This window comes from Streptomyces sp. NPDC055099, from assembly GCF_053607685.1.
Map to the genome: position 1 here is coordinate 1 of NZ_JBSGUA010000007.1, position 57,671 is coordinate 57,671.

General features: G+C 71.0%; 45 protein-coding genes, 1 tRNA gene and 1 pseudogene (1 of these 47 running past the window's edge). 16 read left to right on the forward strand and 31 right to left on the reverse strand.

What is annotated here, in order from left to right:
• The first annotated feature begins 112 nt into the window (after positions 1-112).
• The gene (locus ACWFRU_RS18825) at positions 113-2,293 is read left to right on the forward strand and encodes a type ISP restriction/modification enzyme (protein ID WP_453688312.1); all 2,181 of its coding nucleotides are present in this window, start codon (positions 113-115) and stop codon (positions 2,291-2,293) included.
• Positions 2,294-3,047: 754 nt separating this feature from the next.
• On the opposite strand, the gene ACWFRU_RS18830 is transcribed toward ACWFRU_RS18825, so the two are convergent.
• A tRNA-Pro gene (locus tag ACWFRU_RS18830) sits at positions 3,048-3,121 on the reverse strand.
• 108 nt (positions 3,122-3,229) lie between these two features.
• Here ACWFRU_RS18830 and ACWFRU_RS18835 point away from each other — a divergent pair.
• The 3 genes from ACWFRU_RS18835 to ACWFRU_RS18845 all read left to right on the forward strand — a co-directional run bounded on the left by ACWFRU_RS18835 (position 3,230) and on the right by ACWFRU_RS18845 (position 6,859).
• A complete protein-coding gene (locus tag ACWFRU_RS18835) occupies positions 3,230-3,766 on the forward strand; it encodes a DUF309 domain-containing protein (protein ID WP_453688314.1) in 537 nt (178 codons plus the stop codon).
• Positions 3,767-3,890: 124 nt separating this feature from the next.
• Positions 3,891-4,688 (forward strand): precorrin-6A synthase (deacetylating), encoded by a 798-nt coding sequence (gene cobF / locus ACWFRU_RS18840; RefSeq protein ID WP_453688316.1) that lies wholly within the window; start codon positions 3,891-3,893, stop codon positions 4,686-4,688.
• 80 nt (positions 4,689-4,768) lie between these two features.
• Positions 4,769-6,859, forward strand: coding sequence for an MDR family MFS transporter (locus ACWFRU_RS18845; RefSeq protein WP_453688318.1), 2,091 nt, complete (start codon positions 4,769-4,771; stop codon positions 6,857-6,859).
• On the opposite strand, the gene ACWFRU_RS18850 is transcribed toward ACWFRU_RS18845, so the two are convergent.
• The 7 genes from ACWFRU_RS18850 to ACWFRU_RS18880 all read right to left on the reverse strand — a co-directional run bounded on the left by ACWFRU_RS18850 (position 6,856) and on the right by ACWFRU_RS18880 (position 15,718).
• Complete coding sequence (locus ACWFRU_RS18850) at positions 6,856-7,626, reverse strand: cobalt-precorrin-6A reductase (protein ID WP_453688319.1); 771 nt, start codon at positions 7,624-7,626, stop codon at positions 6,856-6,858. The two genes, ACWFRU_RS18845 and ACWFRU_RS18850, sit on opposite strands and share 4 nt — an antisense overlap.
• Before the next feature lie 57 nt (positions 7,627-7,683).
• Positions 7,684-8,436, reverse strand: a complete 753-nt coding sequence (locus tag ACWFRU_RS18855; protein WP_453688321.1) for a sulfite exporter TauE/SafE family protein — start codon at positions 8,434-8,436, stop codon at positions 7,684-7,686.
• A gap of 13 nt (positions 8,437-8,449) precedes the next feature.
• The gene (locus ACWFRU_RS18860) at positions 8,450-9,967 is read right to left on the reverse strand and encodes a long-chain-fatty-acid--CoA ligase (RefSeq protein WP_453688323.1); all 1,518 of its coding nucleotides are present in this window, start codon (positions 9,965-9,967) and stop codon (positions 8,450-8,452) included.
• 97 nt (positions 9,968-10,064) lie between these two features.
• Positions 10,065-11,252, reverse strand: a complete 1,188-nt coding sequence (locus ACWFRU_RS18865; RefSeq protein WP_453688325.1) for a thiolase family protein — start codon at positions 11,250-11,252, stop codon at positions 10,065-10,067.
• A gap of 307 nt (positions 11,253-11,559) precedes the next feature.
• Entirely contained in the window at positions 11,560-12,783 is a 1,224-nt protein-coding gene (locus ACWFRU_RS18870; RefSeq protein ID WP_453688327.1) for an NAD(P)/FAD-dependent oxidoreductase, read from the reverse strand.
• Positions 12,780-14,249, reverse strand: coding sequence for an FAD-dependent oxidoreductase (locus tag ACWFRU_RS18875; protein WP_453688328.1), 1,470 nt, complete (start codon positions 14,247-14,249; stop codon positions 12,780-12,782). Before ACWFRU_RS18875 ends, ACWFRU_RS18870 begins: the two co-directional genes overlap by 4 nt.
• Positions 14,246-15,718 (reverse strand): FGGY family carbohydrate kinase, encoded by a 1,473-nt coding sequence (locus ACWFRU_RS18880; protein ID WP_453688330.1) that lies wholly within the window; start codon positions 15,716-15,718, stop codon positions 14,246-14,248. The genes ACWFRU_RS18875 and ACWFRU_RS18880 overlap by 4 nt, the downstream gene beginning before the upstream one ends.
• A gap of 243 nt (positions 15,719-15,961) precedes the next feature.
• Here ACWFRU_RS18880 and ACWFRU_RS18885 point away from each other — a divergent pair, with 243 nt between their 5' ends.
• Both ACWFRU_RS18885 and ACWFRU_RS18890 read left to right on the forward strand, forming a co-directional pair.
• Positions 15,962-16,954 (forward strand): hypothetical protein, encoded by a 993-nt coding sequence (locus ACWFRU_RS18885; RefSeq protein ID WP_453688332.1) that lies wholly within the window; start codon positions 15,962-15,964, stop codon positions 16,952-16,954.
• A gap of 122 nt (positions 16,955-17,076) precedes the next feature.
• Positions 17,077-18,561, forward strand: coding sequence for an amino acid permease (locus tag ACWFRU_RS18890; RefSeq protein ID WP_453688879.1), 1,485 nt, complete (start codon positions 17,077-17,079; stop codon positions 18,559-18,561).
• A gap of 77 nt (positions 18,562-18,638) precedes the next feature.
• Here ACWFRU_RS18890 and ACWFRU_RS18895 read toward each other — a convergent pair whose 3' ends face one another.
• The 4 genes from ACWFRU_RS18895 to ACWFRU_RS18910 all read right to left on the reverse strand — a co-directional run bounded on the left by ACWFRU_RS18895 (position 18,639) and on the right by ACWFRU_RS18910 (position 22,053).
• Complete coding sequence (locus tag ACWFRU_RS18895; RefSeq protein WP_453688334.1) at positions 18,639-19,193, reverse strand: GNAT family N-acetyltransferase; 555 nt, start codon at positions 19,191-19,193, stop codon at positions 18,639-18,641.
• 33 nt (positions 19,194-19,226) lie between these two features.
• Positions 19,227-19,964: an SDR family oxidoreductase gene (locus ACWFRU_RS18900; RefSeq protein ID WP_453688336.1), complete on the reverse strand. Its 738-nt coding sequence runs from the start codon at positions 19,962-19,964 to the stop codon at positions 19,227-19,229.
• Positions 19,965-20,110: 146 nt separating this feature from the next.
• Positions 20,111-21,007 (reverse strand): NAD(P)H-binding protein, encoded by an 897-nt coding sequence (locus ACWFRU_RS18905; RefSeq protein WP_453688338.1) that lies wholly within the window; start codon positions 21,005-21,007, stop codon positions 20,111-20,113.
• A gap of 5 nt (positions 21,008-21,012) precedes the next feature.
• Positions 21,013-22,053, reverse strand: a complete 1,041-nt coding sequence (locus tag ACWFRU_RS18910; RefSeq protein ID WP_453688340.1) for a saccharopine dehydrogenase NADP-binding domain-containing protein — start codon at positions 22,051-22,053, stop codon at positions 21,013-21,015.
• An 82-nt stretch (positions 22,054-22,135) separates the two neighbouring features.
• Here ACWFRU_RS18910 and ACWFRU_RS18915 point away from each other — a divergent pair, with 82 nt between their 5' ends.
• The gene (locus tag ACWFRU_RS18915) at positions 22,136-22,765 is read left to right on the forward strand and encodes a TetR/AcrR family transcriptional regulator (RefSeq protein WP_453688342.1); all 630 of its coding nucleotides are present in this window, start codon (positions 22,136-22,138) and stop codon (positions 22,763-22,765) included.
• A 15-nt stretch (positions 22,766-22,780) separates the two neighbouring features.
• Here the strand turns inward: ACWFRU_RS18915 and ACWFRU_RS18920 are convergent, their stop codons facing one another.
• Positions 22,781-24,148, reverse strand: a complete 1,368-nt coding sequence (locus ACWFRU_RS18920) for a radical SAM protein (protein WP_453688344.1) — start codon at positions 24,146-24,148, stop codon at positions 22,781-22,783.
• Positions 24,149-24,353: 205 nt separating this feature from the next.
• Here ACWFRU_RS18920 and ACWFRU_RS18925 point away from each other — a divergent pair, with 205 nt between their 5' ends.
• Positions 24,354-25,724, forward strand: a complete 1,371-nt coding sequence (locus ACWFRU_RS18925) for a CAP domain-containing protein (protein ID WP_453688346.1) — start codon at positions 24,354-24,356, stop codon at positions 25,722-25,724.
• 79 nt (positions 25,725-25,803) lie between these two features.
• On the opposite strand, the gene ACWFRU_RS18930 is transcribed toward ACWFRU_RS18925, so the two are convergent.
• The 6 genes from ACWFRU_RS18930 to ACWFRU_RS18955 all read right to left on the reverse strand — a co-directional run bounded on the left by ACWFRU_RS18930 (position 25,804) and on the right by ACWFRU_RS18955 (position 32,167).
• The gene (locus tag ACWFRU_RS18930) at positions 25,804-26,814 is read right to left on the reverse strand and encodes a Gfo/Idh/MocA family protein (protein ID WP_453688347.1); all 1,011 of its coding nucleotides are present in this window, start codon (positions 26,812-26,814) and stop codon (positions 25,804-25,806) included.
• The gene (locus ACWFRU_RS18935) at positions 26,811-27,860 is read right to left on the reverse strand and encodes a Gfo/Idh/MocA family protein (RefSeq protein ID WP_453688349.1); all 1,050 of its coding nucleotides are present in this window, start codon (positions 27,858-27,860) and stop codon (positions 26,811-26,813) included. Before ACWFRU_RS18935 ends, ACWFRU_RS18930 begins: the two co-directional genes overlap by 4 nt.
• A gap of 73 nt (positions 27,861-27,933) precedes the next feature.
• Positions 27,934-28,803 carry a carbohydrate ABC transporter permease gene (locus tag ACWFRU_RS18940; RefSeq protein WP_453688351.1) on the reverse strand — a complete coding sequence of 290 codons (870 nt, stop codon included), beginning with the start codon at positions 28,801-28,803 and terminating at the stop codon, positions 27,934-27,936.
• The gene (locus ACWFRU_RS18945; protein ID WP_453688353.1) at positions 28,796-29,743 is read right to left on the reverse strand and encodes a carbohydrate ABC transporter permease; all 948 of its coding nucleotides are present in this window, start codon (positions 29,741-29,743) and stop codon (positions 28,796-28,798) included. The genes ACWFRU_RS18940 and ACWFRU_RS18945 overlap by 8 nt, the downstream gene beginning before the upstream one ends.
• Entirely contained in the window at positions 29,740-30,996 is a 1,257-nt protein-coding gene (locus tag ACWFRU_RS18950; RefSeq protein WP_453688355.1) for an ABC transporter substrate-binding protein, read from the reverse strand. The genes ACWFRU_RS18945 and ACWFRU_RS18950 overlap by 4 nt, the downstream gene beginning before the upstream one ends.
• Positions 30,997-31,018: 22 nt before the next feature.
• A complete protein-coding gene (locus ACWFRU_RS18955) occupies positions 31,019-32,167 on the reverse strand; it encodes an ROK family protein (RefSeq protein WP_453688357.1) in 1,149 nt (382 codons plus the stop codon).
• Between the two features lie 250 nt (positions 32,168-32,417).
• On the opposite strand from ACWFRU_RS18955, the pseudogene ACWFRU_RS18960 reads away from it, so the two are divergent.
• From ACWFRU_RS18960 to ACWFRU_RS18985, 6 genes and pseudogenes are all read left to right on the forward strand, one after another.
• Positions 32,418-33,217 (forward strand): annotated as a pseudogene (locus tag ACWFRU_RS18960) (SAM-dependent methyltransferase).
• A 199-nt stretch (positions 33,218-33,416) separates the two neighbouring features.
• Positions 33,417-34,511, forward strand: coding sequence for a mechanosensitive ion channel family protein (locus tag ACWFRU_RS18965; protein WP_453688359.1), 1,095 nt, complete (start codon positions 33,417-33,419; stop codon positions 34,509-34,511).
• Positions 34,512-34,611: 100 nt separating this feature from the next.
• The gene (locus ACWFRU_RS18970) at positions 34,612-35,574 is read left to right on the forward strand and encodes an ABC transporter ATP-binding protein (RefSeq protein WP_453688360.1); all 963 of its coding nucleotides are present in this window, start codon (positions 34,612-34,614) and stop codon (positions 35,572-35,574) included.
• A complete protein-coding gene (locus ACWFRU_RS18975) occupies positions 35,571-36,551 on the forward strand; it encodes an ABC transporter permease (RefSeq protein ID WP_453688362.1) in 981 nt (326 codons plus the stop codon). Before ACWFRU_RS18970 ends, ACWFRU_RS18975 begins: the two co-directional genes overlap by 4 nt.
• A gap of 47 nt (positions 36,552-36,598) precedes the next feature.
• Positions 36,599-37,003: a GntR family transcriptional regulator gene (locus ACWFRU_RS18980; RefSeq protein ID WP_453688364.1), complete on the forward strand. Its 405-nt coding sequence runs from the start codon at positions 36,599-36,601 to the stop codon at positions 37,001-37,003.
• Positions 37,004-37,115: 112 nt separating this feature from the next.
• Positions 37,116-38,912 carry an acyl-CoA dehydrogenase gene (locus tag ACWFRU_RS18985; protein WP_453688366.1) on the forward strand — a complete coding sequence of 599 codons (1,797 nt, stop codon included), beginning with the start codon at positions 37,116-37,118 and terminating at the stop codon, positions 38,910-38,912.
• Here ACWFRU_RS18985 and ACWFRU_RS18990 read toward each other — a convergent pair.
• The 3 genes from ACWFRU_RS18990 to ACWFRU_RS19000 all read right to left on the reverse strand — a co-directional run bounded on the left by ACWFRU_RS18990 (position 38,854) and on the right by ACWFRU_RS19000 (position 43,676).
• On the reverse strand, positions 38,854-39,513 hold the full coding sequence (locus tag ACWFRU_RS18990) for a DUF6629 family protein (protein ID WP_453688368.1): 660 nt from the start codon (positions 39,511-39,513) through the stop codon (positions 38,854-38,856). The genes ACWFRU_RS18985 and ACWFRU_RS18990 overlap by 59 nt on opposite strands.
• Before the next feature lie 55 nt (positions 39,514-39,568).
• Positions 39,569-40,972 (reverse strand): FAD-binding oxidoreductase, encoded by a 1,404-nt coding sequence (locus tag ACWFRU_RS18995; protein WP_453688369.1) that lies wholly within the window; start codon positions 40,970-40,972, stop codon positions 39,569-39,571.
• 100 nt (positions 40,973-41,072) lie between these two features.
• Complete coding sequence (locus ACWFRU_RS19000; protein WP_453688371.1) at positions 41,073-43,676, reverse strand: helix-turn-helix transcriptional regulator; 2,604 nt, start codon at positions 43,674-43,676, stop codon at positions 41,073-41,075.
• A 193-nt stretch (positions 43,677-43,869) separates the two neighbouring features.
• Between ACWFRU_RS19000 and ACWFRU_RS19005 the strand changes: the two genes are divergently transcribed.
• Together ACWFRU_RS19005 and ACWFRU_RS19010 are read left to right on the forward strand one after the other, a co-directional pair.
• The gene (locus ACWFRU_RS19005) at positions 43,870-44,994 is read left to right on the forward strand and encodes an NADH:flavin oxidoreductase (RefSeq protein ID WP_453688372.1); all 1,125 of its coding nucleotides are present in this window, start codon (positions 43,870-43,872) and stop codon (positions 44,992-44,994) included.
• Positions 44,995-45,076: 82 nt separating this feature from the next.
• Positions 45,077-45,694 carry a CGNR zinc finger domain-containing protein gene (locus tag ACWFRU_RS19010; RefSeq protein ID WP_453688374.1) on the forward strand — a complete coding sequence of 206 codons (618 nt, stop codon included), beginning with the start codon at positions 45,077-45,079 and terminating at the stop codon, positions 45,692-45,694.
• A gap of 31 nt (positions 45,695-45,725) precedes the next feature.
• Here ACWFRU_RS19010 and ACWFRU_RS19015 read toward each other — a convergent pair whose 3' ends face one another.
• From ACWFRU_RS19015 to ACWFRU_RS19055, 9 genes are all read right to left on the reverse strand, one after another.
• On the reverse strand, positions 45,726-46,760 hold the full coding sequence (locus tag ACWFRU_RS19015) for a LacI family DNA-binding transcriptional regulator (protein WP_453688881.1): 1,035 nt from the start codon (positions 46,758-46,760) through the stop codon (positions 45,726-45,728).
• A 30-nt stretch (positions 46,761-46,790) separates the two neighbouring features.
• Entirely contained in the window at positions 46,791-47,651 is an 861-nt protein-coding gene (locus ACWFRU_RS19020; RefSeq protein ID WP_453688376.1) for an ROK family protein, read from the reverse strand.
• Entirely contained in the window at positions 47,648-49,357 is a 1,710-nt protein-coding gene (locus ACWFRU_RS19025) for a class I mannose-6-phosphate isomerase (RefSeq protein WP_453688377.1), read from the reverse strand. The genes ACWFRU_RS19020 and ACWFRU_RS19025 overlap by 4 nt, the downstream gene beginning before the upstream one ends.
• Positions 49,358-49,412: 55 nt before the next feature.
• The gene (locus ACWFRU_RS19030) at positions 49,413-52,589 is read right to left on the reverse strand and encodes a glycoside hydrolase family 38 N-terminal domain-containing protein (protein ID WP_453688379.1); all 3,177 of its coding nucleotides are present in this window, start codon (positions 52,587-52,589) and stop codon (positions 49,413-49,415) included.
• A gap of 40 nt (positions 52,590-52,629) precedes the next feature.
• Positions 52,630-53,442 (reverse strand): carbohydrate ABC transporter permease, encoded by an 813-nt coding sequence (locus tag ACWFRU_RS19035; protein ID WP_453688381.1) that lies wholly within the window; start codon positions 53,440-53,442, stop codon positions 52,630-52,632.
• An 11-nt stretch (positions 53,443-53,453) separates the two neighbouring features.
• The gene (locus ACWFRU_RS19040) at positions 53,454-54,437 is read right to left on the reverse strand and encodes a carbohydrate ABC transporter permease (protein ID WP_453688383.1); all 984 of its coding nucleotides are present in this window, start codon (positions 54,435-54,437) and stop codon (positions 53,454-53,456) included.
• Positions 54,434-55,741: an ABC transporter substrate-binding protein gene (locus ACWFRU_RS19045; RefSeq protein ID WP_453688385.1), complete on the reverse strand. Its 1,308-nt coding sequence runs from the start codon at positions 55,739-55,741 to the stop codon at positions 54,434-54,436. The genes ACWFRU_RS19040 and ACWFRU_RS19045 overlap by 4 nt, the downstream gene beginning before the upstream one ends.
• A gap of 140 nt (positions 55,742-55,881) precedes the next feature.
• Positions 55,882-57,597: a caspase, EACC1-associated type gene (locus tag ACWFRU_RS19050; protein WP_453688387.1), complete on the reverse strand. Its 1,716-nt coding sequence runs from the start codon at positions 57,595-57,597 to the stop codon at positions 55,882-55,884.
• Positions 57,598-57,599: 2 nt separating this feature from the next.
• Positions 57,600-57,671, reverse strand: the end of a protein-coding gene (locus ACWFRU_RS19055) for an effector-associated constant component EACC1 (protein ID WP_453688388.1). Its footprint extends 354 nt past the window's final position; 72 of the gene's 426 nt are visible here — the last part of the coding sequence; its start codon lies off the right edge, out of view — the gene reads right to left on this strand; it ends in the stop codon at positions 57,600-57,602.

Consider the following 57,671-nt stretch of genomic DNA (forward strand, 5'->3'; position numbering starts at 1 on the left):
GTCCCACTCCGCATTCGTTAAATCACCACGACCCATACGACCAGCCTGACGCCAACTACCCACCCACGTCAGGAGATCCGAGAAACAGTGCCTAATCGGGTTCGAAAAGCAGATGGGTGCCTTTGCCGTCGCCCAGATGCGCGTGGGACAGATGCTCCGGCACCTCAATGCCCGGGTCCGACTGCGCGATATGCGCCTGCACTTAGCCGACACTCTCGCCGACCCATGGCGCCCCAGTGAACTCTTCGATCGCTACGGCGCCTCGTGGGGGCCTCTACGTGATGACGCCGAGGCAGCCAGCACCATCCAGCGCAACGAACGCATCACCGTCGTCATCGGCAACCCTCCCCATCGCGAACAGGCAGAAGGCCAGGGCGGATGGATCGAAAATGGCTCGCCGGGCCGCGGTGATCCGCCCCTGGACGACTTCCGGCTGCGTGGCGCGGCAGGTGTATACGAGAACAAGCTGAAGAGCCTGTGCACCTACTTCTGGCGCTGGGCCACCCACAAAGTTTTCGACCAACACGACGATCAACGTCACGGTGTCGTCTGTTTCGTCAGCACTGGCGGCTTCATCCGCGGCGCTGGCTTCCAGGGTATGCGCTCCTACTTACGGCGTACCTGCACTGAGGGTTGGGTCATCGATCTCACACCCGAGACCAAGAGGCCCCCGCTCAACAGCCGCTTCTTCCCCGGCGTCCAGCAAGAGTTAGCCATCGCCATCTTCGTCCGCCGACAAGGCGAGCGGCAAGAGGTCTTGGCCCCCGTCCACTACGCGGCCGTTCATGGCACCCGACAGAACAAAGAGGAGCAACTGCATAACCTGCACATCAACGGTCTCGAATGGCTTCCTTCTCGACCTGTTGAGCCTGTACCTTTCACACCCGCCTCGCAGAGCGGCTGGGATAGCTTCCCCGCCCTCACCGAGATAATGCCCTGGTGCAAGCCGGGCATCAAACCCAATCGAAACTGGGTCATCAGTCCCTCACGAGACATACTCCATCGACGCTGGAACCTCCTGACCCAAGAACGCGATCCCGCCACGAAACAGCAACTCTTCAAAGAGACCCGAGACCGCACCTTGGACAAGGAAGCCCTCCAAATCCCGGGTCATCCTCATCCTCCGACTCCCCTGCGTGTCGAGCAGGGCCTCTGTCCTGCTCCCATACGCATCGCGCGCCGAGCCATGGACCGCCAGTGGCTCATACCCGACGGCCGTGTCATCGACCGTTCCCGCCCCGAGCTATGGCAGGCCGACATCGATGGCCAAATTTTTGTAGTCGAGCAGCACACCCAACGCTTGCAGACCGGCCCAGCTCTGCTCTTCACCGCGCTCGTTCCCGACAACGACTACTTCAAGGGAAACGGTGGCCGCGTGCTGCCGCTCCTGCACGCCGACCGAACCCCCAATATCACCCCAGGACTTCTCCCCCACCTCGCCAACTCCTACGGCCTACAGCAAGTCCTCCCAGAGGACTTGCTCGCCTACATCGCCGCTGTCACTGCCCACCCAGCCTTCACTGAGCGGTATGCGGAGGACCTCAACTCACTCGGCGTACGCCTCCCCCTGACCGCCGATCGCGGGCTCTGGCATGAGGCTGTCAGCCTGGGACGCCACATATTGTGGGCCTCGACGTTCGGCACACGCTGCATCAACCCCACCGACAGCCGCCCGGCCGGTACATCGAACTGGTGGCGGCGCCTACGCCCCGAGATCACGTACGCCCGAGAAGTCGCGCCCGAGAAGCTCCCTACGGCCATCAGTTTTGACAGCGAACTTCAGCGCCTTGTCATCGAGGGCGGCATCTTCACTGGCGTCACTCCACGCATGCGCGACTACTCCACAGGCGGGCGCAACGTGCTCGACAGCTGGCTCAGCTACCGCAGCGACCGCACCGCCGGCAAAGTATCCAGTGAACTCGACCGTGAGCGCCCCGAGCGCTGGGAACCCGATTGGAGCCGGGAACTCGTCGAAGTCCTGGCCGTACTCAGGCATCTCACAGCCCTGGAACCTCAGCAGGCAGAGCTTCTCGACCGCATTATCGCCGCCTCCATGATCGACGTCGCTGAACTCACCCGTCGCCATATCCTCCCTGTGCCTGAGCGCGCCCAGCACGCTCACACCGGTCCGGACCATGGCTTTCTGCCCGGCATGGATACAGTCGATGGCCAACCGCCAGGCCCTGTCGAGCGTCTGTCTCTCCCGAACGACCCCGCGGGTACCACGCCGCCCAAGTCGCATTCATCTACACACCGCGTCCCACGCGCTCGGCGGCGTCGCGGCCCGGCCTGACTAATGGAGCCCAACCGAGTTCTAGCGAGAGCCAACCGCCGAAGCTGGCGCTACGTGGCATGTGCCCCACTGCAATGAACGGCCAGGCATGGGGGGCGCGGCAACCCTGCGGAGGGAAAATCCGGGAACGCTGGTTACCCGGATGTTCTCCCCGGACTAAGCCGTCCGTCACAGGCCAAGGAACTTCTGAGCTCGCCAACCACTTCGGGTGTACCAAGCCTCAGACATCAACCACCGGGGCTTGTCCGCCTTGTGTACGACGGACAAGCCGTGCCAGACATCCCACCACACCACTTTGGAGCGTCTCCGTACGGCGCCCTATAGACCCCAACAGCTTCTTGCACCGCGACAAGGGGACCCACTGGAGCAGTCACCCACAGTGGCTATCCCCTCCGAACTGCACCGCATCTCACCCCAGCGTTCAACCTCTGGATGACGTGTGCACCGAGACAGGGAGCCCCCGCAGACATGGGGTCGGAGAAAGCCGTCAAGGGGACGAGTGGGAGCACGACCCCATGACGAGTAATCGGACAAGGGGGCGAACAGCGCGACCCCTTGCCTCATACACCGGACCGGGCAGCGGAGATGCTCCCCGGGAGCGACCGGATCGGGTGACCAGCCGTCGACCCCCGGTTGACGTCGCTCCCAGGCTCCCGCTCCCTGGGAGCACAGGGAGCCGCTCCCCGCTCCCGGGATTGCTCCCGAAAACGAAGTAGGGGCCATCCGAAGATGGCCCCTACCTGCGACGTTTCCGTCGGGACGACAGGATTTGAACCTGCGACCCCTTGACCCCCAGTCAAGTGCGCTACCAAGCTGCGCCACGTCCCGGTGCGCGTGTCCCGCGGTGTTCTGCGTGATCGCGCAGACAGAACTTTACCCCACGTCCGGGGGTGGTCCGCGCCCCCTGCCGGGCGCCTGGCGAGGGACAATCGCCGTATGAGTACCGCACCCCGACCCGATGACCGTGGCCGTGACCGTGACACCGAGGGGCGGGCCCGCAACGCGCGGCCGCGTGACGGTCTCGGGCGGCCCTTGCCGTACGGCACGGAAGGCGTGGAGCGGCAGCCCGAAGGGGTCACGCGCACACCCGAGGAGACGGTCACTCAGGCACAGGCGCTGCTCGACGCAGGGCGACCCTTTCACGCGCACGAGGTCTTCGAGGACGCCTGGAAGTCGGGGCCCGATGACGAGCGTGACCTGTGGAAAGGGCTCGCGCAGCTGGCCGTTGGGCTGACCCACTCGGCCCGCGGCAACCTCACGGGCGGGGCCCGGCTGCTGCTGAGGGGCGCGGGCGCGATCGCCGCGGAGAGGAAGGGGCAGCGGCCGTACGGGATCGACGTGGACGGACTCGTGTCGTGGGCGCGGCAGTTGGCGGAGTCGTTGGAGGCGGACGGATCTGCGGTGGAGGCGGACGGGTCCGCGGTGGACGCCGCCGAGCACGCGCCCCGGCTGCGCGGGGCCGACGGCAAGTGACATCGCGGGGGCGGCCAGATGGGCCGGGGAGCCCCCGGGGGGTGTCCTCGGAGCGGGGCGGTTCCGGCCGGGCCTGGCACGCCCCGCCCGCCCCCGCCCCACGCCCATGCGGCAGACTCTCGGCGTGCGAAAGATTCATGTCATCGGTATCGGCGCTGGCGACCCCGACCAGTTGACCCTGCAGGCCGTCAAGGCTCTGAAGAGCACCGACGTGTTCTTCATCCTCGACAAGGGCGGGGAGAAGGACGACCTCGTCCAGCTACGGCGTGACCTCCTTGACGCGCACCGCGCCGACGGCGGCTACCGCGTGGTCGAGGCACGCGACCCCGCGCGCGACCGGAAGGCGGGCGGCGCGGACTACTCCCCCGCCGTCGGGGACTGGCGCAGCCGCCGGGCGGACATCTACGCGCGGCTGATCGCCGATGAGCTGGGTGCGGACGAGTCCGGCGCGTTCCTGGTGTGGGGCGACCCCGCGCTGTACGACAGCACGCTCGGGATTCTGGAGGAAGTGCTCGACCGGGGTGAGGTGGCCTTCTCGTACGACGTCGTGCCCGGTATCAGCAGCGTCTCCTCGCTCGCCGCCAAGCACCGCACCGGCCTGAACCGCGTCGCGCGTCCCGTGCAGATCACCACCGGGCGCCGGCTCGCCGACCATGGCTTTCCCGAGGGTGTCGATGATGTCGTGGTCATGCTCGACGCCCATCAGGCGTTCCGGCAGTACCACGGCCAGGACGGCGGGGAGGGCGGGGAGGGCGGCGACATGTACATCTACTGGGGCGCCTACATCGGGACCGCCGACGAGATCCTCGTCTCCGGGCCGCTCGACGAGGCCGCTCCGCGCATCGAGGCCCTCCGGGCCGAGGCACGCGAGCGCAAGGGCTGGATCATGGACACCTATCTGCTGCGCCGCAACCTGGACTGAGGGAAGACGGGCGAGCCCCGCGTCACCGGACCGGACCGGCCCCGCATGCACACGCCCGTGCCCGGTGTGAGGGTGACGGTGTGACGACCACCGCCGAGCCCGCCGCCGAGGCCCCCGCGCAGGGGCCGCCCGTCCTCGACAAGCGCCGCCGCAACATCATCTTCGTGACGATCATGCTGGGGATGCTGCTCGCCGCGCTCGACCAGACCATCGTGGGCACCGCACTGCCCACGATCGTGGCGGATCTGGGCGGCGCCGAGCACATGTCGTGGGTCGTGACGTCGTATCTGCTCGCCGAGACCGTGGCCACGGTGCTCGTCGGCAAGTTCGGTGACCTGTTCGGGCGGAAGATCGTCTTTCAGGTCTCGGCGATCATCTTCATCACCGGCTCGTTCCTGTGTGGCCTGTCGACGAACATGACGCTGCTCATCGCCTGGCGCGCGCTGCAGGGCATCGGCGCGGGCGGCCTCATGGTGACGTCGATGGCGTTGATCGCCGACGTCATCCCGCTGCGCGAGCGCGGCAAGTACCAGGGTGCGATCGGCGCCGTCTTCGGGGTGTCCACCGTCATCGGGCCGTTGCTCGGCGGGCTCTTCACCGACCATCTGACCTGGCGCTGGGCCTTCTACGTCAACGTGCCCATCGCGATCGTCGTGGTGATCGCCGCGGCCCGCACGATCCCCATCGTGAAGTCGGCGGTGCGGCCCGTCATCGACTATCTCGGCATCGCGTTCGTCGCGATCGGCGCCAGCGCGCTGATTTTGGCGACGAGTTGGGGCGGCAACCAGTACGCGTGGGGTTCGGGCACCATCATCGCGCTGTTCGTCGGCGGTGCGATCTCGCTCGCGCTGTTCTGCGTGGTCGAGACCCGGGCCGCCGAACCGATGCTGCCGATGCGGCTCTTCGCCAACCCCGTCTTCACGGTCTGCTCGATCCTCAGTTTCATCGTCGGCTTCGCGATGCTGGGCGCGATGACCTTCCTGCCGACCTATCTGCAGTACGTGGACGGGGACTCGGCCACCATCTCGGGTGTGCGGACGCTGCCCATGGTGATCGGGCTGCTCATCGCGTCCATCTTCAGCGGCAATGTGGTGAGCAAGACCGGCAAGTACCGGATCTTTCCCATCGTGGGCGCGCTCGTCATGGCGCTCGGGCTCTATCTGCTCTCGCTGATGGACAACGAGACGAGCACCTGGCTCGAGTCGCTGTACATGTTCGTCCTCGGTGCCGGTATCGGGCTCTGCATGCAGGTGTTGACGATCGCCGTGCAGAACACGGTCGTCTATTCGGATCTGGGTACGGCGACCTCCGGGGTCACCTTCTTCCGTACGCTCGGCAGTTCCTTCGGCACCGCCGTGTTCGGGACGATCTACGCCAACACGCTGAAGCCGAACCTGGAGGACGGGGTCGCGGCGGCGGCGAAGGCCGGGGCCGCCGATCCCGCCGTGGTGGCCAAGGCCGCGCAGAGTCCGGCGGGGCTGCACGACCTGCCCCCGGAGGCGGCGGCGCCCATCATCAAGGCGTACGCCGACACGCTGCACACCGTGTTCCTGTGGACGGTGCCCGTGGCGCTGCTCGGGTTCCTGGTGGCGCTCTTCCTCAAGCAGGTGCAACTGCGGGACAGCGCGCGGATGAGTTCGTCGGACATGGGCGAGGGCTTCGCGTCGCCGACCTCGGGCGGCAGCCCGGACCGGGTGCTCGAACTCGCGGTGGGCAACATCATCCGCAACACGGGCATGGACACCGCCCGTCGGGTCATCCGCGAGTCCGACACCCGGCTCGACATCGCCGGTGCGTGGGCCGTGATGCAGGTGTCGCTCTTCGACCGGATGGTCGGGCACGCCAGTCTGAGCCTGATCGCCGCCCGGCGTCAGCTCCCGGCCGAAGTCCTGGTGCCGGTGTTCGACCGCATGGTCGAGGAAGGCTTCCTCACCCGCTCCGGCCTGCTCTTCTCGCACACGCCCGCGGGAGCACGCGAGGCCGACGTGATCGGCAAGGCGTGGGCCGGGTGGCTGGGCGAGCAGGTGGAGCGGGACAGCGGCCGTCCCGCCGACCAGGACCTCGTCAAGGCCGTCGACGCGATCGCGAAGCGGCTGCTGGTCGAGGACCTGGAGCATGGCCTGGCCCCCGAGCGGCGGCGGCACCTCGCGGTCCCGACAGGCAGCGCCTAGGGGGGTCCTGGGCTGAGGCCGTCCCCCAGGTGTGACAGGACGCTTTCCTCGTCCGGCAGCACCGTCGCGCCCTCCGGCGGCGGCGGGCGACGGACGATCACCACGGGCACCGACAGCGCGCGGGCGGCGGTGAGTTTGGCTGCGGTGGCCGCGCCGCCGCTGTCCTTGGTGACCAGGACGTCGATGCGGTGCTCGCGCAGCAGCGCGGTCTCCCCTTCGACCGTGTACGGACCACGGTCGAGAAGCACCTCGGTGTGGCGGGGCAGCGGCGGCTCCGGAGGTTCCACGGAGCGTACGAGGAAGTGGAGTTGACCCAGGCCCGGCACCGCGGGCGAGTCCGCGAAAGCGGCGAGACCGAGACGGCCCGTGGTCAGGAAGACGCGGCGGCCGAGCGCGGGCAGCAGCGCGGCCGCGTCGGCGAGCGAGGCGGCATCGTGCCAGCGGTCCCCCGGCTCCGGTCGCCAGCCCGGCCTGCGCAGCATGACGGACGGGACGCCGGTGGCCGCCGCGGCCAGGACCGCGTGGTCGCTGATGGTGGCGGCGAACGGATGGGTGGCGTCCACGACGGCGTCCACGTCCTGCTCCCGCAGCCAGGCGGCCAGGCCCTCCACACCGCCGAACCCTCCGACGCGTACGTCACCTTCGAGCGCAGCCGGGCGGGCGACGCGCCCCGCGAGCGAGGTGGTCACCCGGACGCCGGGGCGAGCGGCGAGGGCGGCGGCGAGCCGGCGGGCTTCGGTGGTTCCGCCGAGGACGAGCACATGCATGGCCCCGAGGCTACGCGGCACCGCGCGGCGGGACTCGGCCGGCAGCACTCGGGCGGTTCAGCGCAGCAGCAGTTGGAGGCCGCCGAGCACCGTGGCCCCGATCACCAGGTGCTCGAAGAGACGCTGGTTGATGCGGTGCACCGCGGCCTTGCCGATGAGGGCGCCCGGGATGACGAAGAGCACGAGGGCCGCGTCCAGCAGCAGCGACTGCGCGTCGATCAGGCCGAGGCCCACGCTGAACGGCACCTTCGAGGTGTTGACGATGAGGAAGAACCACGCCGACGTCCCCAGGAAGCTGAGCTTCTGGAAGCCCGCGGAAAGCAGATACATCGACATGACCGGGCCGCCCGCGTTGGCGACCATGGTGGTGAAGCCGCCGAGCACGCCGTAGGAGGGGGCCTTGAGGCGCGCGCCGCGGGACGGGCCCGCCGGTTGAGCCCCTTCTGCGGGAGCCCGGCGCCGCCACACCGTGACCGCCGCCATCATCAGCAGGATCGCCCCGATCGACGTACGCACCACGGCGTCGTCGGCCCACATCAGGAAGACGGTGCCCACCACCACGCCGCCCGCGACGGCCGGGAACAGCCGCCACAGGGTGGGCCAGTGGGCATGCCTGCGGTAGGTGAGGACGGCCAGGACGTCGCCCGCGATGAGGATGGGCAGCAGGACCCCGGTCGACTCGCGCGCCGGCAGAACGGCCGCGAAGACCGCGAGGCTGACCGTGTTGGCCCCGCTGACGGCAGTCTTCGAGAAGCCGACGAGCACCGCGGCCGCGGCCAGCGCGACGAAGCCCCAGAAAGATATGTCCATGCCCGGACGAAACCTACGCCCCGCTGTAGGTGACCCGCAGCTCCCGCTTGAGGACCTTCATGCTGGGGCCGAGCGGCAGCTCGCCGGTGAACTCGACGCGGCGCGGGTACTTGTGGCGGCCCAGGTGCTCCTTGGACCACTCGGTGATGGCAGCGGCGTCGGGGGCCGCGCCCGGGGCCGCGACGACGACGGCGCAGATCTCCTCGCCGTGCACGTCGTCGGGCAGACCGATCACGGCGACGTGCGCGACGTCCGGGTGGCGCATCAGGACCTCTTCGACCTCGCGCGGGTAGACGTTGAAGCCGCCGCGGATGATGACGTCCTTCTTGCGGTCGACGATGGCCAGGAAGCCGTCGGCGTCCTTGGTCCCGAGGTCACCCGTGCGGAACCAGCCGTCGACGACGGCCTCGGCGGTCGCCTCCGGGCGCCCCAGGTAGCCGGAGAAGACGTTGTGGCCCCGGACCACGACCTCACCCAGCTCTCCCGTCGGCAGCAGCTCGATCCGCTCCTCGACGTCGGCCCGGGCGATCTCCACGTCGACGCCCCACAGCGGGTGGCCGATGCTGCCCGCCTTGGTACCGAAGACCGGCTGGTTCACGGAGGCGGTGGGCGAGGTCTCGGAGAGGCCGTAGCCCTCGTAGACGGGTACGCCGAAGGTCTCCTCGAAGCGTTCGAGCACGGCCACGGGCAGCGAGGCGCCGCCGGAGACCGCGAGCCGCAGCGCGGGCAGTTCGGGGGCGGTGGCAGCGGCGGCCACGAGGTTCACATACATCGTCGGCACGCCGTGGAAGGTGTTGACGCCCTCCGCCGCCATCAGTTCGATCGCCCGCGCGGCGTCGAAACGCGGCAGCAGGACGAGCGTCGCGCCCGCGCGCCAGGTCGCGTTCATGGAGACGCTCTGGCCGAACGCGTGGAAGAGCGGGAGCGCGCCGAGCGCGATGTCGTCGTCGCGTACGTCATGGGCGTCGAAGGCGCAGACGGTCGCGTTCATCACCAGGTTGAAGTGGCTGAGCACGGCGCCCTTGGGGACTCCCGTGGTGCCGCTGGTGTAGAAGACGACGGCGGGGTCGTCGGCCTCACGGGTGACGTAGCTGGGCAGCGGCTCGGCCGCGCTCGCCAGGGTCTCCAGTTCACCGCCCTCGCCGAGGGGCAGCATCCGTACGCCAGTAGCGGCGGCAGCGCTCTTGCCTGTCTCGGCCTGGGCGGGGTGGCACAGGAGCAGGGTGGCGCCGCTGTCCCGCAGGACGTGCTCGACCTCCTCCGCGGAGAGCAGGAGGTGTACGGGGACGACGACGCCACCCGCGGCGAGGATCGCGTAGTAGGCGCGGGGGAACTCCGCGGTGTTGGGCGCCATCAGGGCGACCCGGTCCCCCGGCCGCACCCCGAGCCCCACGAGGGCCGCGGCCTGCGTACGGGCCTGCTCCCACAACTCACCGAAGGTGAGGCGCAGTTCACCCTCGACGAGGGCGGTGCGGTCCGGCCAGCGGCGGGCGGGCTCGGCGAGGATCGCGGCGAGGGACAGCGTGGCCATGGGTGGTGCTCCGTTTCCTTGCGTTCCGTGGGCCTTGGGCCTGCGTTCCGTGCGGCCTTGGGCCTGCGTTGCGTGCTGCCTTGAGGAGGGGGTGGGTTCAGCCGCGCTCGACGAGCAGCGCGCTGCCCTGGCCGACGCCCACACACATGGTGGCGAGGCCGCGGGCCGAGCCGGTGCGGCGCATGCGGTGCAGCAGCGTGGTGAGGATGCGGGCGCCGGAGCAGCCGAGGGGGTGGCCGATGGCGATGGCGCCGCCGGTCGGGTTCACCAGCTCCGGGTCGATGCCCAGGGCGTCGACGCAGGCGAGTGCCTGGGCCGCGAACGCCTCGTTGAACTCGGCCTCCTGGAGGTCGCCGACGGACCAGCCGACACGGGCGAGCGCCTTCTGGGTGGCGGGTACGGGCCCGATGCCCATGACGTCCGGATGCACACCCGCGGAGGCGCCCGCGACGTACCGCCCGAGGGATTCGAGCCCGAGGTCGTTCAGGGCCTCCTCGCTGACGAGGAGGAGCCCTGCCGCGCCGTCGTTCATCGGCGACGCGTTGCCCGCGGTGACGGTGCCGCCCTTGCGGAAGACGGGACGCAGGCCGCTGAGCTTCTCGTACGAGGTGTCCTCACGGATACATTCGTCGAGCTCGACGCGGGTGCCGTCGGGCAGCGTGACGGGGAGGATCTCCTCGTCGAAGTGGCCGTTCTTGCGGGCCTCGGTGGCCTTCTGGTGGCTGCGGAGGGCGAAGGTGTCCTGGCGTTCGCGGGAGATGTCGTACCGCTCGGCGACTTCTTCGGCGGTCTCGCCCATGGCGAGGACGCCGTGCAGGTCCTTCATGGCGGGGTTGACCAGGCGCCACCCCAGGCGGGTGTCGGCGGTCTCCATCTTGTGCGGCAGCGCTTCGTCGGGGCGGGGCAGGACGAAGGGGGCGCGGCTCATCGACTCGGAGCCGCCCGCGAGGACGACGTCGGCCTCGCCGGAGGCGATGGTGCGGGCGGCGGCGGTGACGGCTTCCATGCCGGAGGCGCAGAGGCGGTTCACGGTGGCGCCGGGCACGGAGTCCGGGAGACCGGCGAGGAGAGCGGCCATGCGGGCCACGTTCCGGTTGTCCTCGCCGGCCTGGTTGGCGGCGCCCCAGTAGATGTCGTCGATCCGGGCGGGGTCCAGCTGCGGTGTGCCCGCGAGGAGGCCCCGTACGACGGTGGCGGCGAGGTCGTCCGGGCGGACGGAGGAGAGGGTTCCGCGGAGCTTCCCGATGGGGGTGCGGCGGGCTGCGGCGAAGTGGACTGGGCGCACGATACGGCTCCGGATCGTTTGCGGTCGTCGTCTGCGGGGTCACTGCGTGACGGCTCGACATAAATTAGCACTGCTAGTTTTGGAGTGTACGGGCAGCTGGCGCCGGGCGGAAGGGCGGTCTTCTTCCCCAACCCCACCCCTTCCCGAAAACCGTGCCTGCGCCCCGGGCCTACCTGGGGCTCCGCCCCAAACCCCGCTCCTCAAACGCCGGAGGGGCTGGTTTCCCAGCCCGTCCGGCGTTTGAGGACAAGGCCCCCGAGCCGAGCGGGTTTTCGGGAAGGGGCGGGGTTGGGGACAGAGAAAGGCCTTAGCCGACCCTCACCCGCACCGGACCGCCCCCCACATCCACCCTCCCGACCCAACCCCCCGAGAGATACACCCCCTGGTTGGGCAGCACCCTTCGCCGTAGCCGTTGGCGGTGCAAGAGGCGTCCGTCCTGGGTCACCACCAGGAAAGGCCAGGCCACTGCCCCCGCCGTCCGCAGGACGAAGCGGTCGACAGGGGCACCCGGCACCAGCCGGTTCGGCGCCACCCAGCGCAGCGGGGCCTCAGCCACCAGCGGCACCGCGCCGCCCGGCCACCCCGCGCCTCCAAGATGCCGCCGCACCGAACCCGCGACCCGCGCACCCTCCCCCGCCGCCACCCGCGCCGGCTCCACCGCGTGGACCCCGCTGCCCACCGCGAAGACCCCCGGCGACGCGGTGCGGAACGAGGGGTCCACTGCCGGGCCCCGCGTCCCGGGGTCCAGGAGAACGCCTCCGCGCCGCGCCAGCTCGTGGTCGGGGACGAAGTCGCCGGTGAACACCACCGTGTCGCAGGCGAGTACGCACTCCCGCCCGTCGTCCCGCCGCAGCCGCACTCCCGACAGCCGTCCACGGCCCAGGAGTTCGGTCACCGACGCCCCGGTCAACAACGGCACCGAGGGGACCCCGAGGCGCGCGACCGCGGTCCTGCCCAGGCCCACCTGGGCCCGCGCCTCCTCCGTGACGAGCGCGAGGACCTCGACGCCCGCGCGCCGCAGCGCGGTGAGCGCCGCGTAGCTCACCGGCTCCGCGCCGACGACGACCGCGCGGGTCCCGATCTCCTGCCGGTAGATGTTGACCGCCTGCTGCAGCTCTCCCGTGGTGTAGACCCCCGCAGGGCGCGTCCCCGGCACGAGACGTGCCGTCCGCGGTCTCTCCCGCGCGCCCGTGGCGAGGACGACCGCACGCGCGGTGATCTGCTCCAGGCCGTGCGGTCCGGTCGTGTCCACGGACAGCGGCCCGGCCCAGCCGGTGGCGCTCACCCCGGTCCGCACGGCCGCTCCGGCGCCGAGCGCGGCCTCGACGAGGCTCTCCGCGTACTGCGGACCCGTCACTCCCCACCGCCCGAACCCGCCGTGGTGGCAGTGGCGTGGCACCCCGCCGGCCCGCGCCTCCCGCTCCAGGACCTCCACCGTGCCCGCGCCCGAAGCGGCGAGGCGCGCGGCCGCGGCGAGTCCCGCGGGGCCCGCGCCCACCACGAGTACGTCCACACTCCGCTGCCGCCTCATCGCGCCGCCCCCGACTCGCCCCAGCCGTCGAAGAGTTCACGTACGGCGGCCCCGCAGTAGAACCCCTGGCAGCGCCCGCCCCGCGCACGTGTCCGGCGCCGCAGCCCGTCCAGTGAGCCGGGTGGCACGGTGCTGATGAGGGCGTCCCGGATCTCCCCGCGGGTCACGCGCTCGCAGTGGCAGACGATGCTGCCGTACGCGGGGTCGGTCGCGATGAGGTCGGCGCGCTGATAGGGGCGGGGGAAGGCCTCTCCCAGGTTCGGCATGCGCACCGGGTCCAGGGCTTCGGGGGTTGTCAGGTCGAGGCCGAGGTCGTGTTCGGGGTCGGGATCCGCGGTCTCGGCGAGCAGGCCCACGACGTACTCCGCGATCGCCATCGACGCGGTGAGGCCCGTGGAGCGGATGCCGCCGACGGTGATGTACCGCTCCTTCGGTGAGGCGTGGATCTGGTAGTCGTCGTGTTCGGTGGCCGCCCGCAGCCCCGCGTAGATTGCGGTGACCTCCTCGTCGAGGAGCGCGGGCAGGATGCGTCGGCCCTTGGCGCGCAGCCCGGCGAGGCCGTCCTCGGTCGTGCCCGTGGCCCTCTTGTCGTCCAACTCCTCGGCGGTGGGGCCGAGGAGGACGTTCCCGTACACGGTCGGCGCCACCAGCACGCCCTTGCCGAGTGCCGTCGGCACGGGCAGCAGGATGTGGCTGACCAGGTCGCGGGCGAGCTTGTCGAAGACGATGAGCTGGCCTCGGCGCGGGGTCACGGTGAACTCACCGCGTCCGAGCAGCCGCCGGTCGAGTACGTCGGCGTGCAGGCCCGCGGCGTTGATGAGATAGCGGGTGCGTACGACGCCGCGGGGCGTGGTCAGTTCGTGGCAGGCGGGGGCACAGCCGTTCGGCGATCGGGTCGGGACGACCTTCTCCACCGCGCAGTTGAGGTGCAGGTCCACTCCCCCGCGCACGGCCTGGGTGGCGTACGCGAGTGTCGTCGTCCAGGGGCAGATGATCGACTCGCCGGGGACGTCGAGAGCGCCCAACACGCTCTCTCCCAGGTGTGGTTCGCGGGACCTCACCTCGTCGGCGTCGATGATGCGGGCCTCGTCGTAGCCGTTGCGTTCCGCCTTGCGCAACAGGCCCGGCAGCGCGGCCAGTTGCTCCTCGTCCCAGGCGATGAGCAGCGCCCCGACGGGTTCGACGGGGATACCCGACGCGGCTGCGTAGGCGCTCAGCAGGCGGCTTCCCTCGCGTACGAGGCGGGCTTCCAGGGAGCCGGGCACGGCGTCGAAGCCGGTGTGCAGGATCGCGGTGTTGGCCTTCGACGTGCCGTCGCCCACGTCGCCGGAGGCTTCGACCAGGGCGACGCGGAGGCGGGGGTGCCGGGCGAGCTCCCTGGCGATGGCCGTGCCGACCACCCCGGCGCCGACGACGGTCACGTCGTAGGGCTCGGACGGCATAGGGCCCTTGGTGGTGACGCTCATGACGAGGGGGCGGGCGCGCGGTCGAGCAGGGCGTCGACCGCCGAGCGGAACCCCCCGAGGCGCTCGGCGGCCCGCGTGGCGTCGATCTTCGGCTCGTACACGGCGGCGGGCTGCCACCGGGGGACGGCGTCCCGCACCGTGAGCTTCGGGTCGAGGCCCATACGGGCGACCGCCCCCACACCGAGAGCGGTGACATCGGGCAACGCCGATACCTCCACGGGGAGTTGGAGGAGGTCGGCCTGGGTCTGCATCAGGAGGGCCGAGCGCGTCAGGCCACCGTCGACGCGCAGGCTCGTCAGAGGCTCGCCCAGGTCGGCGGCCACGGCGTCGGCGAGGGAGACCACCTGGGCCGCGACGCCCTCGCACAGGGCGCGGACCAGATGGCCGGGGGCCGTGTCGAGGCCGAGTCCGGTGATCGAACCGCGCAGGTCGCCGCGCCACCAGGGCGCCGCGAGCCCGGCGAGCGCGGGCACGAAGGTGACACCGCCCGCGTCCGCCACCGACGAGCCGACGAGGTCGAGGTCCGCCGCTCCTTCGATCACGCCGAGGTCCGTGAGCCAGCGGACGGCGGACGCGGCCGTGTAGACCTGCCCGTCGAGGCAGTAGCTGCTCTCCCCCGCGAGACGCCAGGCGAGGCAGCTGACCAGGCCGGATTCCCCGCGGCGCGGGCGGGTGCCGGTCTGGGCGAGCAGGAAAGCGCCGGTGCCGTAGGTGCACTTGGCGGTGCCCGGCTCGGTCACGTCCTGGGCGAGCAGGGCGGCCTGCTGGTCGACGAGGAGGCCGGTCAGCGGGAGTTCGGGGCCGAAGGCCTTCGTGGTGCCGACCGGGCCCGCCGCGTCGACGACCTGGGGCAGTCGCTCGTCGGCGAGGCCGAAGACGTCAAGGGCGCGTGGCGCCCACGTGGCGTCGTCCAGGTCGAGGAGCTGGGTGCGTCCGGCGGTCGCCGCGTCGGTGACGAACGCGCCGGTGAGCCGGTGGACCAGCCAGGCGTCGCTGGTGGTGACGACGCCCTCCCGGGTGAGGTGGCGGCGTATCCATGCCATTTTCGGGGCGGCGAAGTAGGGGTCGAGGGGGAGCCCTGTCAGGTTCCTCAACTCGTCTGCGTACGGGGCGAGTTCCGTACAGAGCGGCTCTGCCCGGCGGTCCTGCCAGACGATCGCCTCGGTCAGCGGGCGGCCTGTGGCGGGGTCCCACGCGAGCACCGTCTCGCCCTGGTTGGCGAGGCCGACGGCGGCGACCGGCTCCCCGGCGTCCGCGAGGGCGCGGCGCCCGGCGTCGACGACCGAGGCGAGCAGCGCCGCCGGATCGACCTCCACCCGGCCGCCGGGGAGGTGGCGCGGGCGTACGGGCGCGGCGCCGGAACCGATCACCCCGCGTTCCGGGCAGAGGACGAGAGCCTTCGTGCCGGACGTGCCCTGGTCGATGGCGAGGACAGCCTCGCCGCGCGGTCCTCCGCCGTTGGTGATCACCGCGGAAGCCTGCTACAGCGCCCGGGAAGGCGTCAAGAGCCCCCTTGTCGGTCCGCCTCCGACTGACTTTTTCTCAAATTGCCAACCGGCGCGCCGAGTTGTTGGCAATTCGATCCCAAAAGATCCACGAACCGCCCTGCAAACGGAAGTTACAGATCTACACTGACCGCCGAACAAACAACATCACTCCCGCACACGCCAGTTCAGCCCCTGCCCGCCTCACTCTGCCCCCACAGAGGATTCATGCCCACTCCGTCAGGCCGCCCCGTGTACCACCCGGCGGGCCACGACGAACAGTTACGCGCCGTGCTCCAGGACCTCAAGACGGGTCGCTGGGTGTCGACGCGCAACCTGCTCGACTCGACCCCCGACTGGGGTCTCTGGACGCAGCGCACCCAGATCCTCGCCGCCGCCGTCGCCGGTTCCGACGTGGTCAGGGCCTGGCAGGCCGAGGAGCCGCACAGCGCCGCGGCATCCGTCCTGCACACCAGGGTCCTGGTCGAGCGGACCCTGCGCGCCCATCGCGCCGGGCATCGCCACACCAACGAACTGTGGCGCGAGGCGGCAGCGGCCTGCGGAGCCATGATCGACGCCTCTCCCGAGGACCCCGTGCCCTGGGTCTGCCTGCTCGCCCTCGCCCAGCTCGACAGGGGGCAGCGCTGGGACGAACACCGGGTGCCCGCCCCCGAGCCGATGCTCTTCCCCGGCCCCTGGCACCTCCTCGCCGAGGCCGACAAGCGGGACCCCGGCAACCGCGAGGCCTACCACCGGATGCTGCAGTTCGCGTACACCCGGCGCCCCGGCGGCCCGCTCACCGAAGCGGTCAACTTCGCCCACTGGGCGTCCGGTTCGGCGCCCACGGGCTCCGCGCTGCACGTCCTGCCCCTCTATGTGCGCGTCGAGCGCTACCGCAAGGACGGCGGCGCCGAACACGCCCTGGACCTGCACTGGATCGGCGAGGACGCGACCCGCTCCGCCCTGCGCGCCCTGCACCTGTGGTTCGAGCACACCCGGCCCGCGGCGACCTCGCTCCTCGACCTCAACCACGTCGCCCACGCGTTATGGGGCGCCCACCAATTCGCCGACGCGGCTCGGGTGTTCGAGGTGCTCGACCCCTTCTACACCGTGGCGCCCTGGACGTACCGCACCCGCTCGCCCGGTGACGCCGACGCGGCCGCCGAGGCATTCACGCAGGCACGTACGCGCTGTCTGAGCGCCGTACGGGACCCGGGCTGAGCACCCTCCTCGGCACGGTCCAGCGAAATCAGCACCACCAGCTCCCCGGTCCACCGCTCCCCGACGGAGGTACATCCGTGTCCCGCACCACCTGGTCGAGTCCCGACTCGACCGCGGCCCCTATGCCCGACGAGGAACAACGACTCAGGGAGCTCGGTTACCAGCCGGTCCTGGCACGTCGGATGGGCGGCTTCGGCAACTTCGCCATCAGCTTCTCCGTCATCTCCATCCTCTCCGGCTGCATGACCCTGTACGGCTTCGGGCTCGGCACCGGCGGCCCGGCCGTGATGCTCTGGGGCTGGGCGGGCGTCGGCCTCTTCGTGCTCTTCGTGGGCATGGCGCTCGCCGAGGTCACCAGCGCCTACCCGACGTCGGGTGCCCTCTACTACATGGCCGACCGGCTCGGCGGGCGACGCTGGGGGTGGTACACGGGCTGGCTGAACCTGCTCGGCCTGCTCGGCGCCATCGCGGGCATCGACTACGGCGCCGCGCTCTTCTCCGGGGCGTTCCTGAACCTGAAGTTCGGCTTCACACCGACGCCGGAGAAGACCTTCCTGCTCTTCCTCTGCATCCTGCTCCTGCACGCCGTCCTCAACCTCTTCAACGTGCGTCTGGTCAGCCTGCTCAACTCGATCAGCGTGTGGTGGCACGTGGCCGGTGTCGCCGTGATCGTGGGCGTCCTCGCGATCGTGCCGGACCACCACCAGTCGCCCGGTTTCGTCTTCGGCGAGTTCGTCAACGACACCGGCTGGGACAACCCGCTCTACGTCACCGCGATCGGTCTGCTCCTGGCGCAGTACACCTTCTGCGGGTACGACGCCTCCGCCCACCTGTCGGAGGAGACCTCCAACGCCTCGGTGACCGCGGCACGCGGCATCGTGCGCGCCATCTGGGCCTCCTGGATAGCCGGTTTCGTGCTCCTTGCCGGTCTGACGTTCGCGATCCAGGACTACGCGGGCACCCAGAACACCGAGACCGGGGTGCCGCCGGCGCAGATCATGATCGACGCCATCGGTGAGTCCGGCGCGACGGCCCTGCTGCTCATCGTGATCGTCGCGCAGCTGTTCTGCGGCAACGCCGAGACCGCGGCGGCCAGCCGGATGGTGTTCGCGTTCAGCCGCGACAACGCGCTGCCCGGCTCGAAGGTGTGGCGCAAGGTCAGCTCCCGTACCCAGGTGCCGGTGCCCGCCGTGTGGCTCTCGGTCGGCCTCGCCGCCGTCATCGCCCTGCCGTCGCTGTACTCGACGACCGCGTACACCGCCGTCACCGCCATCAACGTCATCGGCATCACGCCCGCGTACGCCATCCCGATCTACCTGCGGCTGCGGGCGGGCGACCGCTTCCAGCCGGGCCCGTGGAACCTCGGCCGCTGGAGCAAGCCCATCGGCTGGATCGCGGTGATCTGGGTGGCGTTCGTGACGGTCCTGTTCTGCCTGCCGCAGGCCTCACCGGTGACCGTCGACACGATGAACTACGCGTCGATCGCGCTGGTCGTGGTGCTGACCCTCGCCACGGTGTGGTGGTTCGTGGCGCGGCGCTCCTACAGCACGCCGTCGGCGTACGGGTCGGAGCGGGAGCAGGCGGAGATCGCGGAGGACATCGTCTAGACGCTTGCGCTTCTGGATGCCCGCACTTTGTTCACTTTGTTCACCTTGTTTGGACGGCCGCGCCCCCTGAGATCGCCTCAGGGGGTGCGGTCGTTCAGGATCCGCTGGAAGAGCCGGTGGTCGCGCCAGGCGCCGTTGATGTGCAGGAACTTCGGCGCGACCCCGAACTCCTCGAAGCCGCACTTGGTGAGGACCCGCTGCGAGGGCACGTTGTCGAGGAGCGTGCCCGCTTCGACGCGGTGCAGGCCCAGCTCGGTGTCCGCGAAGGCGCAGGCCTGCTCGACGGCGGCGGTGGCGAGGCCGCGCCCGACGTGGCCCACGTCGATCCAGTAGCCGAGGTTCCCGCTGCGCAGCGGGCCGAGGACGATGTTGGACAGGGTGACCGAGCCGACGATGTCCCCGTCAAGGTCAAGCACCCAGGGTGCCGTCCGCCCGGCCCGGCACTCCTCTAGTTGGGCGCGGAGCCGGGCCGACTGCGCCTGGCGGGTGAAGTAGTCCTCGGGTCTGCTGGGTTCCCATGGCTCCAGATGCGCGCGGCTGCGCAGCCGGGCGTGCGCGAGACCTTCGGCGTCCTCCTGCCGGGCGGGGCGCATGACGACGTCCGGGGTGATGCGGGCGGATTCGGTGATCATGCGCCAAGCCTAGGGAACGTGCCGGACACGGGCTCACCTTCCGCCGGCGACCCGCAGGATCGTCCCGGTCGCGTAGGACGCCTCGGTCGAGAGCAGCCATGCGACGGCCGCCGCGATCTCCTCGGGGTGGCCCGAGCGTCCCAGGGGGATGCCTCCCGCGAGCTTCGCCGGACGTTCCGGGTCCGCGTGGAACTCGGTCCAGATCACACCGGGCGCGACCGCGTTGACGCGGATGCCGTCCGCCGCGACCTCCTTGGACAGGCCGACGGTCATCGTGTCGACGGCGCCCTTGGCGGCGGCGTAGTGGACGTACTCGCCCGGGGCGCCGAGGGTGGCCGCCGCGGAGGAGATGTTCACGATGCCGCCGCCGGCGCCGGTCCGCTTCATGTCGCGGATCGCGCGGCGCGCGCAGAGCAGATAGCCGAGTACGTTCACTTCGAGCGCGCGGCGCATGGCGGTGACGTCGGCCTCCGCGAGGGGGCCCACCGGGGCGCCGATCCCGGCGTTGTTCACGAGCCCGGTGACCGGGCCGAGTTCCGCGGCCGCGGTCTCGAAGAGGCGGTCGACGTCCGCCTCGTCGGCGGTGTCCATCCGGACGGTGAGGCAGCGGGCGCCCGCCTCGCGGACTTCCGCGGCCACCTTCTCGGCGGCCTCGGCGTCGGAGTAGTAGCCGAGAGCGATGTGGTGGCCGTCCTTGGCGAGGCGCGTGGAGATGGCCGCGCCGATGCCGCGGCTGCCGCCGGTCACTACCGTGACGGGGTGGTGCTGCACGTTTCCTCCAAGGGCGGGGTCGGGATTGGGGTCGGGTTTGGCATGGTTGCCGTTTGATCGATCATTCCCCAATGCCGCCCCTTCCCGCCTGTGACATTGGCGGCTCCGCCGAGTTCGTCCTCAAACGCCGGACGGGCTGGATAGATTCAGGCGCGACGGCCCCGCACGAACTCCCGCAGCGTCCCCGGCGCCCTCCCCCCGAACCGCTCGATCGCCTCCGTCACCTGGTACAGCTCGTGGTGCGAGCCGATCAGGCGGAACAGTTCCCACAGCTTGTCCAGGTGGGCCACCACGTGGGCGTCCCCGTACAGGGACATCGCGCGCTCGCGCCACTCCTCCGGCGGCATGTCCACGTACTTCAGGCCGCCGCCGTACGTCTCCACGGCCTCCCCCACGTTCAGAATCTGCCCGGTGAGCAGCACCACGGGATCGGGACACTCGGGCAGCGGATCCGCGAGGAGGCCCGCGCCGACCCGCGCCACGTCCTCCCCCGCGATCAGCGGAAGCACCGTGTCCAGGGGGCCCAGCGGCATCGCGAGTTCGCGTCCGCCGCCCGCGCGCACCAGGAAGTCCAGGTTCTCGAAGAAGACCCCGGCGCGCAGGTGCACCGCCCCGATCCCCGCCCAGTCGAAGACCTCCTCGGCGACCCAGTGCTGCCGCATCCGTGGCGTGCCCGCGTCCGGGGCCGCCGCCAGTTGGGACACCTCGACGACGCGTTCGAGGCCCTCGCGCCGGGCTGCGGCCGCGAAAGCGCCGGTCGCCTCCAGCAGGCCGTCGGTGACCGGATAGGTGAAGAAGGCGCGGCGCACGCCCCGTACCGCCGCGAGCACGTCCGTGATCTCGCGCAGATCCCCGACGACCACCTCCGCGCCCATCTTCCGCAGCCCGTCGGCGCGGTCGTCGTCGGTGCGCACGAAGGCGCGTACGGCCTGGCCGCGGTCGAGCAGCAGCCGCACGACGTGGCGGCCGGTGGAACCCTGCTGCCCTCCCGCGGCGCCGGTGACCAGGATGGGCTCGTTCGTCGTCGATGACGTCTGTGGCATCCCGCTCACGCCTCCCCGCGTCGCAGCGTGAGCGTGAACGCGCCCTGGCGTTCCAGATCCCGCAGGAACGGCTCCGCCGAGAACGCCTCGCCGGGGGCGAGGACCCCGGTCTTCGTCGGGCCCCTTCCCTCCGCGATCCGCACCGCGCCCTCCACGGAGGCGAGCGCTCCGGCCCGCCACAGGTCGTGGCCCGTCAACTGTCCCGCCGCGCTGCCTCCTTCCCACATGGCCTGGACGGCCACGGTGAAGTCGGTGGCCGCGCGTTCCGCGGCATCGATGTGCTCGCTCTCGAACGCCTTCTCGGCCTCGAATGCGCTGGTGCTGAGCATCAAGTCGACGGCCCGGACGGGGACATGGCGTGGCACCGTCACGACCTCGCTCGACGGGAACGGGGCGATCATCGAACGCGGGCCGAGCGGGGGCGGGAAGGGGAAGACGGCGTTGCGGGGCTCGACGTAGCCCGCGTGCAGGGCGCCGTCGTCGAAGGTGAGGCGTTCGGTCTCGGCGAAGAGGTGGGTCGCGGTGTTCTTGGCGCCCGTGGTCAGCCGCCAGCCGTTCACCGCGTACGCGACGACGATCCGGTCGATGCCCGCGATGCCGTCCGACACCGCTCCCGCCAGGAGGTCGCCGAGGCCGCCGTAAAAGCTGAGGGCGGGGATCATGACGGCGCCGGTGCGCTGCGCCGTGGCCTGCGCGGTGTCGAAGACGCCTTTCACGTGGTGGGGTTCGAGTGCGTGGTCGATGTAGTGGCAGCCCGCTTCCGCCGCCGCCGCGGCGACGGGAGCGCCGGTGACCGCGAAGGGTCCCGCGCACTGGATGAGTACGTCGGCGGCGGCCATCACCTCGCGCAGGGCCGTCGTGTCGTCCACGGAGGCGGTGCGGGTCCGCACCCGCTGCCCCGCGTCCAGTTCGTCGGCCAACGCTTGTAACGCCTCGGTGTCGCGGCCGACCAGGAGTAACTCCGCCTCTCTGGCGCGGAGTTCGGAGGCCACGAGGCGTCCGGTGTGACCATAGGCTCCGTAGATTGCGAAGAGCGGCTTTGTCATGCTCAACTCGCTTTCATACCGAAGGTATGCAACTGGTGCGGAACCTACGTACCGTGAGTATGTCCGTCAAGAGGAGCCGATCGTGATCCCCCCAGCGCAGTCAGCGCGATCACCTGCCCGCCGTACACAGGCGGAACGCTCCGACGCGACCACCGCGCAGCTGATCGCGGCGGCGCAGCGGCTCTTCGGCCGGGACGGGTACGCGACGACCTCGATCGTCGCCGTGGCGGCCGCCGCCGGGGTCACCAAGGGCGCGGCCTACCACCACTTCGAGGGCAAGGCCGCCCTCTTCCACGCGGTGTTCGTCCGCGAACAGGAGCAGATCGCGGCGGAGTTGGAGCGCGCCGCGGCCGAGGAGCCCGACGCCTGGTCCGCACTGCGGCGCGGCTGCCGGCGCTTCTTGGAGCACTGCCTCGACCCCGGCTTCCGGCGGATCGTGCTGCTCGACGCGCCCTCGGTCCTGGGCTGGGAGACGGTCCGCGAGGTCGAATACGCCCATACGCTGCGGGTGTTGACCGGCGGGATGCGCGCGGCGGCAGCCGCGGGCCACTTCGGTGACGGAGATCTGGGCGTGCGCTGCCAGTTGATGTTCGGCGCGCTGTGCGAGGCGGGCATGCTGCTTGCCCGCTCGCCCGACCCGGCCTCCGCCCTCACCTCGGTGACGGCGGAGGCCGAACGACTGCTGTCGGCGCTGGGCGCGCCGGGGAAGTAGACCTCTCGTCGGGAATTAGGCCTTCTCGGGGACGACGTTCCCGGTCACGCGGTCCTCGGGAGCGGCCTCGTCCGGCGCCAGGCTGTCCATGAACGAGGAGACGGAGAACACCGCGCGTCCCGGACCGGCGGGGCCGTAACCGGGAGGCGAGGAGAGGCCGTTGGCCTCCATCGTCGCGCGGTACGCCTCGAGCAGCCGCACGTGGTACTCCAGCGGCGCGCCCAGCGGGTTCGCCTTGCCCAGCGGGGTCGTGGGCTCCGGGCACCAGGTGGTGAAGCGGGGCGTGATCCCGCGCGACATGAAGTACTGCAGCCCCTCGACGGTGGAGTCGATGGCCTCGCCGACCGTCTTGAAGCCGAACGGCTCCGCCATCTCCACGCCCGCGACGAAGTTCGGGATGACGTTGCGCGGCCCGAAGACGTCGGCGGAGTCCAGGATGCGGCGGTGCCACTCGTCACGGCCGACGTAGCGCTCCTTGCCGGGGCAGTAGCGCTCGAAGAGGTACGGGTCCCACACCTCGTAGTTGGGGTGGTAGATCCGCACGCCGTAGTCGTGGAAGCGCTGGACGTCCTCCTTGGGCAGCGCCTGGGCGACGACCTTGCCGATCCAGCGGCCTGGGAAGCGCTCCTCGATGGCCTTCGCGTACTGACCGTAGAAGTCGGCCTCGTCCTTGCCCTGGAGCTGCGTGGTGATGGCGCCACCGGTGAGCGTGTACGCGGTGGAGGCCTTCGCGGTGTCGTACTTGTCGATGATGGCGAGGGCTTCGAGGACCTCGTCCATCGGCTTCACGCCCGTGTAGGGGCGGCCCGCGGCCTTCTGCTGGCGCCAGTTGTGGTTGATGTCGCAGTACCCGCACTCCTCCTTGGCGCCGAAGTACTGGCAGACCCGGAAGACCGTCAGATAGATCAGGTAGCCCCACTGGATGGTGGGCGCCACCTCCATGACGGACTTGCCGTTCTCCAGGGTGTGCCGGTAGTAGTCCGGCATCGGCGGCAGGCCCACGTCGGAGATGCGTACGCCGTCCAGGTAGAGGCCGAGTACGCCGTCGTCGTCGGCGGCGACGCGATAGGGCGAGGCGGGGTTCACGCGGACGGAGACGACCGTGCGGCGCAGGTCGTACGGGCCGCCGGTGAGGACGATCTCCTCCGGCGGGCGGCGCAGGGCCGCGGCGCCGAGCTCGGGCAGGGTGCTGTGGTCGAAGGAGAAGATGAAGTACGACTTCGGCTTGACCTCGCCGCCCTCGTTGTCACTGAGCGCGGACTCGTCGAACGCCATCCCGCCCCTGAGCAGGTCCTCCTTGATCACCGCCTCTCGCGGCACCTGCGGGAACCGCTCCATGAGTCCCTCGACGAGCTGGGTACGGCTCTCGCTGCGGCTTGCCATCTGCCGGGCACCTCGGATCCTGTCGGTGAATTGTGCTTTCCCGTGACCCCCCACGCTAATACGCGGCTTTTCCGGCGCGGATCCGCCTCCGGTCTCAGCGGCCCTCCACCCTTCGGCGGGACCTCCGGGTCCGGCTTCGTCCCCGGCTCCGGCTTCCTTCCCGCGCGGCGGGAACCCCGGAGTGCCGGCCTCGCGTTGTCCTTGCATGAACGAGCTGGTCGCCGGGGGGAACGTGCCGCTGCCCGACGGTGCCGTCACCCTCCGGGTGCCCGGCCCCTTCGACCTGTCCGTGATCGTCACGGACGACAGCGGCAAGGTCTCGGGCGACGGCGACTTCGTCTTCTACAACCAGCCCGCCACGGCCGGCGCCCGGCTTCAGGGCGACACGGTCACCGTGGACGGGCGGCGCCTGCGGGCCGGTGCGAGCCGCGTCACCGTGGCCGTGAGCCCCGCCGAGCCGGGCACACCCCTGGGGCGCCTGCCGGGCATCGCGCTCCAGGTGCACGGGCCCGGCGGCGGGCTCGTGGCGCGTTTCACACCGCCGCGTCCCGAACGCGAGACGGTGCTGCTGCTCGCGGAGATCTACCGCCGCGGCCCGGGGTGGAAGCTGCGAGCACTCGGCCAGGGGTACGCGGACGGGCTGGCGGGGGTGGCACGCGACTTCGGGGTGGACGTGGCGGAGGACGAGGGGGCGCAGCCGCGGACGACCGTACCCGGACATGTACCCCCGCCGTCCCGCCCCGCCGCACTCTCTGGACCGTCCGCACCTTCCAACCCGCCGGCACCCTCCGGACCGCCCCCGCCCGATGGGTTCCTCCCGCTGGTCAACGCCGCGCGGGCGTCGGCGGGCGCTCCTCCCGTCTCCCTCGACGCCCGGCTGACCGCTGCCGCGGGCGCGCATGCCGCCGGGATGGCGGCGCGGTCCACGCTCAGCTCGGAGCACGCGGACGGTACGTCCCTCTACCAGCGCGTCGTCGCCGGTGGGTACGCGTATCTGGCGATCGGCGAGCATCTGGTCTCCGGGCCTCGCTCGCCCGCCGATTTCGTGGAGTACTGCCTCTCCGGCGAGCAGTCGCGGCTGACGGTGCGCAGCCGCGCGTACACGCACGTGGGGGTGGGCCACGCCGCCGACGCGCGCTCGGGCGACATCTACTGGACGGCGCTGTGGGCCGCGCCCTTCAGCACGCAGGGCCTCGCGGAGTGGGCGTCGGCGGTGCTCCGCCTCACCAACGCCGAACGGACCGCGGCGCGGCTGCGGCCCCTCTCCCCCGATCCGCTGCTGACCGTGGCGGCGCAGGCCCACAGCGCGGACATGGTGGCCCAGGCCTTCTACTCCCACACCTCGCCCGACGGCGGCGAACCCTGGCACCGCGCGTCCGCCGCGGGCAGCACGCACCGCGCGATCGGTGAGAACATCGCCTGCGGGCAGCGCACGCCCGCCGAGGTGGTGGACGGCTGGATGAACAGCCCCGGCCACCGGGCCAACATCCTCAAGCCCTCCTTCACCCACCTCGGCGTCGGCTTCGCGGGCGGCGGCTCTGCAGGCACGTACTGGACGCAGTTGTTCGGCGGCTGAGAAGCGGGGGGTGCCACTCACCGCGGCGAGCGGCACCCCAAACCCGCCACCCTCCGCGCCCCTCAGCGCCAGCGCCCCCTCACCCCACCACCACCGGAACCCCCCTCCGAGCCGACGCGTAGCTCGCCGTCACTATCTTCAGTGTGCGTAGGCCGCCCTCGCCGTCGGCCACGTCCATGCCTTCCTCGTCGGGGCCGTAGAGGAAAGCGCGCAGCATGCGTTCGTCCAGGTCGGCGCCGAAGGGTAGTTCCAGGCCCTGCTGTCGGCGTTCGCTGTAGCCGTGGACCGACTGGTCGAAGGCGTCCATCTCCAGGGTCGCCCGTTCGCCGACCACGGTGAGTTCGAGCCCGCCCCAGGAGTGGTGTGAGCGCGGGTGGGACCAGCTGCAGTCGATCGTGGCCACGGAACCGTTGTCGTAGGTCACGGTGACCAGACCGCTGGTCTCGGCTTCGACCTCGCCCTCGTACATGCGGTTGTTCGTCTGGGCGTACACGTCGACGGGGCGAGCGTCGCCGAACAGATCGTCCAGGAGGTCGGCTATGTGGACCGTGTGGTCCATCAGGGCGCCGCCGCCCGCGAGTTCGGGATCGGCGAACCAGCGCCGTGAGCTCGGCATGGAGCCGTTGTTCGCGCCGGACACGGTCAGGACCCGGCCCACCTCTCCCGACGCGACGGCCGCCTTGACGGCCGCGTACGCGGGGCTGAAGCGGACGGGGAAGGCGACCGCGAGCCGCACGCCGGCCTCCCGGCACGCCGCGAGCATGGCCTCCCCGTCCTCGACCGTCGTGGCCAGCGGCTTCTCGCACAGGACGTCGATGCCGCGGGACGCGGCGAGCTCCACCAGCGGACGGTGCCGCGCGTTCTCGGAGCAGACGATCACCGCGTCGGGGCCCCAGGCGAAGGCTTCCTCGTACGTCTCCACGTACGCGACCCCCCTCTCCTCGGCGAACGCGCGCCCCCGCACCTCGCCGGGCGCGGCCGAGTCGGTGTCCGGGTCGCTGCCGATGACCTCGACACCCGGCATCCGGGAGAGGAGCCGCAAGTATCCGGCCGCGTGGACGTGGGCGAACGACAGAACGGCGACCTTCATCGCGTGACCTCCTGGATGACCGTGCGGGCCGCGGACGCCCCGCTCGCTGTGATCTCGACGGCCCGGCCCGTACGGCTCGACTCGACGGCCGCCTCGGCGATCCGCACCGCCTCGATCCCGTCCCGCGCGCCCACCCGTGGCTCCGGGCCGCCCTCCTCCCAGGAAGCCGCGAACTCCCGCAGCTCGGAGAGGTAGGGGCTCTCCGTCATCGGGCTGGAGGGGATGCCTTCGTTGGCCGCGCGCACCCCTTGCGCGGTGATCCGGTAGCCCGGCACGGTCGTGGAGTCGTGCCGCAGCAGCCCGTCACCGCCCGCGATCCGGAACGTCGTACGGAACCGCTGGTCCGGGAGGCCCCAGAGCCCGGTGATGTGGCTGATCGCGCCGGAGGCGTGGGTGAGGACGGCGGTCGCCGAGACGACCTCGGCCCGCGCGTCGCCCGTGGCGTGTTCGATGCCTCGCGTCTGCGCGTGCACGCGGACCACGTCGCCCGCGATCCAGCGTGCGATGTCGATGTCGTGCACCATCAGGTCCATGATGACGCCGCCGGACATGGCGGGGTCACCGAACCAGGGCGCCCACTGCGGCCGCGCCCCGCCGCGCGTGAAGCGCAGCACGGCCAGGTCCCCCAACTCACCTTGTGCCACTGCTTGTTGCATGGCCGCGTACGCCGGGAAGTACCGCACGACGTGGGCGGGATGCAGCCGCACACCCGCCGCTTCGGCGGCTGCCGCGATCTCCTCGGCGTCCCGCGCGTTCAGCGCGAGGGGCTTCTCGCAGATGACGTGGCGGCCCGCCGCGACGGCCGCGAGGGCGAGTTCCTTGTGGGTCGGGGTGGGGGTGCAGATGTCGACGGCCGTACAGTCGGCGAGCAGTTCGCCGAGGCCCGCCACCGCGGTGACCCCACGGCCCGCGTACTCGGCGGCGAGTTTCTCCGCCGAGCCGTCGACGGTGTGGACGCTGACGCGCGCACCCAGTTCCAGCCAGCCGGGGAGATGGGCGCGGGCGATGCCGCCCGCGCCGATCAGGCCGATGTGAAGCGGTCGCATGAAGGGAGTCACCTTTCCTGGTGCCTGGGCCTGGCAGGGGTCGGCTTGTTGAGGGTGGCGGGGGTTGCTTGAGTCAGCTCTTCGACCCGGACAGCGCGACACTCTGCACGAAGTGCCGTTGCAGCAAGACGTAGACGATGAGCATGGGCAGGCTCGCGATGAGCGAACCGGCCATCATCACGGGGTAGTTGGTCTCGAACTGGCCCTCCAGCGAGGTCAGTCCGGCACTGATGGGCATCTTCTGCGGGTCGGTGTTGACGATCAGCGGCCACAGCAGGTCGTTCCACGACCACATCGCGGTGATGACGGCGAGAGCCGCGAGCGCGGGCCGCACCAGCGGCAGCATGATCGACCAGAAGATGCGGAAGGAACCCGCGCCGTCGATCCGCGCCGCCTCCTCCAGCTCCTTGGGCAGCGTGAGGAAGAACTGGCGCAGCATGAAGGTCCCGAACGCGCTGAACATGCCCGGCAGGAACAGCGCGGGCGCCGAGTTGAGCAGGCCGAGCCGCTGGATGATGTCGTACTGCGGCAGGACGAGCAGTGAGCTCGGCACCATGAGGACGGAGAGGAAGACCGCGAACAGGACGTTGCGGCCCCTGAATTGCATGCGCGCGAAGGCGTAGGCCGCCAGCGAGCAGAACACCAGCTGTCCGACCGTGCGCCCCACGGTGTTGAGGACGCTGTTGAAGAGCATCTCCTTGAACGGCAGCGCGCTGAAGACCTCTTCGAAGCTCGACCAGTTCCAGGTGTCGGGCAGGAACGTCGGCGGCACCTTCGCCGTCTCCGCGAGGGACTTGGCGGCCGTGAGCAGCTGCCACAGGAACGGGAAGACCATCACCAGGGCGCCGAGGGACAGCGCCGCGTGGGTGGCGACCGAACCCGCGCTGAGGCGTGGGCGGTTGGCACGCCCGCGGGTCGCCGGCCGTACGGATGACTCACGCATAGTGCACCCACCTCTTCTGCAGCCTGAACTGCACCAGCGTCAGCGCCGCGATGATCAGCATGAGCAGGAAGGCGAGCGCGGCGGCGGCGCCCTGCGCGTTCTCGACGAAGGCCCATTTGTAGAAGAGGCTCACCACGGACTGGGTGTCACCGATCGCCGGGTTCTTCTCGGCCATCATGATGTAGATCAGGTCGAAGGTCTGCAGCGAGTTGATCATGCAGATGATGGACGCGAAGAAGATCGTCGGGCTGAGCAGCGGCAGGGTGATCGTGAAGAAGCGGCGCAGCGGCCCGGCGCCGTCCAGCTCGGCGGCTTCGTAGTAGTCCTGCGGGATGCCCTTGATGCCCGCCATGAAGATGATCAAGTAGTAGCCGGTGGTCGACCAGACCATGACGGTGCCGATCGCGTAGACCGCCGTCGAGGGGTCGGAGACCCAGTAGCGGCGGTCCGCGCCGAACCACTCGAAGACTTCGTTGATCAGTCCGTAGTCGCCGTTGTAGAGCCAGTTCCAGACCAGACCTACGGCGACGGGCAGCGTGACGAACGGGATGAAGTACAGGGCGCGGTAGACCGGGACGCCGCGCAGTCCGCGCCGGTTGAGCAGCGCCGCGACGCCGATCGCGACCGGCAGGGCGAGCAGCCCGATGGCGCAGTAGATCAGGGTGTTGCCGAGCGCCTGCCAGACGGTGACGTCCTTGAGCACGCGCACGTAATTGTCCGTGCCGATCCAGGTGTTGCCGCCGAACGCCCCGAACTCGGTGAAGCTGAAGTAGAAGGTCTGGAGCAGCGGCCAGAAGTAGAAGACGGCGAAGCCGACGGCGAGCGGCGCGATGAAGAGGTAAGCGGCCCGCTGGTTGCGGGACTTGGGCGCGGTGCCGGCCGCCGGGCTGCCGCGGCTCGCCTTCTTCTCCGCCGCCGTGGAGGGGAAGACACTCATCATGCGCGCTCCTCCTTCAGGGCCCGGTCCATCTGCTCGCCCAGGGTGCGCGCGGCGCTCTCGATGCCGCCCTTTCCGCTGAACGCGGCTCCCAGGAGCGGGTATTGGAGGTTCTCCCAGACCGCGGTGTTCTTCGAGCTCGGGTACGGCACGGCGTACTCCTGCATCTCGATGAAGTGCTTCAGGTCGAACTCGGGCATGGACTTGAGCCAGGCGCCCTGCGTCCCCTCGTACGAGGAGATGGTGACGCCCGCCGATGCCTGGATCTCGGCGGCCTCGCGGCCCGCCATGAAGTGGACGAACTTCCAGGCCGCGGCCTTCTTGCGGCTCTTGGCGGAGATGACGTTGGCGAGGCCGTGGATGATCGTGGCGCGTTCGCGGCCCTTGGGCAGGACGGCGACGCCGCCGTGGTCCTTGAGCGCGGGGACGGCGTACATCTGCCCGGCCATCGCGGAGAGGTCGTAGTACATGGCGGTCTTCTCCGACCAGTAGCGGTTGCGGCCCTTGGACTCGACCATCGCGCTCTGCGGCGGCGACCAGCCGCGGTCGATCATGTCGGTCCAGTAGCGCAGCCCCTCGATGGAGCGTTCGTCGCCGAAGCCAGACTTCCCGTCCTTGAGGACGTAGCCGCCCGCTCCGTGGATGGCGGGATAGAGCTGGCCCTGGCGGTCCATCTCGGCGGCCATGCCGTGCACCCGCGCGCGGGGGTCGGTGAGTTCGGCCGCCGCGTCGCGCACGTCGTCCCAGGTCCACGTCGCGTCCGGGTACTTGATGCCCGCCTTGTCGAAGAGCGCCTTGTTGTACCAGAGGCCGATGGTGTCGAAGTCCTTCGGTATCCCGTACTGCGTGCCCTGGTAGGCGTAGATCTTCACGAGCGAATCGGGGTGGCGGTCCACGGGGGTCCGGTCGCTCTTGATGTGTCCGCTCAGGGGTTCCAGGACGCCGCTGGAGGCGTAGAGCTGAAGGTTGACCGCGTTCATCCAGAAGACGTCGGGTGCCGTGCCGCCGCGCATCGACGTCTTGAGGGTGGTCCAGTAGCTCGACCAGGGCGTCAGCTCCATGCGCACGGATATGCCGGGGTTCTTCTTCTCGAAGGCGTCGATCACCTTCTGCAGCCCGGGCACCTGGGCCACGTCCCACACCCCGTACGAGAGGGTGGTGCGTCCGCCGCTCCCCTTGCCGTCGTCACTCTGGCCGGAGCAGGCGGCGAGCAGGGGCGCCGCCATCGCTCCGTACAGCAGAGTCCTCCTGCGCATGAGCGCCTCCCTTCAGGACTGGTCAGAGCGCCGGTGCCGGGTCCGCGTCCGTCAGGAGATCGGACTCGACCCGGTCAAGTGCCTTGCGTACGGCGCCGATCGCGACGCCTTGTTCGCCGAGCGTGCTCAGCGCGATGCGCGGGACGTGCAGGGTCAGCGGGCGCAGCCGGTCCTCGATCAGCGGCACGAGATGACCGCCGAGGGGGGTCGCGCCGCCGGTGAGCACCACCAGCTCGGGGTCGACGGCGAGGGCGAGGGCGGCGATGCCCGGCGTGATGCGGTCGGCGAAGTCCGCGACGGCCGCGAGGGCACGGGGGTCGCCGGTGTCCGCGGCGCGGGCGAGTGCGGCCACCTCGGACTCGCCGGAGCGCCGGTCGCCCTTCCAACTGAGCGCGTCCTGCGCGGTGTTCATGCCGAGCAGCGGCAGCAGGCCGAGTTCGCCCGCGCCGCCCCGCCTTCCCCGGTGCAGTCGCCCGCCGATGGTGAGACTGCACGCCACGCGATGACCGGTCAGGACACAGACCACGTCATGCGCGAGGGTGGCGGCGCCCTGCCAGCGCTCGGCGAGGACGGCGAGGTTCACGTCGTTCTCGACGAGGGTGTGGCCCACCTCCCCGTCGGCGAGGAGCCGCCCGAGGTCGACGCCGGACCATTCGGGTATGACGTGGGAGGTGATGGTGCCCCCCGCGTCGACGACGCCGGGTACGCCCACACAGCGGGCGAGGATGTCGTCGCGCCGCACGGAGTGCGCGTCCAGGAAGGCGTCGAGGCCCCTGCGCAGGAGGTCGAGACGCTGGGCTCCGCCCAGTTCCGGGTCGATGTCGTCGCGCCGCACGGCGAGCACCGTGCCGCCGAGGTCGGCGAGGAGCAGCACCATCTTGTGCAGGCCGATGTCGGCGCCGACGACGCGGCCCGCCTCCACGCGGAACCGGAACCGCCGGGCGGGGCGTCCCGGCGCGCGCTCGCTCTGGTCGCGCTCAGCCTCCCCCGCCCAGCCGTGCGCGGTCAGCTCCTCGACGACGGACTCCACGGTGGGCCGCGAGAGACCGGTGCCCGCGGCTAGTTCCGCGAGGGTCTGGGGGCTGCGGCGGTGCAGGGCACGCAGCACGACGGTGGTGTTCAGCCGGCGCAGCGAGGCGAGATCGTGCCCTCGTGTCCCGTTCCGCAACACTTCTTCACCTCATGTCGAGGCCGGGGCAGCCCTGTTGACCAGTGGGTCAACCGCTTGCCCCGGAGATTAATGAGGAGACTTGCATATCCCCGGCCGACGGGGAACCCCTTCCGCGGGGCCGGAATCACACCCCGCCCTTTGGGAGGCACCTCGGGCAGGAACCGCTTGAGCCCGGTGGGCCGAGCGGGCACGATGACGGGACGCACGTCGTGCCCGTCCAAACACCCGTCGCCTGCCTGGGAGTTGACGCATGTCCGCGATTCCGCCGCCCGTGACCCACCCGATCGACACCAGCAAGCCGCATCCCGCCCGGGTCTACGACTGGTTCCTCGGCGGCAAGGACAACTACCCCGTGGACGAGGAGCTCGGGCTGCAGATCGTGTCGCTCGAACCGCAGACCAAGTACTGCGCGCAGCACTGCAGCGCGCCACGCGCCGCCTCGCGGGAGAGGAGGGGATACGCCAGTTCCTGGACATCGGCACCGGCATCCCCACCGAGCCGAACCTCCACCGCATCGCCCAGTCGGCCGCCCCCGAGGCGCGTGTCGTGTACGTGGGCAACGACCCGATCGTCCTCGCGCACGCGGAGGCCCTGTTGCGGGGGACGCCCGAGGGAGCGACGGAGTTCCTCCAGGTGGACGCCCGTGAGCCGGACAAGATCCTCGAACAGGCGGAGAACGTCCTGGACTTCGGCCGGCCGATCGCCCTGTCCCTGATCGCGCTGCTGCACTTCATCGGCGACGACGACGGCGCCCGCGACATCGTGGAGCGGCTCGTGTCCGCTCTGGCACCCGGCAGCCACCTGGTCCTCTCCCAGATGGCGGGCGACTTCGACCCGGAGCGGACACGGCAGGCGGTGGAGATGTACAAGGCGGGCGGCGTCACGCTCGTACCGCGGACACGCGCCGAGGTGGAGCGGTTCTTCGACGGCCTTGAACTGATGGACCCCGGCATCACCTGGCTGCCGGACTGGCACCCGGAGCTCGCCGTGGACGAGGTCAGGAACGGGACGCCGGTACCGCTGTACGCCGGGGTGGGCCGTAAGGCGTAGCCGCGGGGCGGCGCCTTGCGGCTGACCTGAAGTCAGGTGATACAGCGCGGGATGTCGGACATCACCCCGCGGCCGGTGAGTTGCGGGCAAGCTGGGTGCGGGCCCCCGGCAACGGCGCCGCACCCATGGGGCAGGATGACGCTCGCGCCGGACCACGAACACGCGTCCGGCGCGCCCGCACAACCTGGAGAATGAACTGATGGAGCGAGCGCTCACATGGCACGACCTGATCACCGCCGGTATAGCGGTGGCCGTAGGTATCGCGGCGGGTCTGCTGCTGCGGATGATCCTGCGGTGGCTGGGTGAACGGGCCAGCAGGACCCGGTGGAGCGGCGATGACGTCATCGTCGACGCCGTGCGCACCCTGGTCCCCTGCGCGGCGATCACCGCAGGAGCGGCCGTCGCCGCAGCCGCCCTGCCGCTCACCCCCAGGACCGGCCACAACGTCTCGATGACGCTGACCGCCCTGCTCGTCCTGGCCGGGACGCTGACGGCGGCCCGTGTGGTCACCCGCCTGGTGAAGTCCCTCGCGCAGTCCCGGTCGGGTGTCGCGGGCTCGGCGACGATCTTCGTCAACATCACCCGGGTCGTCGTGCTCGCGATGGGCTTCCTCGTCGTCCTGCAGACGCTCGGTGTCTCCATCGCCCCGCTGCTCACAGCCCTCGGCGTGGGCGGCCTCGCGGTGGCCCTGGCCCTCCAGGACACCCTGGCCAACCTCTTCGCGGGCGTGCACATCCTCGCCGCCAAGACCGTGCAGCCGGGCGACTACATCCGGCTCAGCAGCGGCGAGGAGGGCTACGTCGTCGACATCAACTGGCGCAACACGGTGGTGCGGCAGCTGTCGAACAACCTCGTCATCATCCCCAACGCCCAGCTCGCGGGCACCAACATGACCAACTTCAGCCGCCCCGAGCAGGACCTGTCCATCATGGTCCAGGTCGGCGTCAGCTACGACAGCGACCTGGAGCAGGTCGAGCGCGTCACGACCGAGGTCGTGGAGAGCGTCATGAAGGACGTGGACGGCGCCCTTCCCGACCATGAACCGGCCGTGCGTTTCCACACGTTCGGCGACTCCAGGATCAGCTTCACGGTGATCCTGGGCGTGGGTGAGTTCAGCGACCAGTACCGCATCAAGCACGAGTTCATCAAGCAGCTGCACCAGCGCTACCGCGCCGAGGGCATTCGCGTGCCCGCCCCCGTCAGGACGGTGAACGTCCAGCAGGGCGAGCTGCCGCCGGGCCTGATCCCGCACCAGCGCGACGCCACGGCGCCGACGACGAAGCCGGTGCAGTAGCGGATCGACCACGCGACTCGGAGGGGGTTTGACAGGCCAGTACCGCGCAGATCATGATTCCATTAATTGTTTAATGGAATCGAGAGAGGCGTGCGTGCTCATGACCCCTGCCGACCCCGCCGAAGCCGAGAGCCCCCTGAGCGCGACCGCGCTCGAGGCTCGCGGCCTGGGCAAGCGCTATCGCCGCGGCTGGGCGCTGCGCGACTGCTCCTTCCGGCTCCCCGCCGGACGGATCTGCGGCCTCGTCGGCCCCAACGGCGCCGGAAAGAGCACCCTGTTGGGGCTCGCGACGCGCCTTGTGGCCCCGACCGAGGGCGAACTGCGCATCTTCGGTGTTCCGGTCGACGACCCGGCCGCGATGCCCAGGTTCGCCTTCCTCTCCCAGGACAAGCCGCTGTTCAAGCGGTTCACCGTGGCCGAGACGCTGCGCATGGGCAGCGAACTCAACCCCGGCTGGGACATGGCGGCCGCCGAGCGGATCGTGCGCTCCGGCAACGTCCCGATGGACGCCAAGGTCGGCACGCTCTCCGGCGGACAGCGCACCCGCGTCGCCTTCGCGCTCGCCTTCGGCAAGCGGCCCGATCTGCTGCTGCTCGACGAGCCCATGGCGGACCTGGACCCGCTGGCCCGGGACGAGATGAGTTCCCTGCTGATGTCGGAGGCCGTCGAGCGCGGCACGACCGTGGTGATGTCCTCCCACATGCTCTCCGAGCTGGAGGACATGTGCGACTACCTCCTGGTCGTCGCGGACGGCCGGATCAGGATGGCGGGCGACACCGATGAACTGGTCCCGGCCCACGCCCTGGTGACCGGGCTCGCCCCCGACGGCACCCCGCCCGCGGACCTCGCCCCGCACACGGTCGTCGAATTCCGTTCCCAGGGACGCCAGTTCCGCGCCCTCGTCCGACCCCACGGCCCGCTGGCCCCCGACTGGGAGGTGTCCGAGCCGAGCCTGGAGGAAGTCCTGCTCGCCCATCTCCGTACGCCGGACGCGGAGCCGCTGTTCACGCACGACGCACGCATCGACGCACGTACCGAGGCCGAGGGGATCGCCGCCGCATGAGCACCACCCTGACCGAGCAGCCGCGCACGGAGCGCTCCGCCAAGAAGCCGGGGCTGCTGCACGGGCTCACCTGGCTCGTCCTGCGCCAGCACCGCACCACGACGTGGATCGTCGTCGCCCTGGTCGTGGTCGGCTCGGCCGCGATCATCTACGAGCGCGGCCAGCTGGCCGACATGCTCGCCGGGATGGGCTGGCCCGGCAAGGACGTCAGCCTGACGCAGGCCCCGGAGAGTTTTGAGTACATCGCCGAAGCCCTCGGCGCCCTGCCCATCGTCCTCGGTGTCTTCATCGGCGCCCCGCTGATCGCGAGCGACCAGGAGCACGGCACCGCGCACCTGGTCACCACGCAGTCGGTGCGGCGCCGCCGCTGGCTCGCGGCCAAGCTGACCTGGTGCCTCGCGCTCGTCCTGGTGGCCACCCTCGTGCTCTCCACGCTGTTCTTCTGGTGGTGGGAGCCCTACCGCGACCTCCTCCTCGCGGAATGGCTCTCGGGATCGGTGTTCGACAACACGGGCCCCATGCTCGCGGCGCTCTCCCTCTTCACCACCATCGGCGGCATCGCGATCGGCATGCTGCTGCGCCGGGTGCTGCCCGCCATGCTGGCCACCTTCTTCTTCGCCCTGGTCGTCCAGGTGGCCTGGGGCGAGTTCCGCGACCGCCTCGCCACCCCGCGCACGATCACCTGGCCGCTGAACGCCGACACGCCGAACCTCGTCAACAGCGGCAGCGCCGTGGAGGCGGACCGCTGGATCAGCACCGCGGACGGGCAGCTCTACGGCTGGGGCACCTGCGCCGAACCGACCGAGAAGGCCACCAACGCCTGCATCAAGGAGCACGGCATCGTCAACAACATGGTCGAGTACTTCGGCTACGACCAGATGCCGGGCATGCAGTGGACCGGCGCCGCGATCCTGCTCGGCGCGACCGCGGCCGTGGCGGTGTTCGTCCTGTGGTGGGCCTCGCGGCGGCCCCTCTAGGGCCCCGGGAACGACACGTACGTAAAGTGTCCGCAAACGAGCAGAGAGTGGGGACAGTGGTCGAATTCCGCATCGACCGGCGCAGCGGTGTGGCCACGTACCTCCAGATCGTGCGCCAGGTCGAACAGGCGCTGCGCATGGGCGCGTTGGTGGAGGGCGACCGGCTGCCCACGGCGGCCCAGGTCGCCGCCGCCACCAAGGTCAACCCGAACACGACGCTCAAGGCGTACCGCGAGCTGGAGCGCGCGGGCCTCGCCGAGGTCCGCCAGGGAGCCGGCACGTTCATCACCCGCTCACTCGCCCGCCCCCAGGCGGGTCCTGACTCTCCCCTGCAGAGCGCCCTGACGCAGTGGATGGAACAGGCGCGCTCCGCGGGACTCACGGGCCAGGACGTCACGGCGCTGTTCGAGGCGGTGCGCGCGGCCACCTTCCCGGCGGACGCGGCCGGCTGAGCCGGGTGTCACACGGCCGCCCTCGACAAACCCCATAAGCAACCGCTTAGTATCGGGTGTGCGGGGCCCCTGCCCCGGGATCGGTACCGCCGTCACCGCATGGAGAAACCGCATGTCATCCCTGCTCCTGTCCCGTCGTGACCTCGATTTCCTGCTGTACGAGTGGCTCGACGTGCCCGCGCTCACCGGCCGGGAGCGGTACGCGGACCACTCCCGCGAGACCTTCGACGCCGCGCTCGAACTGAGCGAGCAGATCGCCACGCGGCACTTCGCCCCGCACAACAAGAAGAACGACGCCCAGGAGCCCACCTTCGACGGGGAGCGGGTGCACATCATCCCCGAGGTGAAGGAGGCCCTGCGGGTCTTCGGGGACTCGGGGCTCCTGGCCAGTGCCATGGACCACGAGATCGGCGGCGGGCAGCTGCCCGCCGTGGTGGCGCAGGCCTGCTTCGCGTGGTTCCAGGCGGCGAACGTCGGCACGGCCGCGTATCCCTTCCTGACCATGGGCAACGCCAATCTGCTCCTCGCGCACGCCTCGAAGGAGCAGATCGACACCTTCGTGCGCCCCATGGTGGAAGGCCGCTTCCTGGGGACGATGTGCCTGTCGGAGCCACAGGCCGGTTCGTCGCTCGCCGATGTGCGGACGCGGGCCGAGGAGCAGGAGGACGGGACCTACCGCCTCTTCGGGAACAAGATGTGGATCTCCGGCGGCGAGCACGAGCTCTCGGAGAACATCGTGCATCTGGTGCTCGCCCGGATTCCGGGCGGCCCGCCCGGCGTGAAGGGTCTCTCGCTCTTCATCGTGCCCAAGGTGCTCGTCGGCGACGACGGGTCACTCGGCGAGCGCAACGACGTCGTGCTCGCGGGCCTCAACCACAAGATGGGCTACCGAGGGACCACGAACACCCTGCTGAACTTCGGCGAGGGCGCCCACCGTCCCGGCGGCGAGCCCGGCGCGGTCGGCCACCTCATCGGGGAGGCGAACCGCGGGCTCGCGTACATGTTCCACATGATGAACGAGGCCCGGATCGGCGTGGGCCTCGGCGCCACCGCGCTCGGCTACACCGGCTATCTGCACGCCCTGGACTACGCGCGCACCCGCCCGCAGGGCCGCCCGCTCGCGGCGAAGGACCCCGCGTCGGCGCAGGTCCCGATCATCGAGCACGCCGACGTACGCAAGATGCTCCTCGCCCAGAAGGCGTACGTGGAGGGCGCGTTGGCGCTCAACCTGTACTGCGGGCGGCTGCTCGACGAGCAGAACACCGGCACCTCGCAGCAGGCGCGCGACGAGGCCAGGCTGCTGCTCGACGTGCTCACGCCCATCGCCAAGAGCTGGCCCTCGCAGTGGTGCCTGGAGGCCAACAACCTGGCGATCCAGGTGCACGGCGGCTACGGCTACACGCGTGAGTACAACGTCGAGCAGTTCTACCGCGACAACCGCCTCAACCCCATCCACGAGGGCACGCACGGCATCCACGGCCTGGATCTGCTCGGCCGCAAGGTGATCATGGACAGTGGGAGCGGCCTTCGGCTGCTCGTCGAGCGGATCTCGCGGACGTCCGCCCGTGCCGCCGCGGCGGGCGGCTCCGCTTCCGGTTACGGGCGGGCACTCGACGCGTCCGCGGCGCGCGCGGTGGAGGTGACCCAGCGGCTCTGGTCGACCGGTGACCCGCAGACGGCGCTCGCCAACGCGAGCGTCTACCTCGAAGCGGTCGGGCACGTGGTCGTCGCCTGGATGTGGCTGGAGCAGCTGCTCGCGGCGGAGCCCGGCACCGAGGACTTCCACGCCGGCAAGCGCGCCGCCTGCCGCTACTTCTTCCGCCATGAACTGCCCAAGACGGAGGCCCAGTTCACGCTCCTGGAGAGCCTGGACCGGACCGCGCTCGAACTGGACGAGAACGCCTTCTGACCCAGAAGCAGAGGAACACCGAGCACACCGCCGCGAAGGCGCACCACGTGGAGATGTACTCGCGACGCCACAGCAGCACGCACACCGCCGCCCCGACGGCGACCAGGACGCCGAAGAGGATCAGGCCCCGGTCGCCGGAGAGGAGCAGGGAGCCGACAGTGGCGATCAGGTATCCGGCGATGACCGGCTCGGGCCGGGGCAGGCCGAGCGCGTATCCGACCGTGTGGCCGCGGATCTCGGCCGTCACGGTGTGGGCCGCCAGGTAGTAGGAGAGCACCGCCGCCGTCGCCAGGCCCGCCACGAGGGGGATCAGGAGACGGCGGCGGGCGCTCGGCGGGGCCGCGCACAGCACCGCCACGGGCAGCCACAGCGCCAGCAAAGGCAGGGCGATCACCGCCCAGGCGACGGTGGCCCATCCCGTGCCACCGTCGTTGCGCCAGACCTCGGACTCGATGATCTGATGGGCGCCGAGCAGCAGCGGCAGCGCGGCGATCGGCAGATCGCGCGGCCGGCCGCCGCGCGCCGCACGGGCCACGCAGGCCACCCCCACGGCGGCCACACCCACGCCCGCCACGAGGTCGGCCGTCGCGCTCCAGCACATGGATCACACGCTACGACCCGAGCCACATAGGGGCGCGGTGGGCGGTCCAGCGGGGTTACCCGAGGTCGCGGGGGTCGGGCTCGATGTTCTGGTTGAGGCGGAAGACGTTGTCCGGGTCGTACGCGGCCTTGACCCGCGCCAGGCGTGCGTAGTTGTCGCGGTAGCTGGCCCGGACGCGTTCCTGCCCCTCCTCCATCATCATGTTCACGTAGGCACCGCCCGCCGAGAACGGGTGCAGCGCGTCGAAGTAGTCGACGGTCCAGCGCCTGATGAGCTCGGCGTTGCCCGGGTCTGTGTCCACTCCCGCGTAGACGCAGGCCCAGCGGGCGCCGCGATAGCTCCAGGCGGTGTCCGCGGTGCCGTGGTCGTGGGCGGCGCCGTCGATGGGGTACAGGTGCATCGTCGACTTCATGGTCGGCACCTCGGGGCCGAACTTGGCGTGCAGGGCGACGGCGTCGTCCGGGATCTCGTCGACGAAGTCCGCGCGCCAGTACCACTGGTCGCCGGGCGGGTAGAGCCCGTCGAACAGGGACTGCAGCATGGGGTGCGGCATCGGGGACACGGCGTGCAGGAGCGGGTCGGGCAGCGCGTCGAGCAGGGGCGCCATGGCGTGGGCCGCGGCCTCGGGGTCCTCGATGGTGTGGCACCACACGACGCCGCAGACCTTGCGCAGGTGGAGGGTCTCGGGGAAGGGCGGGGCCGGGGGCACGGTGCCGTACATGAAGAAGCCGTTCACCTCGCGCGGCGCCCGCGGCAGGAAGTCCCGGTAGGCGGCGAGCACCTCGGCGCCCTGTTCCGCGGGCCAGAAGGTGGGGCCCGCGACGACCGTGCTCAGCTCGTGCAGCCGGAAGAGGAACGAGGTGACGACGCCGAAGTTGCCGCCGCCCCCACGGATCGCCCAGTACAGGTCCGTGTTCTCGTCGGCGCTCGCCCGCACCTGACGTCCGTCGGCCAGGACGAGGTCCGCCTCCAGGACGTTGTCGATGCTCAGCCCGAACCGGCGGGTGAGGTGGCCGAGGCCGCCGCCGAGGGTGAGCCCTCCGACGCCGGTCGTGGAGATGATGCCGCTCGGCGTGGCCAGGCCGTGTTCGTGCGTGGCGCGGTCCACCTCGCCCCACACGCAGCCGCCGCCGACGCGTACGGTGCGGTTCGCCGCGTCGACCTCGACCGACTTGAGCGGTGACAGATCGGCGACCACACCGCCGTCGACGGTGCCGAGGCCCGCTCCGTGGTGGCCGCCGCCGCGGACCGCGAGCGGCAGGCCGTGCGCGCGGGCGAAGCCGATGACCCGGGACACGTCGTCGGCGTCGGTGCAGCGGGCGACGAGCGCGGGGCGCTTGTCGGCCATCGCGTTGTAGACGGCACGCGCCTCGTCGTACCCGGCGTCGTCCGGGCCCGTCAACTCACCGTTGAAGCCTGCCAGTTCGCTGAGCGCTGCCTGTGCGGGCGTGATGGACATGTGCTCCCCCGTTGGCTCGGTGTGTCCGATCCGCCCGTTCTAGTACTGTCCGCCACCCACCGATATCCGTGCCACCACCCAGCTCACGTCCGGCCATCACCTACTTTTCGCGGCCGATTTCCACCCCGAGCTGCGCGGCGCGGGCGGCGACCTCGCGCCGGGTGCGGGCGCCGAGCTTCTCCAGGACCGCACGGACGTGGTTGTCGACCGTACGCACGGACAGGAAGAGCCGCTCGGCGATCTCGATGTTGGTGAGCCCCTCCGCGAGGAGCCGTCCGACCTGGAGCTGGCGTCCGGTGAGACCCGCCGGGTTGCGCCGGGTCGCCGCGTGCGGGCCGCGCGGGATGCGGGCGACGCCGAGGTCGCGCAGGTCGGCGCGGACGATCCGGGCCAGGGGTTCGGCGCCCAGGGCGTCGAGGCCGGCGAGCGCGGTGAGCTTGTCCGCCGGGTCGGGGCTTTCGGCGAGGGCCGCCGCGTGCTCGTAGGGGCAGCCGGCGGCGCGCCACGCCTCGGCCGCCCGACGCCACTGCCCGGCGGCCTGCAAGGCGTACGGGTGGTCGGAGCCGTCGGCGGGAGGCGGGTGCCCCGCTTTGGCGAGCCAGTGGCCGAGTTCCGCGCGGTAGGGCGTCGCGGCCAGGCCGCGGGCCTGCGCGTACAGGGGGCCGACGGCGTCGAGCACGGCCTCGTGGTCGCCGCGCAGCCAGGCGGCCTCCGCCCGTGCCGCGGCGACCGGGCCCGTGCGCTGGAGCTCCCGGGTCCGCTCGGCGACCTCCCAGGCCCGCCGCAGGAGTTCGTCGCCGCCTTCCGCGCCGCGCCGGATGCGGACGCGGGCCTGGACGGTCAGGGCGGGGCAGCGCGCGGGCGGGAACTCGTAGGCGTCGCCGGACTCGGCGTGCTTCTCCGCCTCCTCCCACCTCCCCGCGGCGAACTGCCGCAGCGCCAGCTCCACTTGGAGGTAGCGGAGGAACCCCAGGTGCTCGGTGCGGTCCGCGAACTCCATGGCGGGCCCCAGGAAGTGATCCGCCTCGGAGAAACGGAGGTTCTCCAGGAGGGTCCAGATGACGTTGGCGTAGGCGCGGCAGGCGTGTTCGGCCTCGCCCGCCTTCAGCGCGACCGCCAGGCTCTCCTCCAGCTGCGGCCTGCCCAGTGGATCGCCGCCGCGCCAGCGGGCGGTGCCCACGTTGTTCAGGGCGTGCGAGAGGATCGCCGCGTCGTCCGTGCGCCGGGCCAGGGTGATGGCGCGCTCGCCGTAACCGATGGCCTCGGCGTACCGGTCGGAGAGCATGCGCAGCTGAGAGGTGTTGCTGAGCGCGAGCGCCAACAGCTTCTCGTCACCGGCCTGTTCGAGTACGTCGATGGCTTCCCTGGCGGCCTCCTGCGCGGCGTCCGCGTCGCCCGCCCACCAGTGGATGCGTGACAGCCAGCGCAGATCGGCGCCGAGCGCCCGCAGGTCGCCCAGGAAGCGGCGCAGGGCGACGGCTTCCCGCTGGGCGCCGACGGCGGCGGGCGAGTCGGCGATGGTGTAGCTCTCCACCGCGAACCGCTCCAGGAGGTCGGCGAGTTCGGCCGGACCATAGCGGTCCCGTTGGCGCAGGACGAGCCTCAGCTGGGCGGCGGCCTCGCGGTGCGCGCCGGTGCGGGCCGCGTCCCTCGCCGCGTCGGGGCCGTAGCGCGCGATGGCGTCGTGGTCGCCCGCCCGGGCGGCGTGGTGCACGATGCGGGAGGAGTCGGCGCCGGGCTGCGCGACCAGGACGGCGAGCACGTTCCGGTCGAGCTCGATGCGCCGTGCCGCGGGCAGCGAGTCGGCGATGGCGCGCCGGATGATCTCGTGCCGGAACGTCACACGTTCGGGCGTCACGACGAGCAGGCCGCGCCGTTCCGCCGAGGTCAACTGGCCGACCCCGCCCGGCAGCAGCGCGTCGGCCAGGGTGCGTTCGACCGCCGAGGGGACCACGGCGAGCTGTTCGAGGGCGTCGCGTGCGGCGGCGTCGAGGCCGCGCAGCCGGGCCAGGACGGCGTCGACCACGGTCGGCGGCACGTCCCCGGTGCCGCCCGCCGCGACGACCTCGGCGACGTAGAAGGGGTTGCCCGACGTCACCGCGTACACCTGCGCGGGGTCGAGGCGGCTCGCCGCGCTCAGCGTGCGCACCGCGTCGCGGGAGAGCCGGGACAGGGGTACGCGGTGCACGCGGGCCGCCCTCGACACCTGGCCCAGGAGGTGCCGCAGCGGGTGCTCGCGGCCCAGCTCGTCGTCGCGGAAGGTCAGCACGAGGACGGCGGGCATCCGGTCCACGCGGCGTACCAGGAACCGCAGCGCGTCGAGAGAGGCCTCATCCGCCCAGTGCACGTCCTCTACGACAAGGACGGTCGGATGCGGTGGGTCGCCCAGCTCGGCCCGCAGCGCGTCGTACACCCGGTGCCGGTCGCCGCCTTCGGTGACCGCCTGCGCCAACTCGGTGCGGACACTGCCGACGAGATCACGGAAGGGGCCCAGCGGCCGCCGGGTCGCAAGGTCGTCGCACTGTCCGACCAGCACCCTGGCCTGCGAGGACAGCGCACCCGGCAGGGCGTTCACGAGGCTCGACTTGCCGATGCCGGCCTCTCCGAAGACGAGCGCCACCGAGCCCGCTCCGCCCCCCGCTTCCCGTGCGGCGGCGGTCAGTCGAGCCAGTTCACGATCCCGCTCCAGGATCCCCCCGTCCACGCGGAAATTCTCCCACGCGGCCACCCGATTCCGTCGCCCGTACGGAGACCCGCCGCCCCGGGGCTCGCGCGTCTCGTACAGGACGGACAGCACGGAGGGCCCTCCGACATGCGACATGAGTAAAGCGCGTACGCTTGCGTCATCGATCACCGGAGATCGCTCCCTCGCCCCCTCGTATCTGCCAGGAGGACCCATGACCTCGGCGTCACAGACCGCGCGCACACCCCAGACCCTCGACCGCCCCTTCAGCGTCGGCAGCCTCACCCTGCCCAACCGCATCGTGATGGCCCCCATGACCAGGGAGTTCTCACCGGGCGGCGTGCCGGGAGCGGACGTGGCGGAGTACTACGCGCGCCGGGCCGCCGCCGGGGTCGGCCTGATCATCACCGAGGGCACGTACGTCGACCACGCCTCGGCCGGCACGAGCGACCGGGTCCCGCGCTTCTACGGCGACGACGCCCTCGAAGGCTGGCGCAAGGTGGTCGACGCGGTGCACGGCGCGGGCGGGAAGATCATTCCGCAGCTCTGGCACGTCGGCATCACGCGTGACGAGGGCAAGGGCCCGGTGCCGTCCGCTCCCGCCGCGGGCCCCTCCGGGATCGACCTGGACGGGCAGCCCAAGGGCAGCACGCTGACGGCCGACGACCTCGACGACGTGATCCGGGCGTTCGCCGACGCCGCGGCCGCCGCCGAGCGCATCGGGTTCGACGGCGTCGAACTGCACGGCGCGCACGGCTACTTGATCGACCAGTTCCTCTGGGAGCGCACCAACCGCCGCACGGACGGCTACGGCGGTGACATCGAGGCCCGCACCCGTTTCGCCGCGGAGATCGTCGCGGCCGTACGCGCCGCCGTCTCGCCCGACTTCCCCGTCTTCTTCCGGCTCTCGCAGTGGAAGGCCGGCAGCTACGACGCGCAGCTCGCCCAGTCCCCCGAGGAGCTGGAGCGCCTGCTCACCCCGCTGGTGAACGCGGGCGTGGACGTCCTGCACGCCTCCACCCGCCGCTACTGGGAGCCCGAGTTCGAGGGCAGCGACCTCAACCTCGCGGGCTGGGTCAAGAAGGTGTCCGGAGTGCCGGTGGTCACCGTGGGCTCCGTCGGCCTCGACCAGGTGTTCATCGGCTCGCAGGGCTGGGCGGCGCCGTCCGCCGCGACCGGCATCGAGCCGCTCGTCGACCGCCTGGAGCGGGACGAGTTCGACCTGGTCGCGGTGGGGCGCGCCCTCATCGCCGACCCGGAGTGGGCGGCCAAGGCCCTGGAGAACCGGCTCGGCGAGGCACTGCCCTTCGACAAGTCGCTCCTCAAGAGCCTGGTCTGAGCGAGCCCGGTCGGCGGCCTTCCGTGGCGACAGCAGTCAAGTCCACACGCTGCTGTCACCCGCGGTCGCGTACGATATGCGCATGACCTGGCCTGCCACCGAGCGCTATTTCCCCACCGCCGTTCCCGGCGGCCTGGGGCTCGTGCAGGACATCCTGAACACGGCACCGGCCGGCCAGGTCCCCGAGGCCGATCTCCTCGGGGACCTGGCCGCCGCGCAGGGCTGGGTGTCCGTCGCGCTCCCCACCTGGGCCGAGAGGACGGGACGCACGGCGGTGCGGCTCACCCTCACCGAGGAGGATCTGCCCAAGCTGCGGCAACTGCGCGAACAGCTGCGCCGTGCCCTGCTCTCCCGGTGCGGCACGACGAGCGGCGAGACCGCCCGCTTCACCTCGTGCGCCCTCCAGGTCAACCTGCACGGCGACGCCGCCCTGACCACCGAGCCCGAGGGCGAGGGCTGGCGCTGGCTGACGTCCGCCGTGCTGTGCGAGGCGCTGCTCGCCCAGACCACCGGAGAGTGGCGCCGCCTGAAGATCTGCCGCAACGAACGCTGCGCCACGGCGTTCTACGACCGCTCCCGCAACAACAGCGGCGTCTGGCACTCCACCCGCGACTGCGGCAACGCCGCGAACCTGCGGGCCTCGCGCCAACGCCGCCGCGCGGGCGCGCAGCCGGAGCCGGCGCCGGACGCCAACGCGTAGGACCACCGGGACCGGTCGGCCCCCGGGAGCCTCAACTCCCGTACTCCACCAGGCTGGTGGGCGTCACGACGCGGCGCGCCGGGCCCTCCGCCAGTTTCCTGCCCGGGTCGGCTTCCCTCCCCCGCATCCGGTCGGCGAGGAGCCTGCCCGCCGCCCGGCCGATCTCGTCGCTGTCGTACGCGACGAGGGTGAGCGGCAGCCCGAGCGCGTCGGCCAGCTCGAAGTCGTCGAAGCCCGCGAGCGCGGTGTCGGTGCCGGACGCGCGCAGGGCGCGGAACGCGCCGATCGTGTTGCGGTTGTTGGAGCAGAACAGCGCGGTGGGCGGCTCCGGCAGCGCGAGGAGTTCGGCCGCGGCACGCCGGGCCTCGCGCGGTTCGGTCTGTCCCTGCCGTACGAAGTCCTCGTCGAAGCGGATGCCATGTGCGGCGAGGGCCGCCGCGTACCCGCGCAGACGCTGTGTGCCGGTGTAGACGGCGGGCGGCGACCCGAGGAAGCCGATCCGGCGGTGGCCACGGGTGATCAGCCGGGCGGTGGCGGCGCGTGCCCCGCCGAAGTCGTCGACCAGGACGCAGTCCGCCTCGAACCCTTCGGGCGGCCTGCTGGCGAGCACCACGGGCACGCCGTCGGCGGCCGCGGCGGCGAGATGGCGCTGGTCGGCCGCGGCAGGAACGGCGATGATGCCGTCGACGCGACGGGCCACCAGGTCGGCGACCAGCTCGCGTTCGGCGTCCAGGTCCTGGCCGGTGTTGCCGATGACGGTCTTGAAGCCGTCGCCCGCGATGACGGAGTCGACGCCGAGGGCGAAGCGTGAGTAGAAGGGGTTGGCCAGGTTCGTGACGACGAGTCCGACCAGGCCCGTGCCGCGTCCCAGGCGCAGGCTGCGGGCCACCTCGTTGGGCCGGTAGCCGAGTTCCGCCGCCGCGACACGGATGCGTTCACGGGTGGCCGGCAGGACCCGCGGGTCGTCGCGCAGGGCCCTGGAGGCGGTCATCGCGCTGACGCCCACCCGCTCGGCGACATCGCGCAGCGTGGGCGGACCGTCCATGGGGGGACGCGGTTCGGGCATCGTCATGTGTGTCCTTTCCCGGGGATCGCCTCACCTCCCGGCAGCCCCCACATACTCGGCCGTCCCGATCAGCGCCGCGTCCGCGCCCAGCGTGCCGGGGCGCGGTGTCACCGGAGTATCCCCGAGGCCGGCGCGCAGGGCCGGTCCCACCAGGTCCCAGGACAGCGCCATGGCGCCGCCGACGACGACCGCCGAGGCGCCGAAGTCACCTACGCACGGGGCGAGGACAGTACCCAAGGCGGCGAGGGCTTCGTCAAGGACCTGTGCGGCCCCTTGTTCGCCCTGACGCGCCCGCTCGGCGATGTCCCGCACGTCGACCCCGCGTTCGCCGCCGTAGCGGGCCAGGATCGCCCGCCGCGAGACGGTGTGCTCCAGGGGTGCGCCGGACCAGCGCAGGAGGTCGACGCGGCCCTCGGGCGGTATCCCCGGCCCCTCCCGGCACAGAATGCCGTCCACGAGGAACGCCGACCCCACGCCCGTCCCCAGGGTGACACCCACGCAGCGCCGATGCCCGGCCGCGGCTCCCGCGCTCCACTCCCCGAGGAGGAACGCGTGCGCGTCGTTGAGGAACACCACGTCAGCGGGCCTGGGCCACACGCCGTCGAGCAGCACCGAGCGCACGTCGATGCCGTACAGGTCGTCGAACTTCCCCACACCCTCGAAGCGGGCGATGCCCTTCTCGTGGTCGAAGGGCCCCGGCACGGCGGCGCCCCACACCTGCCCCGCGGGCACTTCCAGTTCCCCGGCACACCGCACGACCGTGCCGAGTACGTGCTCGGCGTCGCCCCGCGCGTCGAGCGGTCGCCGGACGCTCCGGATCACCCGCGTGCGCAGGGTGTCCACCAGAGCGGCGGTGACATGGGTGCCGCCGATCTCCAGGACGGCTCTCACGGGTGTCCCGCGCCAGCGGCCCGGCGGTCCCGCACGAGTGCCTTCACCACCTTCGCCGGGCCGTCCCGCGCCTCCAGGCGGTAAGCGCCGACGGCCGCGGGCACCGTCAGCGTCTCCGCGTACGCCAGGGTGTGCCGCTCCCCCGCCGAGGTCAGCACGAGGACCCCATCCCCCTCCACCACGTTCAGGACATGGAACCGTCCCTCCGTGTCGTCCGCGGCGACGGCGTCCGCGGCGAGCGTGTAGCGCCGCACCTCGTAGAACATCTCGTCCAGGGCGCCGAGCAGTTCCTCGCGCCAGCCGCCCCCGTGCCGCAGGACGTACGGCTCCTGCACGAGGTCGCGGGTCACGGCGTCGCCGCGCCGCCGTGTCTCCAGGTTGGCCAGGCCGTGTTCGTAGGGCAGGGGGCGCGGGTTGCCGTCGGCGTCCGGCCGCAGCCAGTCGTAGAAGCGCAGGCTGTAGAGGTACGGGGTCGCGCTGATCTCCAGGACGAGGTTTCCGGCGCCGCTCGCGTGCGGGGTGCCTGCCGGGATCATGAAGAGTCTGCCCTGCTCGGCGGGGAACGTCATGACGTGGTCCGCGGGGTCCATCGGCACCCCGTCGTGCGCCGCTTCCTCGATCTCCTTGCGGAAGAGGGCGACGTCGGCGTCCTCGCGCAGGCCGAGGTAGACGCGGGTGTCCGCGCTGCCGAGCGTCATGTAGTACGTCTCGTGCTGGGTGTAGTGCCAGCCGAACCGCTCGCGCATGTACGGCTCCTTGGGGTGGCAGTGCACCGACAGGTTGCCGCCGCCCACGGTGTCCAGATAGTCGAAGCGGATCGGGAAGGACGTACCGAAGCGGGCGTGCACCTCCGGTCCGAGCACTTCCTCGGGGTGCAGCACGCACAGGAGCTGGAAGGGGACCTCCGCCTGCACCTCGGGGACGTCTCCGATGAGGATGCCCGCCTCCGGGGCGATCAGTTCGTAGCCGAGTGCCGTGTTGCGTGCGCCGGGGTTGAAGCCGAGCGCTCGCTGACCCCAATGGCCGCCCCAGGGAGTCGAGTTGAAGAAGGGCCGGGTGCGCACGGGGCGCCGCGCGAGTTCGGCGAAGCTGGCCCGCAGCCCCTCCCCGTCGACGAACACGGGCCGCCCGGGGTCCTGCACGTCCACCCAGCCGTCGAACTGCCCGGCGAGCGCGTCACGGTGGCGGTCCAGCATCGGCCAGTCCACGAAGAAGAGCCGCTTCAACTCGGCACGCTCGCCCGGCAGTCCGAGGTTGCATCCCTCCCCCGCCGCCACCGCGGACTCCGCGTACCGCTTGGGCAGGTCGGCGTACCAGAGCACGTCGTGCAGGACCAGCGAGGCGCCCGGCCCGTACACGAGCAGCAGGCCCTCCAGGTCGCCGTCGTCCTGCGGGAGTTCGTCGAACAGGTCGGTGAGGGGATTCTCCGCGAGCTTGCAGTAGTAGGGGTCGTCCGCGTCCGGTGCGCTCATGGTGCGGCGCCGTACGTCGGCCGGGGACGCATAGCGCGTACGGATGTCGAGGGTGCGTACGGGCAGGGGGCAGGCGGCGGTGAGTCGCGCCGCGATGGTCTCCCAGTCGGCTGCCGGTGGACCCTCGACGGCCACGACCGCCGGCTCGGACGGCAGCTGGGCGGCCACGGCCTCCCAGCCGCCGGTCAGTACGGTCCCCGGTGCCGGGGGGTAACGCGGGTCGAGCCGGTACACGCATGCTCCTTCGTGCGGGGTTCTTCACGGGCTGCGGAAGTTCGGGGATACGAGGTCAGAGACGCGTCAGCAGCACGGCGGTCGTGCCGAGAGGGGGCAGATCTACGGTCAACGCGCCCTGTGAGAGAGCCAGTTCTCCGCCCGCCGTCCCCAGGTAATTGGCGATGCGCGCGGCCGTGACCGGGAAGTGGACCCGCACCGGGCAGGCCACGGGTTGTTCGGCGAAGGACTGCAGCCGCAGCAGGATCTCGCCGGGGCGGGGAACAGTGCAGCCGACCAGGCGGACCCGCGCGTCCCCGAGGTCGACGAAGGAGAGCGACGCAGGCCCTGCGCCCTCCGCTCCCCTGGCCCGCACGCCGCGCAATGGGCGGCTCCAGGCCGCGGCCGTGCGGGGGCCGAGCCCGTCGGCGGTGGGAGCGCAGGCGAGGCTGTAGCGGAAGGTGAACTCGAAGCCCTGCTCACTGGGGAAGTTGGTGTCCCAGAGGTTGTTGTGGATCCAGGAGAAGACGGTGGCTGGCTCGTCGTGCCCCATGGTCTTCGGGAAGGGTGCGTACGGCAGCGCGATGTTGCCGAACTGCACGAGTGGCGCGTCCTGCGTGGACCAAGCCACCGCGAGTCCTTCTTCGGCGAGGGTCACCCAGCGGCGTACGGCCCGCATGTGCAGGGCCGAACCCGGCACCACGGGAAGGGAGTTGCCCGTGAGCCCACCGGATGCCTCCATGCGGACGACCGGCTCGTCGAAGGCGAAGGGGAACGCGAAGTAGGCGCTCTCCTTGCCCAGGGTCGCGTCCTTGTCTGGGCGGTTCTCGATGTCCAGACGTGGCACGCCCACGGGCAGGGTGAGGGTGGTGCGCAGCCGGTTGGCTCCGGCCGGACGGGTCTCGTAGGTGATCGACTCGGCCATCGCGGTGGAGCGGCGGGCGATGAGCGCGGCGGGCGGGGCGACGGCGCGGGCGCCGAGGTGTTCGAGGCGGTCGGAGACGGTGGTGCGGCTGGAGTTGTGGTTGAAGGCCCCCGCGGTGGTGTAGCTGTCGTGGATGTAGCCGTTGAAGCCGACGATCGCGCCCTGCCGGACGAGTTCGCGGCCGGTCGCCTTGTCGATGACGGAGGCGATGCAGGCGTGGGCCAGGTCCACGCGGACGGCGAGGTGTTCGTTCTCCAGGAGGGTCGACTCGGGCCGGGCATGCGCCGCGGCGGCGCTCTCCGCCGGGTCCTCGCGCTCGGTGCCGCCCGTGGGGTTCCAGCCGGTGGCGGCCTTCACGACCGTCGCAGCCGACCGCAGGCCGGGCCGTTCCGCGTCGGCGGTGATGTCCAGGCGTACCGATCCCGCGGGCGGCACCTCGTTCACGCGCACCACCAGGAACCGTCCGGCGTCCCGGTGGTCGTCGTTGGTCTGCGGTTCCTCCTCGTGGGCGATCCGGCGCCCGCTGCGGGCATCGTGCACGGCCACCGGCTGGCCGAGTGGCACGGTGCTCTCCGGCAGGAAGATCCGTACGACGTCCGTGCGCGGCCAGGAGCAGGTGTTGATCACGTGGTACGTGGCCGCCGCGCCCGGTGACACCGCGAGCCGCTGGCCGAGCCGGGCGCTCGCCCTGCCGAGCAGCGCGTGCCCGTCGTCGTACGCGCGCATCGCCTGCCCGTATTTCCAGTGCCACTGGTGCTCACCGGAGTGGCCGCCCTCGTCCCCGTGGGTCCACGGGTCGCCGGCGCCCCAGGTGTGCTCGTCGAAGAGCGACACCGCCTCGTAGACCCCGGACGCGTCCGCGCTGTCTTCCTCCGCCCCCGTGGCGCCGAGGAGTCCTGCGAACGTGCCGATGGTCTGGGCGTCGGCGACCACGGACTGGGCGGTGCGGGCCAGGGACAGCGGCCGCGCGCCTGAGCCGACTCCGTCGACCCACCAGTCGGTCCAGTCACCCTCGAAGGTCTGGATGGCATCGCCGATCCTGGCCTCGGCGTCGGTGAAGAAGTCCTCGTTGCGGGAGAGCCGAAGCCGGGGAAAGGCCCATGTCTCGTTCCAGCGGCGGACGGTGTCGGCGATGATCCGGCGGGGCGGCGCGTTGTCGCCGAACTTGCCCTGGACGCGCAGATGGAGCACGTCCCAGGGGTAGGGCTCGCGCTTGACCTCGGTCTGGTCCATGGCCCAGCCGAAGATGCCGCCGCGGTAGGGGTAGGGGTGGGTGGCCAGGGAGGTGAGGTAGGCGGGAAGCAGGTCGTCCACGTCCGCGTAGTTTGTGTCGAAGCCGAGCAGCGGTCCTTCCATGTAGGCGAGGCCGTGCGGGGTGTCGGTGACCCAGACGAGGACGCTGTTGCCGCTGGGCGCGCGCCAGCGAAAGAGGCGCGGCAGCTTCTCCCCGCCGACCAGATGGGGCACGGACCGCCCGGCCCAGTTGTGCGCCACGGAGAGGTACTTGACCCCGGCGGCGGACAGCGCGTCGACCAGTCCGACGACCGCGCCCGGCACATCGGTCTGCATGGCGGAGGTGAACGTGACGCCGTGCCGCTCGCGCACGTCATGGGCGAGCCGAAGGAGTTCGTGCAGCTCGTCGGTGGAGCAGGTCTCGGTGTGCAGGTTGAACGGCAGTGCGGTCAGCTCGATGCGTCCCTCGCGGACCCGGCGTACGAACTCCTCGACCTGCTCGGCGGGGCGGGCGTCGGCCCACTGCCGGAACGACCACAGCGACTCCACGCACCAGCGGAAACGGGACTCGGCGGGCCAGTCGTCGGTGGCCCGGGTCAGTTCGAGGCAGGAGTCCAGGAAGGAGAGGTGCTCGGCGAGGACGTGACCCTGGGGGTCGGTGTAGCCGATGTCGAGGTGGGAGTGGTGGATCAGGTGGAGGGTCCAGCGGCGCTGCGGGGTGAGCCGTAGGTCGATGCCTTCGGCGCCGTCGGCGCTGTCCGGCAGACAGAGCGTGAGGCGGGTCTCGGTGTCGACGGCGGGCACCATGAGGCGTACGGAGCCGCCGGGGCCGGTGAGCCGCTCGACGGGGAGCGCGGCTCCGGACTCGGTGCGGACGGTCAACTCCGGTGGAACGACCGCCCCGTTGACCGGCTCGACCCGCAGTGACTGCGTCATGCCCTTGCCGTCCGCCGCCTCGCGCAGCAGTGGTTCCTCCGTCAGCCGCAGGGTGCTGCCGCCGAGGCTGCCCTCCGCGGTGATGACGGAGGAGCGCAGGCTGTCGCGTATCCGGTCGTTGTCCCAGTCGGTGGTACGGACGAGGGCGCGTGTCGTCATGCGGTTCTCTCCCGGTGGGGCGGCGGTCGGGGAACGGGGCTCAGCGGGTGGATGTGGTGACGCCGCGCAGGAACAGGCCGCGGAACACCAGGAAGAGGAGGAGCGTGGGCACGGAGACGATCAGTGCGCCCGCCAGGATGACGGGCGGTCCTGTCGAGGCGTAGGCGTTGTTGAGGGTGGCCAGGGCCGCCATCACGGGCTGGACGTCGGGACTGCGGCTGAGCGTGATGCCCAGGAGCAGGTCGTTCCAGACGGCGGTGAACTGGAAGATGAAGGCCGCGCCGAGTCCCGCCTTCATCAGGGGTACGTGGATGCGCCAGAAGATCCGCCGGAAGGACGCGCCGTCGATGAGCGCCGCCTCGGTCAACTCGGGCGGCATCGTGGTCATCTGATTGCGGATCAGGAAGAAGGCGAACGGCACCGCCCACGCGGAGTAGACCAGCATGAGCCCGAGCCTCGTGTCGTACAGGTCGGCGTCCGCGTACAGGCCGAAGAGCGGTGCCAGGAAGATCTGGAGCGGGAAGAGCGTGCCGGAGTAGATCAGCCAGAACCAGAAGGCGGGCCTGGGGATCGGCAGGACGACGACGGCGAACGCGGCCATGGCCGCGACGAGCACGGCGGCGAGGCCGCACACCACCGCGTAGAGCAGCGAGGCCTGGAAGCTGTCGCCGATGCCCGCGACGTCCCAGGCGGTCTTGACGTTCTCGGCGAGGTCGAAGCCCTGGACGGTCCACTCGGGCTTGCCCGCGTACTCGGTGGCGGGTGTCAGCGCGTTGACCACGAGGAGGTACAGCGGGATCAGCCAGAGCAGCACGCATCCGGCGACGAAGAGATGGCGCACGGTGCGACCCATGAGGAGCCTCCTCAGGCCTTGACGGTGGCGGCGTGCGATGCGGCCTCGGGCATCTGGCGGCGCAGGTACATCCAGGAGGAGGCGACGACGATCACCGAGAGGACGAGGGCGATCGCCGAGCCGTAGCCGATGTGGAAGAGGCGGAACGCCTCGCGGTACATGCTCAGGGCGAGCGTCTCGGAGGAGCGTGACGGGCCGCCCTTGGTGAGGATCCAGATCATGTCGAACGCCTTGAGGCTGTTCACGACGGCCATCCCGACCACGACGACCGTGACGGCCCGCAGCTGGGGCAGTGTGATGTAGCGGAACATCCGCCAGCCGCTCGCGCCGTCCAACTGCGCTGCCTCGACGGTGTCCTGAGGGATGGCCCGCAGTCCGATCGCGAAGAGCACGACGTTGAGACCGGTGGCCTGCCACGTTCCGGCGACGATCATCGAGAGCGTGTTCTGCGGCCATTCCAGGAGCCAGGTCTGCGCCCACGAGTCGAGGCCGATCCCGCGAAGCACCTGATTGAACGCGCCGTCGGAGGTCAGCATGAAGTTCCACAGGACCGCCGTGGCGGCGGCGGAGATGGCGTACGGCAGCACGATCACCAGTTGGGCGATGCCGCCGAAGCGCATGCGGTGTGTGGCGACGGCGATGAGCAGTCCGGCCAGGACGGGCAGGAGCAGGGTTCCGGCCACCCACATCAGGGTGTTGAGCAGGGACCGGCCGAGGATCGGGTCGTCGGCGAGCCGCGCGTAGTTGTCGAGGCCGACGAAGCGGCTCGTGAAGCCGTTGTCCTCGAAGAAGCTGTCGTAGACGCTGCGGAAGAAGGGGTAGACGAGCAGTACGCCGACGAAGGCGAAGGCGGGCAGGGCCCAGGGCAGTGCGGCGAGCGGGCCGCCGAGCCTGCCGTTGCCGCGGGCGGCCTGGTGGGGGCTGCGGGTGGGCACCCGGCGGCGTGAGCGTACGGGCTTCGCGGTGTGCGGGGCGGGGGTGACGGTCTCGGTCATGTCTCCTCCGCCTCCCGCCATACCTGCCATGCCTCGTCCGCGCGCTCCTGCATGGTGCGCAGCGTCGTGCGGGCCGATGAGGGGTTGAGCAGGAACCCGGCGAGGTCGTCGACGGTCGCCTCGACCAGTTCGGGAGGGCCCTGTTCCCAGAAGCGGTTGAGCAGCCAGAGCCTGTCGCCCCGCACCTTCTTCGCAAGGCCGGCGATCACCGGATTCGGGGGTTCGACCCGTGGGTTGGGGCAGCCGTCCTGGAGGCTGTGCGAGAAAGCCTTCATCACGGCGGGCCGCAGCCAGTTGCCCGCCGCCTTCAACGCCTCTTTCCTGTCCGGCCCTTTGACGGTGGAGACGAGCGCGCTGGACTCGAAGATGACGCACGGCCGGGCCTTCGGGTCGGCCATGGGCAGCACGAACGCGCCGAGGTTCTTGCCGGGCTTTCCGCCCGCCCCCACAAGGGTGGAGCCGAGCCACGTGCCGCAGGGGACCATCCCGACCTTGCCGTGAACGACTTCCGCCGCCGCGTCGGCGTGGCTCATGTCCATGGAGGTGAACCAGTCCTTGTCGAAGAAGGACTCCAGGGTGCGCAGGGCGCGTTCGGCGCGTGGGTCGGTATAGCTCTCGCGGCCGTTCATCAAGTCCTCGTAGAACTGCGGGTCTTGTCGGCTGAGGACCTCCTGGAACCAGATGAAAGAGGGCCAGCGGTCGGCCGCCGAGCCATGCAGCGGGGTGATCCCGCTCTTCTTGAGCCGCGCGCAGACGGACAGGAACTCGCCCCAGGTGGCGGGGACTTGAAGATCCTGCTCCTCGAACACCTCGATGTTGTAGAAGAACACCCAGTACGCGAGGTTCATCGGCAGGCCGTAGACCCGCTCCCGGTGGGTGAACGCGTCCCGTAAGGAGGCGTCGACCCAGCCTCTGCCGACGGCACTGTCCCACTGCCGGGTCAGGTCGACGATGCCGCCGGTCCGGGCGAGGTCCTGAAGCCGGTAGCCCGACCAGTACTTGAGCATGTCCGGCGTCTTGCTGGTGCGCAGCGAGGACTTGACGACCTGCTCGAAGGACTCCAGGGACGGGTTGACCTCGGGTATCAGCCGCAGTCCTGCCGTTGCCTTCATCGCCGCCCCCGCGGCGGCCATCGGCTTCTCCCAGGCGGCGCTGTCACCGAGCACGGCGACCTTGCCGGGAGGCTGCCCGCTCGCGGTCCCGCAGGCCGTGGCGATCGCTCCGGCGGCGGCCGCGGCCAGGAGGGCTCGGCGGTCGAGCGGAGCACCTGACGCCGGATGAAGGAGGTGACGACTACCTGACATGGGCGGCTCCCCCAGGTGTGTGTCGGCCCGGTGTTAGCGTTAACACGGGCGTGATGGAGCTTCTCCGCGCCTGGGTGGGATGTCAATGGTTCGCGCAGCGGCCAGGGCCCTTCCGACGGGCCCCCTGGCGCGGGCGCCGGTCAGCCGCGCTGGATGCCCGACGTGTCGCGCAAGACCCCCGGCCGGCTTTCCCGGTCCAGCGCGAGGAGCCCATCGCCCTGGCGCCCGATCGCCAGGTACCACGAGCCGGGCAGCAGCTCAGACACCTGTACGAAGTCGTTGTCCACGCTCATCAGGGGACGCGCCACCGGCACAGCGAACCAGAACAACTCGAAGTCGGGGTCGAGTGCGACGTCCACCTTGCCGGGCCCTTCGCTCAGCCCCCGCTCGATGCCCGACGTGTCGAGCAGGAAGCCGCGCAGGCCGTCCTGGGACTGCGCGAGCAGCGCCTCGCCCCGCCGCTCGCTCGCCAAGTACCACGCACCCGGTCGCAGCTCGGCCACTTCTTCGAAGCCGCCGTCCGCGCTCATCAGCGGACGCGTGACCGGCACCGCGAACCAGAACGGCTCGAAGCCCGGATCGGGCGAGGCACTCACCGCGTCGGCCAGCAGCCGGGCCTCGCGCACGGTCCGCTCGGTGCGCCGTCTCGACGCCGTGTCGCTGCCGCCGTGCGGGGAGCTCGACTTCAAGGCCTGCGCGTCGGGCTTCTCGCTGATCCCCCGCTCGATGCCCGAGGTGTCGAGCAGAAAGCCACGCAGGCCTTCCTGGGTGAGGGTGACGTACGCCGTTCCGCGCTGCTCGGCCGCCAGATGCCAGACGCCCGGCGCGAGTTCCGCCAATGGCTGCAACGATCCGTCCTCGCTCATCAGCGGGCGCGCGACCGGCACCGCGAACCAGAACGGCTCGAAGGCGGGGTCGGGCACGGCCGCCACGGCCGACGCGAGCCGTTGCGCGGTCTCGACCGTCTCGCGCGCGCGGCGCTCCGCCTCCTGGCGCAACTCCTCGCTCTCCAGGCGCATTTGCTCCGCCCGCCGCTCGATGCGCTGGAGCCGCTCCTCGGCCTCCCGCTGCAGGACGTCCAGGTGCCGCCGCTCCGGCCCGGGCACGGCGCCGCGGGCCGCCGCCCGGTTGCGGGCGATGGCGATGTCACCGCCGAGGTTGCGGTTGCGCTGCTGCGGCACCGGGCGGGACTTGCCGGTCAGGGCGCGGCGCACGTCCCGGTAGAGGGTGTCCATGTCCAGCGGATCGGGCTTGCCCGCGACTCCCTCGGTGAGGGTGGTGAGCAGTTCGCCGGTGAACGCGGTGTACGTCTCGCCGGGCGGGGAGAGCGCGGGGCGGGTCTCGGCGCAGGACGCGAGCACACACGTCCCGTCGACCACGGCCTGGTCCGCGAGGTGCGCGCTCGCGCTCATCTTGCCGACCAGGGCCCGCCCGCTGTAACAGCAGTCGAGGATCAGGACCGTGCTGCGGGCGCGGGCCCGCGGGTCGAGCACGGCCCTGCGCAGGTACTCGTATCGCAGCCAGGTGTACTCGCGTTCGCCGTCCGAGTCGGGCAGGGCCAGGTACAGCTCCTCGGTGTGCGGGTCCATCAGGCCGTGCCCGGCGTAGTAGACGAGCAGGGTGTCCACGGCTCGGTGCGCGCGCTCCCGGACCACGTCGAGGACCTGCCCGGCGCTGCCGGGCTGGGGCAGTACCGTGCACGCGTCGTCGGCCAGCCCCCAGACGGCGGGATCGGTCAGCACGTCCCGCAGGCCCCGCAGATTGCGGGCGACGGAGGGCAGGTCGTCCAGGCCGGTGTAGTCGTGGACACCGACCAGTACGGCCTCGGAGCGGGCCGGATCCGACAGCAGCGCCACGGTTACTCGTCATCTCCGTCCGCCGGGGCGGGCGCGGGTCCCGCGCCCTCGTTCCAGAGCCGCAGAATCTGCTC

Bases quoted from the DNA above. Each gene is read 5' to 3' on its own strand.
- ACWFRU_RS18920 (WP_453688344.1), bottom strand. From the start codon at position 24,148: ATGGCAAGCCGCAGCGAGAGCCGTACCCAGCTCGTCGAGGGACTCATG.
- ACWFRU_RS19015 (WP_453688881.1), bottom strand. From the start codon at position 46,760: ATGCCCGAACCGCGTCCCCCCATGGACGGTCCGCCCACGCTGCGCGAT.
- ACWFRU_RS18825 (WP_453688312.1), top strand. From the start codon at position 113: ATGGGTGCCTTTGCCGTCGCCCAGATGCGCGTGGGACAGATGCTCCGG.
- ACWFRU_RS18975 (WP_453688362.1), top strand. From the start codon at position 35,571: ATGAGCACCACCCTGACCGAGCAGCCGCGCACGGAGCGCTCCGCCAAG.
- ACWFRU_RS19045 (WP_453688385.1), bottom strand. From the start codon at position 55,741: ATGTCAGGTAGTCGTCACCTCCTTCATCCGGCGTCAGGTGCTCCGCTC.
- ACWFRU_RS19010 (WP_453688374.1), top strand. From the start codon at position 45,077: ATGACCTGGCCTGCCACCGAGCGCTATTTCCCCACCGCCGTTCCCGGC.
- ACWFRU_RS19030 (WP_453688379.1), bottom strand. From the start codon at position 52,589: ATGACGACACGCGCCCTCGTCCGTACCACCGACTGGGACAACGACCGG.
- ACWFRU_RS18935 (WP_453688349.1), bottom strand. From the start codon at position 27,860: ATGCGACCGCTTCACATCGGCCTGATCGGCGCGGGCGGCATCGCCCGC.
- ACWFRU_RS19040 (WP_453688383.1), bottom strand. From the start codon at position 54,437: ATGACCGAGACCGTCACCCCCGCCCCGCACACCGCGAAGCCCGTACGC.
- ACWFRU_RS18855 (WP_453688321.1), bottom strand. From the start codon at position 8,436: ATGGACATATCTTTCTGGGGCTTCGTCGCGCTGGCCGCGGCCGCGGTG.
- ACWFRU_RS18985 (WP_453688366.1), top strand. From the start codon at position 37,116: ATGTCATCCCTGCTCCTGTCCCGTCGTGACCTCGATTTCCTGCTGTAC.
- ACWFRU_RS18970 (WP_453688360.1), top strand. From the start codon at position 34,612: ATGACCCCTGCCGACCCCGCCGAAGCCGAGAGCCCCCTGAGCGCGACC.
- ACWFRU_RS18925 (WP_453688346.1), top strand. From the start codon at position 24,354: ATGAACGAGCTGGTCGCCGGGGGGAACGTGCCGCTGCCCGACGGTGCC.
- ACWFRU_RS18950 (WP_453688355.1), bottom strand. From the start codon at position 30,996: ATGCGCAGGAGGACTCTGCTGTACGGAGCGATGGCGGCGCCCCTGCTC.
- ACWFRU_RS18940 (WP_453688351.1), bottom strand. From the start codon at position 28,803: ATGCGTGAGTCATCCGTACGGCCGGCGACCCGCGGGCGTGCCAACCGC.
- ACWFRU_RS19035 (WP_453688381.1), bottom strand. From the start codon at position 53,442: ATGGGTCGCACCGTGCGCCATCTCTTCGTCGCCGGATGCGTGCTGCTC.
- ACWFRU_RS18965 (WP_453688359.1), top strand. From the start codon at position 33,417: ATGGAGCGAGCGCTCACATGGCACGACCTGATCACCGCCGGTATAGCG.
- ACWFRU_RS18850 (WP_453688319.1), bottom strand. From the start codon at position 7,626: ATGCATGTGCTCGTCCTCGGCGGAACCACCGAAGCCCGCCGGCTCGCC.
- ACWFRU_RS18930 (WP_453688347.1), bottom strand. From the start codon at position 26,814: ATGAAGGTCGCCGTTCTGTCGTTCGCCCACGTCCACGCGGCCGGATAC.
- ACWFRU_RS19005 (WP_453688372.1), top strand. From the start codon at position 43,870: ATGACCTCGGCGTCACAGACCGCGCGCACACCCCAGACCCTCGACCGC.
- ACWFRU_RS18990 (WP_453688368.1), bottom strand. From the start codon at position 39,513: ATGTGCTGGAGCGCGACGGCCGACCTCGTGGCGGGCGTGGGTGTGGCC.
- ACWFRU_RS18890 (WP_453688879.1), top strand. From the start codon at position 17,077: ATGCCCGACGAGGAACAACGACTCAGGGAGCTCGGTTACCAGCCGGTC.
- ACWFRU_RS18835 (WP_453688314.1), top strand. From the start codon at position 3,230: ATGAGTACCGCACCCCGACCCGATGACCGTGGCCGTGACCGTGACACC.
- ACWFRU_RS18910 (WP_453688340.1), bottom strand. From the start codon at position 22,053: ATGACAAAGCCGCTCTTCGCAATCTACGGAGCCTATGGTCACACCGGA.
- ACWFRU_RS18905 (WP_453688338.1), bottom strand. From the start codon at position 21,007: ATGCCACAGACGTCATCGACGACGAACGAGCCCATCCTGGTCACCGGC.
- ACWFRU_RS18995 (WP_453688369.1), bottom strand. From the start codon at position 40,972: ATGTCCATCACGCCCGCACAGGCAGCGCTCAGCGAACTGGCAGGCTTC.
- ACWFRU_RS18945 (WP_453688353.1), bottom strand. From the start codon at position 29,743: ATGATGAGTGTCTTCCCCTCCACGGCGGCGGAGAAGAAGGCGAGCCGC.
- ACWFRU_RS18885 (WP_453688332.1), top strand. From the start codon at position 15,962: ATGCCCACTCCGTCAGGCCGCCCCGTGTACCACCCGGCGGGCCACGAC.
- ACWFRU_RS18860 (WP_453688323.1), bottom strand. From the start codon at position 9,967: ATGGCCACGCTGTCCCTCGCCGCGATCCTCGCCGAGCCCGCCCGCCGC.
- ACWFRU_RS18895 (WP_453688334.1), bottom strand. From the start codon at position 19,193: ATGATCACCGAATCCGCCCGCATCACCCCGGACGTCGTCATGCGCCCC.
- ACWFRU_RS18875 (WP_453688328.1), bottom strand. From the start codon at position 14,249: ATGAGCGTCACCACCAAGGGCCCTATGCCGTCCGAGCCCTACGACGTG.
- ACWFRU_RS18870 (WP_453688327.1), bottom strand. From the start codon at position 12,783: ATGAGGCGGCAGCGGAGTGTGGACGTACTCGTGGTGGGCGCGGGCCCC.